At 74.2% G+C, this 57,465-nt stretch carries 51 protein-coding genes and 1 pseudogene (1 of these 52 only partly in view); 35 read left to right on the plus strand and 17 right to left on the minus strand.

Annotated features, from left to right (window positions below):
* From N0B34_RS16550 to N0B34_RS16560, 3 genes and pseudogenes are all read left to right on the plus strand, one after another.
* Positions 1-1,532 (plus strand): annotated as a pseudogene (locus N0B34_RS16550) (hypothetical protein); the annotation flags it as partial.
* A gap of 50 nt (positions 1,533-1,582) precedes the next feature.
* Positions 1,583-1,780 (plus strand): hypothetical protein, encoded by a 198-nt coding sequence (locus N0B34_RS16555; RefSeq protein WP_263732380.1) that lies wholly within the window; start codon positions 1,583-1,585, stop codon positions 1,778-1,780.
* Complete coding sequence (locus N0B34_RS16560; RefSeq protein WP_263732381.1) at positions 1,777-2,730, plus strand: 5'-3' exonuclease; 954 nt, start codon at positions 1,777-1,779, stop codon at positions 2,728-2,730. Before N0B34_RS16555 ends, N0B34_RS16560 begins: the two co-directional genes overlap by 4 nt.
* A gap of 40 nt (positions 2,731-2,770) precedes the next feature.
* Here the strand turns inward: N0B34_RS16560 and N0B34_RS16565 are convergent, their stop codons facing one another.
* The 4 genes from N0B34_RS16565 to N0B34_RS16580 all read right to left on the minus strand — a co-directional run bounded on the left by N0B34_RS16565 (position 2,771) and on the right by N0B34_RS16580 (position 5,098).
* Positions 2,771-3,301, minus strand: a complete 531-nt coding sequence (locus N0B34_RS16565; RefSeq protein WP_263732382.1) for a hypothetical protein — start codon at positions 3,299-3,301, stop codon at positions 2,771-2,773.
* Positions 3,302-3,365: 64 nt separating this feature from the next.
* On the minus strand, positions 3,366-3,995 hold the full coding sequence (locus tag N0B34_RS16570) for a DUF3806 domain-containing protein (RefSeq protein ID WP_263732383.1): 630 nt from the start codon (positions 3,993-3,995) through the stop codon (positions 3,366-3,368).
* 7 nt (positions 3,996-4,002) lie between these two features.
* Positions 4,003-4,683, minus strand: a complete 681-nt coding sequence (locus tag N0B34_RS16575) for a protein-L-isoaspartate O-methyltransferase family protein (RefSeq protein ID WP_263732384.1) — start codon at positions 4,681-4,683, stop codon at positions 4,003-4,005.
* Positions 4,684-4,699: 16 nt separating this feature from the next.
* The gene (locus N0B34_RS16580) at positions 4,700-5,098 is read right to left on the minus strand and encodes a hypothetical protein (protein WP_263732385.1); all 399 of its coding nucleotides are present in this window, start codon (positions 5,096-5,098) and stop codon (positions 4,700-4,702) included.
* 128 nt (positions 5,099-5,226) lie between these two features.
* On the opposite strand from N0B34_RS16580, the gene N0B34_RS16585 reads away from it, so the two are divergent.
* From N0B34_RS16585 to N0B34_RS16635, 11 genes are all read left to right on the plus strand, one after another.
* Entirely contained in the window at positions 5,227-6,723 is a 1,497-nt protein-coding gene (locus N0B34_RS16585) for a D-alanyl-D-alanine carboxypeptidase family protein (RefSeq protein ID WP_263732386.1), read from the plus strand.
* Between the two features lie 23 nt (positions 6,724-6,746).
* Entirely contained in the window at positions 6,747-7,898 is a 1,152-nt protein-coding gene (locus N0B34_RS16590) for an AAA family ATPase (RefSeq protein WP_263732387.1), read from the plus strand.
* Positions 7,899-7,968: 70 nt separating this feature from the next.
* The gene (locus N0B34_RS16595; RefSeq protein WP_263732388.1) at positions 7,969-8,406 is read left to right on the plus strand and encodes an OsmC family peroxiredoxin; all 438 of its coding nucleotides are present in this window, start codon (positions 7,969-7,971) and stop codon (positions 8,404-8,406) included.
* Between the two features lie 122 nt (positions 8,407-8,528).
* Entirely contained in the window at positions 8,529-8,822 is a 294-nt protein-coding gene (locus N0B34_RS16600; RefSeq protein WP_263732389.1) for a FeoA family protein, read from the plus strand.
* Positions 8,819-10,933, plus strand: coding sequence for a ferrous iron transporter B (feoB, locus tag N0B34_RS16605; RefSeq protein ID WP_263732390.1), 2,115 nt, complete (start codon positions 8,819-8,821; stop codon positions 10,931-10,933). Before N0B34_RS16600 ends, feoB begins: the two co-directional genes overlap by 4 nt.
* Positions 10,933-11,178, plus strand: a complete 246-nt coding sequence (locus tag N0B34_RS16610; protein WP_263732391.1) for a hypothetical protein — start codon at positions 10,933-10,935, stop codon at positions 11,176-11,178. The genes feoB and N0B34_RS16610 overlap by 1 nt, the downstream gene beginning before the upstream one ends.
* 514 nt (positions 11,179-11,692) lie before the next feature.
* Positions 11,693-12,157, plus strand: coding sequence for a DUF6318 family protein (locus N0B34_RS16615; protein WP_263732392.1), 465 nt, complete (start codon positions 11,693-11,695; stop codon positions 12,155-12,157).
* Positions 12,157-13,068 (plus strand): hypothetical protein, encoded by a 912-nt coding sequence (locus N0B34_RS16620; protein ID WP_263732393.1) that lies wholly within the window; start codon positions 12,157-12,159, stop codon positions 13,066-13,068. Before N0B34_RS16615 ends, N0B34_RS16620 begins: the two co-directional genes overlap by 1 nt.
* Before the next feature lie 71 nt (positions 13,069-13,139).
* Complete coding sequence (locus N0B34_RS16625; RefSeq protein WP_263732394.1) at positions 13,140-16,040, plus strand: FAD-binding and (Fe-S)-binding domain-containing protein; 2,901 nt, start codon at positions 13,140-13,142, stop codon at positions 16,038-16,040.
* 152 nt (positions 16,041-16,192) lie between these two features.
* Positions 16,193-16,501 (plus strand): MTH1187 family thiamine-binding protein, encoded by a 309-nt coding sequence (locus N0B34_RS16630; RefSeq protein WP_263732395.1) that lies wholly within the window; start codon positions 16,193-16,195, stop codon positions 16,499-16,501.
* A gap of 217 nt (positions 16,502-16,718) precedes the next feature.
* The gene (locus N0B34_RS16635) at positions 16,719-18,173 is read left to right on the plus strand and encodes a hypothetical protein (protein WP_263732396.1); all 1,455 of its coding nucleotides are present in this window, start codon (positions 16,719-16,721) and stop codon (positions 18,171-18,173) included.
* A 25-nt stretch (positions 18,174-18,198) separates the two neighbouring features.
* Here the strand turns inward: N0B34_RS16635 and N0B34_RS16640 are convergent, their stop codons facing one another.
* Genes N0B34_RS16640 through N0B34_RS16660 form a run of 5 tightly spaced genes read right to left on the minus strand, consistent with a single transcriptional unit; the run spans position 18,199 to position 21,487 of the window.
* The gene (locus N0B34_RS16640; RefSeq protein WP_263732397.1) at positions 18,199-19,161 is read right to left on the minus strand and encodes an alpha/beta hydrolase; all 963 of its coding nucleotides are present in this window, start codon (positions 19,159-19,161) and stop codon (positions 18,199-18,201) included.
* Positions 19,158-20,126, minus strand: coding sequence for a zinc-binding dehydrogenase (locus tag N0B34_RS16645; RefSeq protein WP_263732398.1), 969 nt, complete (start codon positions 20,124-20,126; stop codon positions 19,158-19,160). Before N0B34_RS16645 ends, N0B34_RS16640 begins: the two co-directional genes overlap by 4 nt.
* A gap of 54 nt (positions 20,127-20,180) precedes the next feature.
* Complete coding sequence (locus N0B34_RS16650) at positions 20,181-20,486, minus strand: type II toxin-antitoxin system PemK/MazF family toxin (RefSeq protein WP_263732399.1); 306 nt, start codon at positions 20,484-20,486, stop codon at positions 20,181-20,183.
* Complete coding sequence (locus N0B34_RS16655) at positions 20,486-20,719, minus strand: ribbon-helix-helix domain-containing protein (RefSeq protein ID WP_318529999.1); 234 nt, start codon at positions 20,717-20,719, stop codon at positions 20,486-20,488. Before N0B34_RS16655 ends, N0B34_RS16650 begins: the two co-directional genes overlap by 1 nt.
* Before the next feature lie 36 nt (positions 20,720-20,755).
* On the minus strand, positions 20,756-21,487 hold the full coding sequence (locus N0B34_RS16660; RefSeq protein ID WP_263732400.1) for a maleylpyruvate isomerase N-terminal domain-containing protein: 732 nt from the start codon (positions 21,485-21,487) through the stop codon (positions 20,756-20,758).
* 237 nt (positions 21,488-21,724) lie between these two features.
* On the opposite strand from N0B34_RS16660, the gene N0B34_RS16665 reads away from it, so the two are divergent.
* Both N0B34_RS16665 and N0B34_RS16670 read left to right on the plus strand, forming a co-directional pair.
* Positions 21,725-23,458 carry an ABC transporter ATP-binding protein gene (locus tag N0B34_RS16665; RefSeq protein ID WP_263732401.1) on the plus strand — a complete coding sequence of 578 codons (1,734 nt, stop codon included), beginning with the start codon at positions 21,725-21,727 and terminating at the stop codon, positions 23,456-23,458.
* Positions 23,455-25,440 (plus strand): ABC transporter ATP-binding protein, encoded by a 1,986-nt coding sequence (locus tag N0B34_RS16670; protein ID WP_263732402.1) that lies wholly within the window; start codon positions 23,455-23,457, stop codon positions 25,438-25,440. The genes N0B34_RS16665 and N0B34_RS16670 overlap by 4 nt, the downstream gene beginning before the upstream one ends.
* Positions 25,441-25,468: 28 nt before the next feature.
* On the opposite strand, the gene metX is transcribed toward N0B34_RS16670, so the two are convergent.
* Both metX and N0B34_RS16680 read right to left on the minus strand, forming a co-directional pair.
* Positions 25,469-26,701: a homoserine O-acetyltransferase MetX gene (metX, locus tag N0B34_RS16675; protein ID WP_263732403.1), complete on the minus strand. Its 1,233-nt coding sequence runs from the start codon at positions 26,699-26,701 to the stop codon at positions 25,469-25,471.
* A gap of 4 nt (positions 26,702-26,705) precedes the next feature.
* Positions 26,706-28,025, minus strand: a complete 1,320-nt coding sequence (locus N0B34_RS16680; RefSeq protein ID WP_263732404.1) for a bifunctional o-acetylhomoserine/o-acetylserine sulfhydrylase — start codon at positions 28,023-28,025, stop codon at positions 26,706-26,708.
* Between the two features lie 402 nt (positions 28,026-28,427).
* On the opposite strand from N0B34_RS16680, the gene N0B34_RS16685 reads away from it, so the two are divergent.
* The gene (locus N0B34_RS16685) at positions 28,428-30,713 is read left to right on the plus strand and encodes a putative bifunctional diguanylate cyclase/phosphodiesterase (RefSeq protein ID WP_263732405.1); all 2,286 of its coding nucleotides are present in this window, start codon (positions 28,428-28,430) and stop codon (positions 30,711-30,713) included.
* 188 nt (positions 30,714-30,901) lie between these two features.
* On the plus strand, positions 30,902-32,287 hold the full coding sequence (locus N0B34_RS16690) for an NlpC/P60 family protein (RefSeq protein ID WP_263732406.1): 1,386 nt from the start codon (positions 30,902-30,904) through the stop codon (positions 32,285-32,287).
* A 98-nt stretch (positions 32,288-32,385) separates the two neighbouring features.
* On the opposite strand, the gene N0B34_RS16695 is transcribed toward N0B34_RS16690, so the two are convergent.
* Entirely contained in the window at positions 32,386-32,883 is a 498-nt protein-coding gene (locus N0B34_RS16695; RefSeq protein ID WP_263732407.1) for an inorganic diphosphatase, read from the minus strand.
* A 196-nt stretch (positions 32,884-33,079) separates the two neighbouring features.
* Between N0B34_RS16695 and dacB the strand changes: the two genes are divergently transcribed.
* From dacB to N0B34_RS16780, 17 genes are all read left to right on the plus strand, one after another.
* Positions 33,080-34,504, plus strand: coding sequence for a D-alanyl-D-alanine carboxypeptidase/D-alanyl-D-alanine-endopeptidase (gene dacB / locus N0B34_RS16700; protein ID WP_263732408.1), 1,425 nt, complete (start codon positions 33,080-33,082; stop codon positions 34,502-34,504).
* A gap of 44 nt (positions 34,505-34,548) precedes the next feature.
* Positions 34,549-35,610 carry a zinc-dependent metalloprotease gene (locus N0B34_RS16705; protein WP_263732409.1) on the plus strand — a complete coding sequence of 354 codons (1,062 nt, stop codon included), beginning with the start codon at positions 34,549-34,551 and terminating at the stop codon, positions 35,608-35,610.
* Between the two features lie 4 nt (positions 35,611-35,614).
* The gene (gene tilS / locus N0B34_RS16710; RefSeq protein ID WP_263732410.1) at positions 35,615-36,658 is read left to right on the plus strand and encodes a tRNA lysidine(34) synthetase TilS; all 1,044 of its coding nucleotides are present in this window, start codon (positions 35,615-35,617) and stop codon (positions 36,656-36,658) included.
* 5 nt (positions 36,659-36,663) lie between these two features.
* Complete coding sequence (gene hpt, locus N0B34_RS16715; protein WP_263732411.1) at positions 36,664-37,218, plus strand: hypoxanthine phosphoribosyltransferase; 555 nt, start codon at positions 36,664-36,666, stop codon at positions 37,216-37,218.
* Between the two features lie 130 nt (positions 37,219-37,348).
* Positions 37,349-39,412, plus strand: a complete 2,064-nt coding sequence (ftsH, locus tag N0B34_RS16720) for an ATP-dependent zinc metalloprotease FtsH (RefSeq protein WP_263732412.1) — start codon at positions 37,349-37,351, stop codon at positions 39,410-39,412.
* 1 nt (position 39,413) lies between these two features.
* Complete coding sequence (folE, locus tag N0B34_RS16725) at positions 39,414-40,088, plus strand: GTP cyclohydrolase I FolE (RefSeq protein WP_263732413.1); 675 nt, start codon at positions 39,414-39,416, stop codon at positions 40,086-40,088.
* A 100-nt stretch (positions 40,089-40,188) separates the two neighbouring features.
* Positions 40,189-41,049 carry a dihydropteroate synthase gene (gene folP, locus N0B34_RS16730; RefSeq protein WP_263732466.1) on the plus strand — a complete coding sequence of 287 codons (861 nt, stop codon included), beginning with the start codon at positions 40,189-40,191 and terminating at the stop codon, positions 41,047-41,049.
* Entirely contained in the window at positions 41,046-42,701 is a 1,656-nt protein-coding gene (folK, locus tag N0B34_RS16735; protein WP_263732414.1) for a 2-amino-4-hydroxy-6-hydroxymethyldihydropteridine diphosphokinase, read from the plus strand. The genes folP and folK overlap by 4 nt, the downstream gene beginning before the upstream one ends.
* A complete protein-coding gene (locus N0B34_RS16740) occupies positions 42,701-43,192 on the plus strand; it encodes a DUF3180 domain-containing protein (RefSeq protein ID WP_263732415.1) in 492 nt (163 codons plus the stop codon). Before folK ends, N0B34_RS16740 begins: the two co-directional genes overlap by 1 nt.
* 42 nt (positions 43,193-43,234) lie before the next feature.
* Positions 43,235-43,744: a PH domain-containing protein gene (locus tag N0B34_RS16745; protein WP_263732416.1), complete on the plus strand. Its 510-nt coding sequence runs from the start codon at positions 43,235-43,237 to the stop codon at positions 43,742-43,744.
* Entirely contained in the window at positions 43,741-45,354 is a 1,614-nt protein-coding gene (locus N0B34_RS16750; RefSeq protein WP_263732417.1) for a PH domain-containing protein, read from the plus strand. The genes N0B34_RS16745 and N0B34_RS16750 overlap by 4 nt, the downstream gene beginning before the upstream one ends.
* Before the next feature lie 10 nt (positions 45,355-45,364).
* Positions 45,365-46,345, plus strand: coding sequence for a Rossmann-like and DUF2520 domain-containing protein (locus tag N0B34_RS16755; protein ID WP_263732418.1), 981 nt, complete (start codon positions 45,365-45,367; stop codon positions 46,343-46,345).
* Positions 46,345-47,238, plus strand: coding sequence for a pantoate--beta-alanine ligase (gene panC / locus N0B34_RS16760; protein ID WP_263732419.1), 894 nt, complete (start codon positions 46,345-46,347; stop codon positions 47,236-47,238). Before N0B34_RS16755 ends, panC begins: the two co-directional genes overlap by 1 nt.
* Positions 47,239-47,242: 4 nt before the next feature.
* On the plus strand, positions 47,243-48,982 hold the full coding sequence (locus N0B34_RS16765) for an L-aspartate oxidase (protein ID WP_263732420.1): 1,740 nt from the start codon (positions 47,243-47,245) through the stop codon (positions 48,980-48,982).
* A gap of 110 nt (positions 48,983-49,092) precedes the next feature.
* Positions 49,093-49,947 (plus strand): carboxylating nicotinate-nucleotide diphosphorylase, encoded by an 855-nt coding sequence (nadC, locus tag N0B34_RS16770; protein WP_263732467.1) that lies wholly within the window; start codon positions 49,093-49,095, stop codon positions 49,945-49,947.
* A 132-nt stretch (positions 49,948-50,079) separates the two neighbouring features.
* Complete coding sequence (locus N0B34_RS18105; RefSeq protein ID WP_412175763.1) at positions 50,080-50,355, plus strand: DivIVA domain-containing protein; 276 nt, start codon at positions 50,080-50,082, stop codon at positions 50,353-50,355.
* Between the two features lie 35 nt (positions 50,356-50,390).
* Entirely contained in the window at positions 50,391-50,717 is a 327-nt protein-coding gene (locus N0B34_RS16780; RefSeq protein WP_263732421.1) for a hypothetical protein, read from the plus strand.
* Between the two features lie 33 nt (positions 50,718-50,750).
* Here N0B34_RS16780 and N0B34_RS16785 read toward each other — a convergent pair whose 3' ends face one another.
* The 5 genes from N0B34_RS16785 to N0B34_RS16805 all read right to left on the minus strand — a co-directional run.
* A complete protein-coding gene (locus tag N0B34_RS16785; protein ID WP_263732422.1) occupies positions 50,751-52,319 on the minus strand; it encodes a glycoside hydrolase family 43 protein in 1,569 nt (522 codons plus the stop codon).
* Entirely contained in the window at positions 52,316-54,748 is a 2,433-nt protein-coding gene (locus N0B34_RS16790) for a glycoside hydrolase family 3 N-terminal domain-containing protein (protein WP_263732423.1), read from the minus strand. Before N0B34_RS16790 ends, N0B34_RS16785 begins: the two co-directional genes overlap by 4 nt.
* A 93-nt stretch (positions 54,749-54,841) precedes the next feature.
* Positions 54,842-55,717 carry a carbohydrate ABC transporter permease gene (locus N0B34_RS16795; protein WP_263732424.1) on the minus strand — a complete coding sequence of 292 codons (876 nt, stop codon included), beginning with the start codon at positions 55,715-55,717 and terminating at the stop codon, positions 54,842-54,844.
* Positions 55,717-56,742, minus strand: coding sequence for a carbohydrate ABC transporter permease (locus N0B34_RS16800; RefSeq protein WP_263732425.1), 1,026 nt, complete (start codon positions 56,740-56,742; stop codon positions 55,717-55,719). The genes N0B34_RS16795 and N0B34_RS16800 overlap by 1 nt, the downstream gene beginning before the upstream one ends.
* An 8-nt stretch (positions 56,743-56,750) precedes the next feature.
* Positions 56,751-57,465 carry the 3' portion of an extracellular solute-binding protein gene (locus N0B34_RS16805; RefSeq protein ID WP_263732426.1) on the minus strand. It continues 596 nt past the right edge of the window, so only the last 715 of its 1,311 coding nucleotides appear in the window; the start codon falls outside the window, past its right edge; the stop codon is at positions 56,751-56,753.

The following is a 57,465-nucleotide window of genomic DNA, read 5'->3' on the forward strand; positions in this document are numbered from 1 at the left end:
TGGCGACGGCCTCGGGCGCGGCCGCGGAGGCGGCGCGACGGCGCTGGGGGCTGCGCTCCGTCCCGGCCCGGTGGCTGCAGGTCGCGGCGGCCGTCGCGGCGCTCGCCGTGGTCGGCGGCGGGGCGTATGCGCTCGGCGGCCGCACGGCCGGCAGCTCGACGGCCGGCGCGACGCCACTGCCGGCGATCGCGCTCGGTGGTCCGCAGGTCGGCGGTCCGCAGCGCGCGGGGGCCGACATGGCAGCACAGGCGAACGGTGCGGCCTCGGGCAGCGCCTCGTCGTCGTCCATCGCCGTGCCCGCACCCGGCCGCTGGTGGGGCTCGCGCACCGTCTTCACCGCGTCCGGCCTGTCCACCACCGGCGGCACCGGGACCGCGAGGGCGTTCGACGCCGCGTCTGTGGTCAGCGCCGACACCGTGCGGCGAGCGGCCAAGGTGCTCGGGGTGCCGGGGGAGCCGCGCGCGCAGTGGGGCACGTGGACCGTCGGGACGCTGGACGGGAAGGGTGCCGTGCTGACCCTCTCCGGGGACGGGATGGCGACGCTCTCGTACTCCGACCCCGCCTGGGACCCGTGGACGTGCACCGGTGAGAAGGCCGCGGCGAACGCCTCGGTGTGCGGGCCGAACGCCGCTGCGGCGCCGACCGGCGATGCGGCCGTGGCGAAGGTGCGGGCGCTGTTCCACGCGCTCGGCGTGGACCTGACGGGCGCGACGGTCCAGGTGGGCGGCCTCCAGAAGCCCGTGCGGGACGCCGCCGGTGCGACGGTCCCGACGGCCAGCCGCGAGACGGTGATGTTCTCGCAGGTGGTGGACGGCCAGCTGACCGGCGTGACGTGGTCGGCCACCCTGGTCGGCTCGGGCGTCCAGTCGCTGTGGGGACCGCTGGCGCCGCTGGTGGACCTGGGTCGCTACCAGGTGGTCAGCCCGGCCGCGGCGGTGGAACGGCTCAACGACCCGCGGTTCGGCGCGTTCGGCGGCGGCCCGATGCCGATGGCGGCCGGGGGCGTGCAGGTGGACAGCGGTACGGCGGAGCCGGCGATCGGGTCTGCGACGTCGGGGGCGGTCCTGCCGCCGGATGCCGCGAGCACGGGGTCGGCGACCTCGGGGGCGGTCCCGTCGCAGGTGCAGCCGTCCGTCACGGCGCCTTCCGCCGCTGCGTCGTCCGGCACCGCGTCGTCCGGCACCGCGTCCACGGGATCCGGCTCCTCCGGCTCCGCGTCGTCCGGCACAGCGACTGCCGGTCCGGGCATCGTCGTCCCCACGCCGGCCACCACACCGGGTGCCGAGCCGACCGCAGCCCCGTCGTCCACCGCCCCGCCCGTGGCGCCGACCACGCCGTCCGCGGGCAGCGCGATCGCCTGGCCGGTCCGCCACGTGACCATCACGTCAGCCCGCCTCGGGCTGGCCGTCACCACGCTGCCGTCCGGCGCGTCCGTGCTGGTGCCGACCTACCAGCTGACCGACGCCGAGGGCGGCACGTGGTCGGTGATCGCGGTCGTCGACGCCCAGCTCGACCTCACCGCCGCCGGCTGAGCTCGGCGGAACGGGCTCCGCGCGGCGCTCCGGCACGCCACGATGGCGGGATGCTGCGGTCGGACGTCCTGCAGGCCCTGGGCCAGGGTGCGCTCATCGTGGTGATCGTCGTCGTCGCCCGGGCCGTCATGCACGACCCGCAGGACATCGCCTTCACGGTCCTCATGGGCGCCGTGGCTGCGTCCGCCGACCTGGTGCGCAGGCGCCGAGCCCGACGTCGGACTCGGGTGCCAGACTCCACGCCATGACGGACCGCGCCGACCGGCTGATGCTCCTGGACACCGCCTCGCTGTACTTCCGGGCGTTCTTCGGGGTGCCGGACAGCGTCAAGGCGCCGGACGGCACGCCGGTCAACGCGGTGCGCGGGCTGCTGGACATGATCGCCCGGCTGGTGACCGACCACCGGCCCGCCCGGCTGGTCGCGGCGTGGGACGACGACTGGCGCCCGGCGTTCCGGGTGGCCGCGATCCCCACGTACAAGGCGCACCGCGTGGCGAGCCAGGACGGTGACCGCTGGGTCGAGGAGGTCCCCGCGGCGCTGACGGCGCAGATCCCGGTGATCGTCGAGGTGCTAGCGGCCATCGGCATCGCGCGCATCGGAGCGCCGGGGTTCGAGGCGGACGACGTGATCGGCACCCTGGTCACCCAGGAGGTGGCCCGGCCGGCGGGCGAGCGTGCGGCCGTGGACGTGGTGACGGGCGACCGGGACCTGTTCCAGCTGGTCGACGACGAGGCAGGCGTCCGGGTGCTGTACCCGTCGAAGGGCGTTAAGGACCTGCTGGTGGTGGACCAGGCCGTGCTCGCCGAGCGGTACGGCGTCTCGTCGGGCGCCGCCTACGCCGACCTGGCCGTGCTGCGCGGCGACCCGAGCGACGGCCTGCCCGGCGTCCCGGGCATCGGTGAGAAGACGGCGGCCCAGCTGGTCGCCCGGTTCGGTGACCTGCCGGGGGTGCTCGCGGCGCGGGACCGGTCCGACCCCGCGCTGGCGCCGGCGGCCCGACGGCGGCTGACCGACTCCGCCGACTACCTCGCGGTGGCGCCTGCGGTGGTGCGGGTCGCCCGCGACGCGCCGGTCGAGCGGGTGCCCGACGCACTGCCGCGCGTGGTGGCCGACGCGGACCGGGTGGTCGAACTGGCGCAGCGGTGGGGCCTTGCGTCGAGCGTCCGGCGCCTGGTGGACGCGCTCGCGGCCGTCTGAGCGCGGCGCACCGCACCAACGGGTCAGGCCCGACGACCGGTCAGGCGTGCGTCCACACGTTGGCCCCGGCCGGCTTCCACCCTTCCGCCGCAGCGGGCGTCGGACCGCCGTCCGCCACCAGCCGCACCTGCCCGCCACGGGGGGTGCCGACGGTCAGCACCACACCCTTGCGGTCCGGGCCGCACGTCTCGGTGGAGACGTCGCCGGCCGGCAGCTGCATGATGCACAGCCGGCCGGACACCGACCGCCCCACGTAGGTCGCGGCGGCCGGGGTGTGCACCACCAGCCGGGTCGACGCCGGGTCCACCTGAAGCTGGCTCGCGTCGTCCGCATCGAGCTTGTCGCTGTCCTGCTGCGGGTTGTCGAGGGCAGCGACGTGCGCCGCGGGTCCCGACGAGGAGCCGGGGGCCAGCAGCCACCAGCCGATCCCGCCGCCGGCCACCACCAGGGCGGACGCGACCAGCATCGTGATCCCGGCGCGGCGGTGCTGCCGCGGTGCGGGCTCGGTCTCCTGAGCGCCGAACCCCGGGAGCAGCTCGTCGGTCGGCGGCGATTCGGTGAAGGCGGACATACCGGTCCATCGGCTGCTCGACGCCTGAACCTGAGGCGCCACGGTCACCGAGCCGGTCGAGGGCTCAGCGGCGCCGCTGGTCGTCCGGCGTCCCGTCCTGCGGTTCGTCACCTTGTCCGTGGTGATCCCGCCCTTCCTGATCCGGCCCCTGCTCGTTCCACGGTACGGCGTCACCCGCCGGATCGAGCACAGCCGCGGACAGCCGCGCCGCCTCGGCGACATATCCGGCGAACCACCCGGGCTCCGCGGTCCCCCACCGCTCGGCGACCGCCGCCACCGGGAACACCACCAACGGGTGCGACGCGTGCGCCAGCACCAGCTCGGTGCCCACGTCGTCGCGGTAGACCGCCCACGACAGGCCGGGCACACGCTGGGCGATCAGGTCGCCGAGCGCCACGCCGAACACGTTGACCAGCAGGTCGGGGTCAGCGGGTCGCACCGTCGAACGCCACGCGGCGTGCACCCGGTCGAACAGGCGGCCGACGGTCGGGGCGTCCACCACGGCGTCGCACAGCTCGAGCAGCAGCTCGCGCTGCTGAGCCGTCCACAGCCGCTCCGCGTCGTTCAGCTCCTCGACCACGCCCGGCGTGATGTCCGGCGGGGTGGGGCCGGACACCTCGTCCTCCACCGACCCGAACGGGGTCGGGATCAACGTCCCGCCCGAGGGGCGCGGCGTGCGGCGGAACAGCGGCATGCCGTTCTCATCGGCGCCCGCGTGGCCACCCTTGATCGTGCCAGCCGGTCGCCCGCGAAGCCTCACCCGCGGAACCGGTACGGAGCGGGACGAACTCGTACTGACCGTGCCGGCTGATGTCCGGTGGCCCGTCGGCACGGCGGACCACCAGGGTCATGGTCGTCTGCACAGGGACCACCATCCGGCCGCCGACCGCCAGCTGGTCCACGAGCTCGGCGGGCAGCACCCGCGGCGACGCCGAGACGAGGATCCGGTCCCAGCCGCCGGGCACGGGCCGGCCGAGCCGGGCCGGGTCGGCCTGCTCGATGCGGGCCCACGGCATGTCCCACGAGGCGAGGTTGGCGGCGCCGAACGCGCACAGCTCGGGGTCCAGCTCCAGGCCCAGCACCTCACCGGTCGGTCCGACCAGCCGTGCCAGCAGCGCCGTGCTCCAGCCGGACCCGGAGCCGACGTCGAGCACGCGGCCGCCGACCGGCACCTGCAGCAGCCGGAGCATGGCAGCGACGGTCGACGGCTGGGAGCCGGTCTGGCCGTGGAACAGGGGGAGGGCGCGGTCCTCGCGGGCGTGGAACACCTGGTCGGGCGGGAGGAAGCGGGCGCGGTCGACGGACCGCATCGCGGCGACGACGTCCGCCGACCGGTCGGAGTCCGCACGGTCGGCGGCGCCGGCACCGCCGGTCCGGTTCACCGCGGGCCCACGTCTGTCACCGTCCTGACGAACCCCAGGGGCCGTCCGGACGTCCGGTCTCGGGGACGACCGGGATGGGGCCGGTGCGGATCAGGTCCTGGGAGACGATCGGGAGCGGGCCCGTGCGGGCGACGTCGGCAGCGGCCGGCGCCGAGCGGTAGCGCGGTTTGGGGCCCGGCCGGCCCGGTCGACGGCGGTCCTCGAGACCCTCGAGGGTGGTGGCGCGCCAGACGGCGCCACCGTTGAGCCGCCCGTCAGGCGCGGGCAGCCAGGGCACCTTGCGGGACAGCCAGACCCGGATGGTGGCGTGCTCGACGCCCAGTCGGTCGGCCAGTCGCGCGATGTCGTACAGGTCGTCCAGTCCCCGCGGGGCCGTCGCGAGGTGGTCCGCCGGGGGCTGCTGGGCGTCTGGCACGGCGGCAGCGTAGCGGCAACCCGGGGTCAGTCTTGTGACGACACCGTGACGAGATCATCACAAGATCTTCGCCGCCCCAAGGCCTCAAGCGGTCGGGACGACCGTCCGATGCACTTAACGTGTTTCGCGTGAGTGACAGATTGCCGCCCCGGCGTCGGTCCGGAGGCGGCAGGCATGTCGCCACCGCGCCGGCCGCCGCCACGCGCCGCAGCCGTCAGGCCGGCGCCCACCGCGCTCCCCAGGACCACCGTCCGCGCACGCCGCGTCCGCTCGCGCCCCGCATCGCCCAGGGCGGTGTCGTGGTGGCGCTGGCCGTCGCGCTCGGCGTCGTGCTGGTGAACCCCGCCACCGGTGAGGGCGCCACGGCGTCCTCCGCGACGAGCCTGACCGGCGCGGACACCGCCGCGGCGCAGGCCGCGCAGGCCGCGCGCTCGACGCGGGAGAAGGTCGCCCAGGTGGCCGACGCCGTGACGGCGCACGCCGTCGCGGTGCGTGCCGACGGGGCGCAGGCCCAGGTGCCCGCGGACCAGCTCGCCCAGCTCGACGCGCTCCGCACCCAGGTGGCCGACCTGGTCACCAAGGTGCAGGCGGAGGACGCCGCCGCGCGCACCGACCGCGCAGGCGTCGCGTCGCGCGGCGGCTCGTCGAGCGAGCGGAGCGCCGCTCCGGCGCCGGCCGCCTCGGGTACGGCGGCCTCTCCGGCACCGTCCGGACCGGCGACGGCCGATCCGACGTCCACGTCCGCCGCCCTGTCGGAGCCGTCGCCGACCAGCTCGTCGACCGCCTCGGCGGGCACGCCGACAGCCGGTGCCACGCCGTCGGCGTCGTCCGGCGCAGCGACGCCGGCCGCTACCCCGACCCCGACCGCCTCGGGCTCGACCGCGGCGCCGTCGTCGGACGCCACGTCGGCCGCGCCGACGCCGTCCGCGTCACCGTCCGCCTCGGCCACCCTCTCCGACCCGTCCGCCTCCGTCGACACGCCCGACCAGGTGGCCGCCGCCATCCCGCAGGTGCTCGGCACCGAGGACCCGGACGCCGCGCAGCTCCGTGACGCCGTGATCGCCCTGGCGCGCAGCACGGCGGCGGTCAGCGCCGCGGCGGACGCCAACCGCGCCGCCGCCAAGGCTGCTGCCGACGCCGCCACCCAGCAGGCGGCCGCCGCCGCCGAGGCCGCTGCCGCCCAGGCTGCCGCCGCCGCGCAGCGTGCCGCCTGGAAGACCTCCCTGCAGGGCTACCCGAACGGCAAGATCCCCGCCTCGGCACTGTGCGCGCCGACGTTCGACTCCGGTGCGCTGCTGCGCTGCGACGCCGCAGAGGCCCTGGACAGCCTCGACGCGGCGTACGTCCAGGCGTTCGGCGTGCACCTGACCATCAACGACTCGTACCGCTCCTACGCGGCACAGGTCGCGTGCCTGTCCACCCGCGGCTGGCTCTGCGCCACGCCCGGGACCTCCCACCACGGTCTCGGCATCGCCGTCGACCTCGGGGGCGGGATCGAGGTGCCCGGTTCGCCGCAGCACGACTGGATGGTGAAGAACGCCGCGACCTTCCAGTTCGAGCACCCGGCGTGGGCGCAGCCCGACGGCAGCAAGCCGGAGCCGTGGCACTGGGAGTACACCGGCTGACGAGGCGCGCCTAGCATCGGCCCGTGGACCAGGGGGATCCCGTCGGGCCGGGAGCGCGCGGGCCGGACGTGCTGGTCGGCCGAGCCGGCGAGCTGGACGACATCGACGGCCTCCTGACGTCGGTCGCCGGTGGTGACGGTGCCGCCGCGCTGCTCGAGGGGGAGGCCGGGATCGGTCGGTCCGCACTGCTGGCCGCCCTGGTGCCGGGCGCCCGGCTGGTCGGGGTCGAGCCGGTGCTGGTCCGGGTGGACGCCGCGACGGTCCCCTACGGGCCCCTGCGTCAGCTCGTCGCGCCGCGTCCGGACGTGTGGCCGGCGGGTGAGCCCGACACGGAGCTGGCGGGGTTGCTGCAGGCGCCTGACGAGCCCGCGGCCGCACGGCGCATCGCCGACCTCGTCGTCGCCGCCGTCCTGCGCCGCGGCGACCAGCACCCGTGGGCCCTGCTGCTCGACGACGCGCACCTGGCCGACGCGGCCACCCTCGACGTGCTCACGCGGCTGGCCCACGAGGCGCCGCTGCCCGGTGTGCTCGTCGTCCTCACGCTCCGCCCGGTGCCGCACCGCCGGGAGGTGCAGGACCTGGTCGCCGCCTGGGTGCGGGCCGGTGCCCGCAACGTCGAGCTGCGCCCCCTGTCCACGCCGGCGGTGCAGACCCTCGTGGAGCAGGCCGTGGGCGGTGCTCCGGGGCCGGTGCTGCGCGGCGTGCTGGCCACCACGGGCGGCAACCCGCGGCTGGTCGGCGACGTGCTGGCCGCCGCGGCGGCCACCGGGTCGCTGACCACGTCGGACGGCACGGCAGAGCTGATCGGCTCCGGCTGGCAGGCGGAGCTGGACGCGCGGGTGCGCCGGCACGTCGCCTACGTCGACGCATCGGTGCGCACGCTGCTCACGCAGGCGAGCGTGCTCGGCACCTCGTTCGTCGTGCCGGACCTGGCCGCGCTCGCGGCGCTGGACGTCACCACCTGCTGGCGCACGCTGCGGTACGCGCTCGCGGCGGGGCTGGTGGCGGCTCGCGGGGACCGTCTGGCGTTCCGGCACGACGTGGTGCGCACCGCGCTGTACGACGACCTGCCTCCGCAGCAGCGGCGGGCCCTGCACGCGCGCGCCGCGTGGGCCCTCGAGGCGGCCGGTGCGCCGCCGCACGTGATCACCGGCCACCTCGAGCGCGCGCGCTGACTCGCTGACTCCTAGCGTGGGAGCCGGGCGCCGACCCGCGCCCGGACTCCCATCACGAAGGAGATCTGCGATGGCCACGCGCAGTGCACGCACCGACTGGACCGGAGGCCTCGAGGACGGTGGCGGCCACGTCGAGCTGCTCAGCTCCAAGGCGGGGCGGTACGACGTCTCGTTCCCGCGGCGCACCTCCGACGACGCGCAGGGCACGACGAGCCCCGAGGAGCTGATCGCCGCCGCGCACTCGTCCTGCTACGCCATGCAGCTGTCGGCCCTGATCGCGCAGGCGGGCGGCACGCCGAGGAGCCTCGACGTGCTGGCCGACGTGCGGCTCAGCCCGGACCCGGCCGGCGGCTTCCGGATCAGCGGGATCACGCTCACCGTGCGCGGCGAGGTGGACGGGATGGACGCCGACGGCTTCCAGGCGGTGGCCGAGGACGCGAAGGCGAGCTGCCCGGTCAGCAAGGCGCTCACCGGCACCACCGTCTCGCTGGACGCCGCGCTGATCTGACCGTCCAGGTCGCCGGGACGGCGGCGCCGACCGGCGGGTGCGGACCCGCGGGCCGGCGCCGTCGTCGTGACCCCGGGACCACTGTCCTATGAGGCAAGGCAACCCTTAGTTAGCGTGAAGGCATGGAGCTGGGAGCTTGTCGGGCGGGGACTGTCGCGCGGATCGTGCGGGTGGACGTCGACCCCGCCGCCCGGCTCCGCTTCGGCGAGCTCGGTCTGCGCGCCGGGGCGTTGGTGCAGGTCACCCACGACGTCGGGGCCCAGGGTCGGGTGGTCGCCGTCGGCGCCGACCGGTTCGCGCTCGACTCGGCGACGTGCGCACGGATCACCGTCGAGCCGGCGACGGCCGGCACTGTGGCCGGTGCGGTGGCGGGCGCAGAGGTGGGTGCGGTGGCCGGCGCAGGTGCGACGCGATGAGCTGCCACGAGCCGTCCGACGTCGCCACGCTGCCGGCACGTCGCGGCGCCGGGGACCCCGGGTCCGGCAGCCGGCAGGCCACCGTCGCGCTGGTCGGCAGCCCCAACGTCGGCAAGTCGACCCTGTTCAACGCGGTCACGGGTTCCCGGCAGCAGGTGGTCAACGCCCCCGGCACCACCGTCGAGCTCGCGACAGGTCCGTGGCGGGCAGCCGGTGCGCTGCTCGTCGACCTGCCGGGCGCGTACAGCCTGCTGGCGCGCACGCCCGACGAGCAGGTGACGGCCGACGCCGTCGCGGGCACCGGACCGCTCGGCACCCTCGACCTGGTGGTGGTGCTGGCCGACGCCTCGGCGCTGGCGCGGTCGCTGTACCTCGTCGGCCAGGTGGCGCGCGCCGGGATGCCGGTGCTGGTGGGCCTCACCATGCGGGACGTGGCGGCCGCGCGCGGCGTGGACGTCGACCCGGAGGCGCTCTCGACGGCGCTGGGCGTTCCGGTGGTCGGGCTCGACCCGCGGACCGGCGCCGGGGTGGACGGTTTGGTCGGCGCGGTGCGGTCGGCGCTCGACGGGCCGCCGGTCGGGCTCGTCGCGCGTCCCGGCGCGTCCGACGACGTCATGCCCGGCGGCCTCGCGCTGGACGGCGACGTTGCGCTCGACGACGACCTCGACCCGCGCCTGGCTGAGGCGGCCGAGCTGTTCGAGTGGGTCGAGGGGGTGCTCGGTCGGCTCGGGCCGGCGGACGGCTCGGCGGCCGGTGCCGACGACGCACGGTCCGGCGCAGCGGCCGGTGCCGTCCGCACGTGGTCGGACCGGGTGGACGCCTGGCTGCTGCGGCCGTGGGTGGGCGTGCCGGTGCTGCTCGCGGTGATGTGGGGCCTGTTCCAGCTGGCCACCACCGCGGCGGCGCCGCTGATGGACGGTGTGAACAGCCTGGTCGTCGGCTGGTTCGGCGGGCTGCTGCGCGGCTGGCTCGGCGGCGCACCGCCGTGGGTCGGCGGGTTCGTCGTCGACGGCCTGCTCGCGGGCGTCGCCACCGTCCTGTCGTTCGCGCCCCTGATGGCGCTGATGTTCGTCGCCGTCGCGCTGCTCGAGGACTCGGGCTACCTGGCGCGCGCTGCGTTCGTCGCCGACCGTGCCATGCGGGCCCTCGGGCTCGACGGCCGCGCCGTGCTGCCGCTCGTCGTCGGCTTCGGCTGCAACGTCGCCGCCCTGTCGGCCACCCGCACCCTGCCGCACGCCCGCCAGCGGCTGCTGTCCGGCCTGCTGATCCCGTTCACCAGCTGCACGGCGCGGCTCACGGTGTACCTGATGCTCGCCGGGGCGTTCTTCCCGGGGCACGCCGGGCTGGCCGTGCTCGCGATGTACCTGCTCTCGGCCCTGCTGGTGATCGGCATCGGCCTGCTCCTGCGCCGGACGGCGTTCCGCGACCTGCGTCGCGAGCCGTTCGTGCTGGCGCTGCCCGCCTACCAGCGGCCACGGCTGCGTGCGATCGGCACGTCGGCCTGGGTCCGGGTGCGGGCCTTCGTCACCAAGGCGGGGACGATCATCGTGATCACCCTCTCCGCCGTGTGGGTGCTCATGGCCATCCCGGCGACGACCGGGTACTCGGTGGCGCAGGTGCCCGTGGCGGACAGCGTGTACGGGCGGGTGGCCGCCGGCATCGCACCGGTGTTCGCGCCCGCCGGGTTCGACGACTGGCACGCGTCCTCGGCGCTGATGACCGGCTTCGTCGCCAAGGAGGTGGTGGTCGGCTCGATGGCGCAGACGTACGCCGTCCAGGACCCGACCGGCGGCGGCGCGTCGACGACGGCCTCGTCCGGCACGTCGTCGGGCGCCTCGTCGTCCGGCAGCGCCTCGGCGACGTCGGCCGGCGACCTCGGTACGCAGCTGCGCGCGACCTTCGACCGGACGTCCGGCGGTGCAACGCAGTCCGCCGCGTTCGCGTTCATGGTGTTCGTGCTGGCGTACACGCCGTGCCTCGCGACGGTGGCCGAGCAGCGCCGGCTGTTCGGGGCGCGCTGGACGGCGGTGTCCGTCGGCGGCTCGCTGGTGATCGCCTGGCTGCTGGCGGTGGCGGCCTTCCAGCTCGGCTCCCGGTTGGTGGGCGCCTGATGAGCGTGCTGACGCAGGTGCTGCGCGAGACCGGCCGCGGTCTGCCGCCCCAGCGGGTCGCGGCGGTGCTCGGTGTCGACGAGGGGCTGGTGCACGCCGCCCTCGACCACGCTGAGCGGATCGGCCTGGTGCTGCGCGCGGGCGGTGCCGAGACGTCCGGACGTTCAGCGGCCCCGTGCGGCACCGGCTGCCGCACCGCCGCTGTGAACCCGTTGGCCTGTGCCGGCTGCCCGTTCGCCCGCTGACGCCCGGCCACCGTCGTCCTCGGTCGGGCCCGTCCTGGTTCAGGCTCTTCCGAGGTCAGGCTCGTCCTCGGCCGACCGCCGCATCGGCCGACCCTCGGCCCGCCGTCTCCTCGCCTGCCGTCTCCTGGGCCGGCCCTCGAGCCGAGACGAGCACTTTGCAGCGAGATGAGCACTGCGAAGTGCTCGTCTGGATGCAAAGTGCTCAGCTCGGGGTACCAGCAGGGGGCCGGACGGAAGCAGGTGGCGCCTCGCCGGAGTGTCGTCCACAGAATCGGGTGAATCGCCCACTGTGACTGTGGTCAACCAGTACATTCCGGGCATGCCCCGAGGTTCTCGACCGCTCGCCCGTGCCCTCGTCATGGCCCTGCTGCTCGGGGCGTCCCTCGCGGCCTGCGCCCCCTGGGGTCCTGACCGTCCTCCTCCGGCCACCTGGTGGGCTACGACGGCACCGACCGTTTCCTCGACCGCGGCGCCGTCATCGACACCGGCCTCCGCGACACCCGCGGCCACCGCGGTGGCCAACCCCACGCTCGGGCCGCTGCCCGACGGTGTCGCACCCGCACGACCAGCCGCGCTGGATCAGCCGCCGACCCTCGAGGGCGCCAAGGCGATTGCCACGTATTTCCTGCTGCTGTACCCGTACGCCTACCAAACAGGCGACCTGTCTGCGTGGAACGCCCTCACGCACCCGGACTGCAACTTCTGCGCAAGTGTCCGTCAGCACGTCACCGAAGCGGCACAGGCTAGGCAGCACACGGTCGGCGGCGCATCACAGATCACCACGGTTACAGGCACAGAGGTCGATCTAGGCAAGTTCTTCGACGTGCAACTCACCCTAGAAGCGTCGAGCTCACAGGTCGTCGCCGCTCCGGACACGGTGGTCAAGGATCAACGCGCAGGGCGCTACAAGATGGACGTCATTGTGTTGTTCGACTCCGGATCGTGGGTCATCCGCGGTGTGCAGGCTGAGGCGGCGTAATGGCCTTCCACCTCGGACTCACGTTCGCCGTCGCGGTTCTGCTGGCGAGCGGAGGCGGGTCGGGGAATGGCGAGACCTATCTCGGCGAGGCCTCGGACTCAAGTATCGAAATGGCGGCGTGGCGGGCGACGCAGGCTTTGCTAGCCGCGCGCGGCCAGGCCCCGGACAAGGTGCTGGTGCGGTACATGCGGGCGCCGATGTGCGACGCGGCGGCTGACGCTTCGCCGACCCCGGGCGCCGCGGTCGGCGAGGTGATCGGGGGTGATCCGGCGCTTCCGGGCTGTGCCGCGAACAACGCCACCCGTCGCCCCCTTGTCTGCGACGCCGGGCAGCCGACGCTGCCGCTGTGGAGGCAGACCCGACCGGCGGCCACCGTCCCGTGGACCGGCCTGCCGTGGACGATGGTGCGCGGCTACGGCTGCCCCGAGGACGTCGTCCCTCCCATGACCGCCGAGGACTTCCGCCGTCTGCCGCTGCCGGCCCCCACCTTGAACGTCCAGCCGGCCCGCAGCTGGGTGCTGGTCAACAAGGAGACGATCGTCTACACCGACCCCGCTGTGGTGCACCTGACGACGGACCTGCTCGGGTACCCCATGGAGGTCGAGGCCACCCCCAGCCGGTTCACGTACGACTTCGGTGACGGGTCGGCGCCGCTGATCACCACCAGCCCCGGCGCACCGTGGCCGCACCACGACACCAGCCACGTCTACCGCAGGCTCGGCACCCGGACCATCACCCTGACCACCACCTGGACGGGTCGGTACCGCGTGGTCGGCACCACCGTCTGGCACGACGTCGCCGGCACGGCCACCACCACCGCGACCAGCGCGCCCTTCGACGTCCAGGAGCTGCGCGCCCACCTGGTCGCCGGCACCTGCACCGAGCACCCGGACGACCCGGGCTGCGGCTGACGTCCCCGGGCAGTTGACCGCTCAGCGGGCACGCCGTCCGTCGTCCGCCGCGCGATGCGAGACTGCCAGCCGTGGCCACCGCGACTGCGACAGACGCCCTGGTCGCCGGGCTGCGCTCGGCGGTTCGTGGCGAGATCGACGACTCCACCCGCCGCCGCGCCGAGTTCTCCACCGACGCCTCGAACTACCGCGTCGTGCCGCGCGTCGTCGTCTTCCCGCACGACGAGGACGACGCCCTCGCCGCACTGAGCGTCGCCCGCGAGCTCGGCATCCCGGTCACGTCCCGAGGCGCCGGCACCTCGGTGGCGGGCAACGCGATCGGCCCCGGCGTGGTGCTCGACTGGTCGCGCCACGTCAACCGGGTGCTCGAGCTGGACCGGGAGGCCCGCACGGCCCGCATCCAGCCGGGCACCATCATGGCGACGCTGCAGCGAGAGGCGGCCCCGCACGGCCTCCGGTTCGGTCCCGACCCGTCGACGTGGACCCGCGCCACGCTCGGCGGCATGATCGGCAACAACGCCTGCGGCCCGCATGCCGTCGCGTACGGCCGGACCAGCGACAACGTGATCAGCCTCGACGTGGTGGACGGCACGGGTCGGCGGTTCACCGCCGGCGCCGGTGCCGGTGCGTTGGACGTGGTCGCCGGCCTCGATGCCCTTGTCCGAGCCAACTTGTCCACGATCCGCACCGAGCTCGGCCGGTTCGGCCGGCAGGTGTCCGGCTACTCGCTGGAGCACCTGCTGCCGGAGCGCGGCACCGACCTGGCCAAGGCGCTGGTCGGCACCGAGGGGACCGTGGTGACGGTGCTCGGCGCGACCGTCCGCCTCGTCCCGATGGCCGCCCAGCCGGTGCTCGTAGTCCTCGGCTATCCGGACATGGCGGTGGCGGCCGACGACGTCCCGGCGCTGCTGGCCCACGCCCCGCTGGCGATCGAGGGGATGGATGCCCGGCTGGTCGACGTGGTGCGCCGGGTCCGTGGTGCCGCGGCCGTACCGGACCTGCCGGAGGGCGGCGGCTGGCTGTTCGTCGAGGTGGGCGGCGAGACGCTCGACGAGGCGCTGTCGACGGCTCGTGCGCTCGCGGCCGATGCCGCCACCGACGCCGTCGGCCTGTTCCCACCTGGTCCCGAGGCGACCGCCATGTGGCGGATCCGCGCCGACGGTGCCGGCCTGGGCGGTCGGACGGCCTCTGGTGCACAGGCGTGGCCCGGTTTCGAGGACTCCGCGGTGCCGCCCGAGCACCTCGGCACCTACCTGCGAGAGCTGTCCGCGCTGATGCAGCGGCACGACGTGGACGGCATGGCCTACGGCCACTTCGGCGACGGCTGCGTGCACCTGCGCCTGGACATGCCCTTGGAGGACTCGGGCGCCCCGCTGCGCTCCTTCATGGAGGACGCCGCCGCCCTGGTGGCGTCCCACGGCGGGTCCCTGTCCGGCGAGCACGGCGACGGCCGCGCCCGCTCCGAGCTGCTGCCGGTGATGTACTCGCAGGACGTCATCGGCCTGTTCGAGCAGTTCAAGGCCCTGCTCGACCCGAAGGACCTGCTCAACCCCGGCGTGCTGGTCCGCCCCCGGCCCATCGACGCCGACCTGCGTCGCCCCGCGGCGCACCGGCTGGGTGCTGTCGGCTTCTCGTTCGCGCACGACGACGGCGACCTGACCACAGCCGTGCACCGCTGCGTCGGCGTCGGCAAGTGCCGGGCGGACAACACGGCGGCCGGCGACTTCATGTGCCCCAGCTACCAGGCAACGCACGACGAGAAGGACACCACCCGCGGCCGTGCCCGCGTGCTGCAGGAGCTCGCGAACGGCCGGCTCGTCTCCCGCGGCTGGTCGGCACCGGAGGTCCGTGAGTCGCTCGACCTGTGCCTGGCGTGCAAGGCGTGCTCGTCCGACTGCCCGGCTGGGGTCGACATGGCCCAGTACAAGTCCGAGGTGCTGCACCGGACCTACCGGCACAGGCTGCGCCCCGTGTCGCACTACGTGCTCGGCTGGCTACCCCGCTGGACGCGGCTGGTGACCACCGTCCCCGGCGTGTCCTCCCTGGTCAACGCGGCGCTGCGGATCCGGCCGCTGGCCCGCACCGTCCTGCGCGCCGGCGGTATGGACCCCCGCCGCCAGATGGTGACCTTCGCCGACCGGCCGTTCCGGGCCTGGGCCCGTGCCGAGGGCCGCGACCAGGTGGTCGTCGCCGGCACGCCTCCGCCGGCCGAGCGGGCGGCCCGTCGTCCGCCCGTCCTGCTGTGGACCGACTCGTTCAGCGACTCGCTCGCCCCCGACGTCCCGCGCGCGGCGGTCGCGGTGCTGCGCGCCGCCGGCTACGAGGTGATCGTCCCGGACCACGACGCCTGCTGCGGCCTCACGTGGATCACCACCGGCCAGCTCGACGGCGCCAAGGACCGGTTGCGTCACCTCCTCGGAGTGCTGGCGCCGTTCGCGGTCAACGGCATCCCGATCGTGGGTCTGGAGCCGAGCTGCACCGCGGTGCTGCGCTCCGACCTGCAGGACCTGCTTCCCGACGACCCCCGCGCCGCCGCCGTCGCCCGGTCCACCCACACGCTGGCCGAGCTGCTCACGGCACCAGCGCCGATCGGTCCGGGCGACCGCTGGACGGTGCCGGACCTCTCCGACGTCACGGCCGTGGTGCAGCCGCACTGCCACCACCACGCGGTGATGACGTGGACGGCCGACCGCACCCTGCTGCGCGACGCCGGTGCCCAGTTCTCCGAGCTCGCCGGGTGCTGCGGCCTGGCGGGCAACTTCGGCATGGAGGCCGGCCACTACGACGTCTCCGTCGCGGTCGCGGAGCACGCCCTGCTGCCGGCCCTGCGCGCCGCCGCCCCCGGCGACGTGTACCTGGCCGACGGCTTCTCGTGCCGCACCCAGGCCGACCACCTCGCCGGTGTCCAGGGCGTCCACCTCGCCCAGCTCCTCGCGTCCCACCTCCCCACGAGCGCCCCCGCCGACGCCTGACCCCACCACCCCGCGGTGCTCGGCGCCGCGGGAGGTGCCGAGCCGCGTGGCGATTCGGCCGGCGGGACCCGACTCGGTCATGCGGCAGCCGCGGGTTCTCGGCACTCCGGCGGTGGGTGGACGGGGGCGGATCGGCGGGGGAGGGTGGGCACATGCTCGTCGCCTTCTCCGTCTCCCCGATGGACACCGGGGACTCCGTGTCGCACGCCGTGGCCGAGGCCGTCCGGGTGGTCCGCGAGTCGGGGCTGCCCAACCGGACCGACTCGATGTTCACCACCATCGAAGGGGAGTGGGACGAGGTGATGGACGTGGTGAAGCGCGCGACGGAGGCCGCCGGCCGCGGGGCCGGCCGCGTGGCGCTGGTGCTGAAGGCCGACATCCGGCCGGGCCACAGCGGCGAGATCGACGGCAAGGTGGCGCGCGTGGAGCGGCTGCTCGGCGAGTCTGGCACCCCGGCCTGACGCGCGGTGGGTGCGGCTGCTCGGCGAACGGGGCACCGCGGGCTGACGGAGGGGTCGCCTCCGCCTGACGCGAGACCCGCTCGTGAGGACCCCTCCGGGCGGGCGGCCGGCGGCTGAGATTCGCTCGGACGGAGCAGCGTCGCGCCGCGGCTGGGACAGGGTGCTGTGGGATCCTTGGCCGACGCCGTGGCGGACGGTGAGAAGGGCCCCGGGGGCGATGCCGATCTTCGAGATGGACGACGGGCGCGCGCGCCTGCTGCAGCCGATGCAGCCACTGGCGTCCTCGTTCGTCACCGAGCTGCGGGGTCTGCTCAACGAGCACCTGCCGGTCGTCGTCGGCGAACCCCTGTTCCGCGTGCGGTCCCGTGCCGTGCTGCCCGAGCACGCCGACGGGCCCGAGCTCCTGGCGCTGGACGCGGCCGGCAACCCCGTGCTGGTCGAGGCGATGCAGGTGGTGGACGACGACGCCCTGGTCACGCTGCTCCGGCACGCCGGCACCGCGGCACGGCTCACTGCCGGCGACCTCGCCCGGGCGTACCACGCCGACCCCACCCGGTTCACGGTCGACTACGCGGGCTTCCGCGAGCAGGTCTCGTTCCACCCCTCCACCACCGACCGCCCGCACGTGCGCGTGGTGCTGCTGTGCGCGGAGGTCGCCGCCGAGACGGCCGATGCGCTCGGCGCGCTGCGAGCGGCCGACGCCCGCATCACCGTGCTGCAGGTCGGTGTGATGCGCGGCTCCGACGACCGCCGCCTGCTGGACGTGTCCCCGCTGGCGCTGCACGAGCGGGACCGTCGGCCCGTCGAGCCGACGGCGCTGCGCCTGGTCCGTGCGGCGGTCGGCGGGGTGCCGGACGAGCGGCTCGGGGTCGGCGGCGAGTGGTCGGCGCCGGTCCGGGAGGACCGGGTGTCCACCGCACCGATCCCCACCCCGCACGAGACGCCGCTGCCGGCCGAGACCACGGTTCCCGCCCAGACCGCGTCGCCCGCCGAGACGTCGCTCCCGACGCCGCCGCTGCCGGCGGAGACGTCGCTCCCGACGGCGCCGTCGGTGCCGCCACGCGTGACGTCCCACCGGGCACCGGCGGACCCCACCAGCATCGACCTGTCCTTCCCCACCGATCCGGTGCTGCCGTACGCCGGCGCTCCGGCTCCGGCCCCCGTTCCGGCTCCGGCCCCTGTTCCGTCACCGTCGGCCGGTGCGACGACGTCGTCCCCTGCACCGTCCGGTCTCGCCACCGCAGGCGCCGCACCGGCCGGTCGCGAGCGGCCCGCACCCCCGACGTATGCGCCCGTGGAACCACCCGCACCGCGCCTCGAGGCGCCGCCGGAGTTCCTGCCGGCTGGCGGCGACGCACGGCCGTCCGCCGCGGCGTCGGCGTCGCGCGGCGCCGAGCTGCCCGACCGGCAGTGGCCCGTGCCCGAGCTGACCAGCCTGGCCAAGCGTCGGCAGGCGGTGACGCTGCTGGTGTGGGTGCGTGAGCGGCGTGGGCAGCGGTTCGAGGCGATGCTGCGCGCCGACGGGTTGATCCAGCTGCCCGACGGGTCCGTGTTCGCCGACCCGGACGCCGCGGCAGCGCGCGCTGCCGGCGTTGACGGGTTGGTGGACGGGTGGCGTGCCTGGCGCCTCGGTGTCGGTGGCCCCACGCTGGCCGACGCCGCCGGTCGCTGAGGTCGCCGGTCGCTGAGGGTCTCGGTCAGGACCAGCCGTAGGCCGCGAGCCAGCGGTCGATCTCGGCGTAGAACCGGGCCCGGACCGGTGGTGCGGACAGCGTGAGGTCGTGCAGCCCGTCGGGGATGCGGACGACGGTCACCACCGGACCGAGCTGCACCGCTCGACGCGCGACCAGCTCGACGTCCAGCACCACGTCCGACCTCCGCATGTCCTCGCTCCAGCGCGGGCTGATCACCGTGCGGGCCGAGGCGAGCGTGAGGATCGGCGCCGGGATGTGCAGCCCGCGTGCGACTGCGGCGTGGCCGACGATGATCGCGTTCAGCCACCCGGCACGGACCGGGAACGACGGCACCGGCCGCCAGGTGTCGTCGTACTCCCACTCGCCGTCGGGTGCCCGCAGCGTCCGGGCGTAGTAGCCGGGGTCGATGCTCGGCAGGGGCGTCTTCGGCTGGTACCGCGCGAGGCGGCCGATCGCGGGTGCCGAGATGTGCCGCACCACGGACGACCCCTGCAGCTCCAGCCAGGGGCTGTTCAGCACCAGCCCGGCCAGCGCCTCGGGATGCCGCTCGGCCCACAGTGCCGCGACCAGACCGCCGGTCGAGTGCGCCATCACCATGATCCGCGCCGCGTCCCCGTGGTCGGCGCGCAGCACGGCGAGGGCCGTCTCGAGGTCCTCGTCGTACACCCGCAGGTCGTCGACGTAGCCCGGCGTCTGGTGCTCGCGCAGCGACCGGCCGTACTTGCGCAGGTCGAGGGCGTAGAACGCGGCGCCGGTCGCGTGCCAGAACCGCGCGAGCTCCGTCTGGAAGAAGTAGTCGGACCAGCCGTGCAGGTAGAGCACCACGCGGGACGGGCGCACCGGCTCCTCGGTGGGCGGCGCGTAGCGGACGAGCGTGGCGACCACGTCGCCCTCGTCGTCCGGCGTCAGGTGCAGCGTGCGCGCCTCGAACCCGTCGCCCAGGACGTCGGGGAGCCAGCGGCTCACGGGGTCACGACGATCTTGCCGAACTGACCCCCGCCCGCCAGCCGTGCCAGCGCGTCCGCCGCCTGGGTCAGCGGGTACGTGCGGTCGATCACCGGGCGGACGCCGGTGCGGGCGCAGAACGCCGCGAGCCGGGCCAGCTCGTCACGCGAGCCCATGGTCGCGCCGATCACGGAGATCTCCTGGAAGAACAACCGGTTGATGTCCATCCGGGCGGGCTCGCCGGTGGTGGCCCCGACGACCACCACCGTGCCGCCCGGCTTGACCGACCGCATCGTGTGGGCCCACGTCGCCGCGCCGACCGTCTCGAGCACCAGGTCCACCCGACCGATCCGCGCGCCCGTCTCCACCGCCTCGGCGGCACCGAGCTGTAGCGCACGCTCCCGCTTGCCGGCGTCCCGGCTGGTGACCACCATCTCCAGCCCGGCGGCGGCGCCGATCACGACGGCCGCCGTCGCCACCCCGCCGCCCGCGCCCTGCACCAGCACCCGCTGACCCGGCGTCGCACCGCCGCTGCGGAACAGCGACCGGTAGGCCGTGAGGTACGCCGTCGGCAGGCAGGCGGCGTGCTCCCACGACAGCTCGGCCGGCCTGTCCACGAGGTTGGCCGTCGGGACGAGCACCTGCTCGGCGAGCGTGCCCTGGTAGCGCTCGGACAGCAGGCTGCGCGGCTCGTCGGCCGGCACCGCCTGGCCGGTGGGCGCGCCGGCGCCGCCGATCACGCCGTGCACGATCACCTCGCGCCCGTCGGGTGTGGTCCCGGCGGCGTCGGTGCCGAGGATCATCGGCAGCCGATCGGCCGGGAGCCCCACGCCGCGCAGCGACCACAGGTCGTGGTGGTTCAGCGACGCGGCCTTGACGGTCACCACGGTCCAGCCGTCCCGCGGCTGCGGGTCGGGACGCTCACCGACCTCGAGGGTGCCCAGCGGGTGGTCGGCGTCGGACCGGGCGGCGTACGCGGCGAGCATGGGTGTCACCGTAGTGACTGCCGGGGTGGTGACCGGTCGGACGCGGGCCGGCGGTCAGCGTTCCTCGAGGTCGTAGGCCAGCATCAGGGCGCGGGTCAGCTCGCGCTCCTGAGCGGGTAGGAGGTACCCGACGACCCGGCCCAGCGCCTCGACCGGCACGGTCACGACGTTGTCACAGCTCACCACGCACTCGTGGTCGATGCCGTTCGCCGGTCCCAGGCGGACCTCCGTCGACAGGCCGCGGATCGTCGTCGTCACAGGGGCGACCGTCACGTGCTTGAGGTGTGGCCGGACCAGCTCTCGTGTGAGGACGAGGACGGGGCGCCGCTTGTCCAGCGTGGCGAGGTGGATCGGGCGCATCAGTCGAGGGTCGTGTGGTGCGCGCCCACCCAGCCGATGAGGGCGTCGAGGTCGTCGTCGGCAGCGCCGCCGGCCAGGATCGCGATGTCCCGCTCCGCCAGCACGCGGCGGAGCTCTCGCTCGAGCGCGCGCTCGACGACGGACGCCCTGCTCCGCTCGTGTCCTCCGGCGACCAGGGAGTCCACCGCCGAGACGAGCTCGTCCGGAAGGCGCACGGTGATCTGAACCGTCATCCCGCCACGGTATCGCGAACGGGATTCACCCCGGGTTCACAGCAGGGGCAGCATCCGGCCGAGGTCGGGGACCGCGTCGGAGGCGAACCGGGGGTGCAGCGCGCGGGCGAGCGCGTCGACGTCGTAGGGCACCCGTCCGGCGGCGAGCCGCAGCCAGAGCCGCGCGTCCGCGACCTCGAGGTCCCAGCCGCCGCGCGCGACGACGATGGCGAGCAGCTCGTCGGCCACCAGGCGCAGGGCCTCCGGGTCGACCGGGTCCGGCGCCGCGTCGGCGCCGCGCACGCGCCGAACCGAGCGGAGCAGGTCGTCGGCGTGCACGACGAGCTCGAGGATGCGGGAGACCAGCATGGTGCTCAGCAGCACCGGCGCCCGGCGACCCTGCACGACGATGTCCTCGGGACCCAGCGCCTGCGCCTCGTGCAGCGCCGCGGTGGCCCGGGCGTCGGCCCACACCAGCGGCGCGTCCTCGATCTGCCGGGCGATGATCCGGGCGGTCTCGGCGATGTCCTCCGCGCGGTCGGGGTAGCCGCCGAGGTACTCCGCGAACGTGGCCGGCACGGTGCCGGTGTCCGCCGGGACGCAGATCGCCAGGGCGTCCATGGCGCGTGCGAGGTGCGCGACGAGCTCCGCGACGGTCCAGCCGGGCAGCACCGACGGCTCCCCCCGGACGTCGTCGCCGACGGCGTCGCCGACCCACGCTCGGACGCGGTCCCACTGGCGGGCCAACGTGTCGGTGAGCAGGGCGATCTCGGTGGCGGGCAGCGGCATGCCCTCATGCTGCAGTCGACGGGCGAGGACCGCTCGCCGGGTCCGCCGACTGGGCAGATGTCCAGCACGGGTCCAGCTCGGGTCCGGCACGGCGGTCACGCCCAGGGCATAAGGGCTTGCGGTCGTGTCAGTGGGGTGTGGAACGCTGACGGCGAGCGTGAACGGGGGTCTCGCTGCCGGGGTCCCCGCCTGCCCGTGGACACCTCGACCAGCCCACCGTTTCCCCTGGAGACACCCGTGCTCGCACGACTGCTGTGGCGCTACCTGCGCCCGTACCGACCGCTGCTCGCGGGTGTGCTGGTGTTCCAGCTGGCCTCCGCGCTGGCGATGCTCTACCTGCCCAGCCTCAACGCCGACGTGATCGACAAGGGCGTGGCCGCGGGCGACACCGGCTACATCTGGCGCACCGGCGGCTTCATGCTCGCGGTGTCGCTGGCCCAGATCCTGGCCGCGATCATCGCGACGTACCTCGCGGCGCGCGCGTCGATGCAGCTGGGGCGGGACATCCGTGACGAGGTCTACCACCAGGTCAGCGGCTTCTCCGAGCGCGAGATCTCGCAGTTCGGCGCCGGCTCGCTGATCACGCGCAACACCAACGACGTCCAGCAGGTGCAGATGCTGGCGATGATGGGCTCGACGATGCTGGTCAGCGCCCCGCTGCTGGCGATCGGCGGGATCGTGATGGCCCTGCGGCAGGACGTCGGGCTGTCCTGGATCATCGCGGTCGCCGTGCCCGCGCTGCTGATCATCGCCGGGCTGGTGATCAGCCGGATGGTGCCGCTGTTCCGGTCCTACCAGCTGAAGCTCGACGCGGTGAACCGCATCATGCGCGAGCAGCTGACCGGCGTGCGGGTGGTCCGGGCCTTCGTCCGGGAGACCATCGAGGCGGAGCGGTTCCGGCTGGCGAACACCGACATCATGGTGGTCGGCCGCAAGATCGGCTCCCTGTTCGTCGCACTGTTCCCGCTGGTCATGCTCGTGCTGAACGTCACCGTGATCGGCGTCATCTGGTTCGGCGGCATCAAGGTGAACGAGGGGCAGGTGCAGATCGGCACCCTGCTGGCGTTCATGCAGTACGTCGGTCAGATCCTCATGGGGGTGCTGATGGCGTCCTTCATGACGGTGATGCTGCCGCGCGCCGCCGTGTCCGCCGAGCGGATCAGCGAGGTGCTGGCCAGCCGGTCGACGCTGACCGAGGCGGCCGAGCCGGTGCACCTGCTGCCCACCCCGGGCGAGGTGACGTTCACCGACGTGACGTTCTCCTACCCCGAGGCCGAGCACGCGGTGCTGTCCGGCATCTCGTTCACCGCCCGCCCCGGGCAGACCGTCGCCCTGATCGGCTCGACCGGTGCCGGCAAGACGACGCTGGTGTCGCTGATCCCGCGCCTGTTCGACGCGACGGGCGGCACCGTGCGGGTCGGCGGTGTCGACGTCCGGGACGCCCACATGGAGACGCTCTGGTCGCAGATCGGCCTGGTGCCGCAGCGGCCCTTCCTGTTCGCGGGGACCGTGGCGTCGAATCTCCGTCTCGGCCGCGACGACGCGACGGACGCCGAGCTGTGGAAGGCGTTGGAGATCGCGCAGGCGAGCGACTTCGTCGCGCAGATGGACGGCGGCCTCGACGCCCGCATCGCGCAGGGCGGCACCAACGTGTCCGGCGGTCAGCGGCAGCGGCTCGCCATCGCGCGGGCGATCGTGCGCCGGCCGGCCGTGCTGATCTTCGACGACTCGTTCTCGGCGCTGGACCTCGCCACCGACGCACGCCTGCGGCAGGCGCTGTGGCGCGAGCTGCCCGAGGTGACCAAGATCGTCGTCGCCCAGCGCGTCTCCACGGTGACGGACGCCGACGCGATCCTCGTGCTCGAGGACGGGCACATCGCCGGTGCGGGCACCCACACCGAGCTGCTCGCCACCAACCAGACCTACCGCGAGATCGCGGAGTCCCAGCTCGCTGTGGGGGCCGGCGCATGAGCAACCAGACCTTGACCGAGGACGAGAAGCTCGAGATCGAGCTCGGTGAGCAGGCCCGGCTCGCGTCCGACACGTTCGGCGCCGCCGTCGCGCCGGGCAAGGCGGACCACTTCAAGGAGTCCTTCACCCGCATGCTGGGGCTGCTGGCCCCGTACAAGCTGGCTCTGGTCGCCGTCACGCTGATGGGCGCGGCCGGCGTGGTGCTGACCGTGCTCGCGCCGCGGGTGCTGGGCCGGGCGACGGACGTGGTGTTCACCGGCTTCGTGTCCCGGCTGCTGCCGCCCGGGATGACGCAGGCCCAGGCGGTGGCGGGTCTGCACGCGCAGGGTCAGGACCGGCTGGCCGCGATGGTGGCGGCGATGGACCACCTGGTGCCCGGCGCCGGCGTCGACTTCGACCGGCTCGGTCGGCTGCTGCTGACGGTGCTGGCGCTGTACCTCGCCGGTGCGCTGCTGACCTGGGGCCAGGGCTTCGTCATCAACGTGGTGATGGTCCGGGCGATGTGGCGGCTGCGCGAGCAGGTCGAGGAGAAGATCAGCCGGTTGCCGCTGGCGTACTTCGACCGCGTGCAGCGCGGCGAGCTGATCTCCCGCGTCACCAACGACATCGACAACATCACGCAGACCATGCAGCAGTCGCTGTCCGGCGCGCTGACCTCGGTGCTGACCGTGATCGGCGTGCTGGTCATGATGTTCTCGATCAGCTGGAAGCTGGCGCTGGTCGCCCTGGTGTCCCTGCCGTTGATGGGCGTGATCTTCGGGATCATCGGCCCGAAATCGCAGAAGGCGTTCGGCATCCAGTGGCGCAAGGTGGGCCGCCTCAACGCCCGCGTCGAGGAGTCGTTCTCCGGGCACGCGCTGGTCAAGGTGTTCGGCCGCCGCGCCGAGTTCCAGCAGCGGTTCCGTGCGGAGAACGAGGAGCTGTACCAGGCGTCGTTCAGCGCGCAGTTCCTCTCCGGGATCATCTGGCCGGGGATGTCGTTCGTCGGCAACCTGACGTACGTCGGCATCGCGGTGCTGGGCGGGCTGATGGTGGCCAACGGGTCGATGCGGCTGGGCAGCGTGCAGGCGTTCATCCAATACGCCCAGATGTTCAGCCAGCCGCTGTCCCAGCTCGGCGGCATGGCCGCGGTGGTGCAGTCGGGCACGGCCTCCGCCGAGCGCGTGTTCCAGCTGCTCGACGAGGACGAGCAGAGCCCCGACACCGTCCCCGCGCCGGCACCGGCGGACGGTGACGGCACCATCGAGTTCGAGCACGTGCACTTCTCCTACAGCCCCGACCAGCCGCTGATCGAGGACCTGTCGTTCACCGTGCACCCGGGCCAGACGGTCGCCATCGTCGGCCCGACCGGTGCCGGCAAGACGACGCTGGTGAACCTGCTGATGCGGTTCTACGAGCTGGACGGCGGCCGCATCCTGGTGAACGGCCAGGACATCGCCACGCTGACCAGGCACGACGCCCGTGCCCGCACCGGCATGGTGCTGCAGGACCCGTGGCTGTTCGCGGGCACCATCACCGAGAACATCCGGTACGGGCGGCAGTCCGCCACGGACGAGGAGGTGCTGGAGGCCGCGCGGGCCACCTACGTCGACCGGTTCGTGCACTCGCTGCCGCACGGGTACGACACGGTGCTCGAGGAGGATGCCGCCAACCTGTCCGCCGGGGAGAAGCAGCTGCTCACCATCGCCCGCGCGTTCGTCGCGCAGCCCTCCGTGCTCATCCTCGACGAGGCGACCTCCTCGGTGGACACCCGCACCGAGCGGCTGCTGCAGCGGGCGATGGCGACCCTGCGGGAGGGTCGGACGTCGTTCGTCATCGCCCACCGGTTGTCCACCATCCGCGACGCCGACCTGATCCTGGTGATGGAGCACGGCGCGATCGTCGAGCAGGGCACGCACGATGAGCTGATCACCGCGATGGGTGCGTACTACCGGCTGTACCAGTCGCAGTTCGCGGGGGCGGCGGTGGAGGCCGACGCCTGACCCTCAGCGACGACGTCCGCGTCGAGCGTCAGCGGACGCGGACGTCGTCGCCGAGGAAGTCCGCGACCAGCGCGCCGACCTGGCCCTCCTCGATGAGGAACCCGTCGTGCCCGTACTCGGAGCGGACGTAGCGCACGGGGCCCGCCCCGCGGATCCCGGCGGCGATCCGCTCGGACTGCGCCGGCGTGAACAGCCGGTCGGAGTCGACGGCCACCACCAGGGCACGCGCCGTCACGCCGGCCAGCGCCGCCTCGACCCCGCCGCGGTCGCGGCCCAGGTCGTGGGTGATCATCGTGCGGGTCAGCGTCACGTAGGTGTTCGCGTCGAACCGCCGCGCCAGCTTGTCGCCGTGGTGGTCGAGGTACGACTGCACCGCGAACCGCCCGCCCTCGAGCGGCTCCTCACCGCCCTGCGGGATCCGCCCGAACCGCTCGTCGAGCTCCCGTGCCGACCGGTAGGTCTGGTGCGCGATCTGCCGGGCGATGCCCAGGCCGACGTGCGGGCCGGCGCCGTCGGGCGCGTCGTAGTAGTCGCCGCCGCGGTACCCGGGGTCCGCAGTGATCGCCGCGAGCTGGGTGTGGAACCCGGCGATCTGGTCGCCGGAGGTCTGGGCGCACGTGGCGATCGCCGCGACGGCCGCCACGCGCTCGCGCGCGGACACGGCCCACTCGAGCGCACGGTGACCGCCCATGGAGCCGCCGATCACCAGCGCCCACTGGTCGATGCCGAGCAGGTCGGCGAGCCGCACCTCGGCAGCCACCTGGTCACGCACGGTGAGCAGCGGGAACCGGCTGCCCCACGGCCGCCCGTCCGGCGCGAGCGAGGCCGGACCCGTGGAGCCCTGGCACCCACCCAGCACGTTGGGCGCGACGACGAAGTACCGGTCGGTGTCGATCGGCGCACCGGGTCCGATCAGGGAGGACCACCAGCCCTCGGTCGGGTGACCGGGGCCGGCCGGACCGGTGACGTGGGAGTCGCCGGTCAGCGCGTGCAGCACCAGCACCGCGTTGTCGCCCGACGGCGACAGGGTGCCCCACGTCTCGTAGGCGAGCCGGACGGCCGGCAGCCGGCCACCGGACTCGAGCGCGAACGGCCCGAGGTCGGCAAACCGGCGGTTGCCCACCGGGTCACCCTCGCGCCAGGCGGCCGTCGCGCGCACCGGCGGCCGCAGCGCCGGGGGGATGCGGCTGGTGGACGACGCCCGCCCGCCCGCCGACCGGTGGGCACGGTCGGCGGACGGGCGAGGCGTGTCGGCACACATGGGGTCAGGCGCCCTTCGCCGCGCGGAAGCCTGCCTCGAGGTCGGCCAGGATGTCGTCGATGTGCTCGATGCCGACGGCGAGCCGGACCAGGCCGGGCGTGACACCGGACAGCGCCTGCTCCTCGGGCGTGAGCTGGCTGTGCGTCGTCGACGCCGGGTGGATCACCAGCGACCGGACGTCGCCGATGTTCGCCACGTTCGAGTGCAGCTCGAGCGCCGAGACGAACGCCTTGCCGGCCTCCGCACCGCCCGCGATCTCGAACGCCAGCACCGCACCGGCACCGCGCGGCGCGTACTTCAGCTGGTTCGCGTGCCACGGGGAGGACTCGAGCCCGGCGTAGTGCACGCCCAGCACGTCCTCACGGGCCTCCAGCCACTCGGCGACCTTCTGGGCGTTGGCGACGTGCCGCTCGACGCGCAGCGACAGCGTCTCGATGCCCTGCGCGATGAGGAACGCGTTGAACGGGCTGACCGCCGAGCCGAGGTCGCGCAGCAGCTGCACGCGGGCCTTGAGGATGTAGGAGAGGTTGACGCCGAACGCGCCCCCGACGCCGAGGTCCCGCGCGAACACCAGGCCGTTGTAGGACGGGTCCGGGGTGTTGTAGTTCGGGAAGCGGTCGGGGTGCTGCGCGTAGTCGAAAGACCCGCCGTCGACGATCACGCCGCCGATCGCCGAGCCGTGCCCCCCCAGGTACTTGGTGGCCGAGTGCACGACGACGTCGGCGCCCCACTGCAGCGGGTTGATCAGGTACGGCGTGCCGACCGTGTTGTCCACGATCAGCGGGACGCCGTACTCGTGGGCCACCCCGGCCACCGTCTCGATGTCCAGCACGTCGGACTTCGGGTTGGGGATCGTCTCGGCGTAGAACAGCTTGGTGTTGGGCCGGATGGCCGCGCGCCACGACTCCGGGTCGTGCGGGTCGTCGACGAACGTCGTCTCGATGCCCAGCTTGGCCAGCGTGTAGTGCAGCAGGTTGTACGTGCCGCCGTACAGCGACGGGCTGGCCACCACGTGGTCACCGGCCTCGGCGACGTTGAGGATGGCGAACGTCTCGGCGGCCTGCCCGGAGGCGACCAGCAGGGCGCCGACACCGCCCTCGAGGCTGGCGACGCGGTTCTCCACGACCTCCTGCGTCGGGTTGCCGATGCGGGTGTAGATCGGGCCGAGCTCCTTGAGCGCGAACCGGTCGGCGGCCTGCTGCGCCGAGTCGAACACGTAGGACGTGGTCTGGTAGATCGGCAGGGCGCGGGCGCCCGTCGCCGGGTCCGGCACCTGGCCGGCGTGGATCTGGCGGGTCTCGAAGCTCCAGCTCTCGTTGCTCATCGTCGTGCTCGCTCCTGGTCTTGGTCCTGGGTGGACGGGCTGGGTGGACCCGGGACAGGAGTGCAGCCGACGACCGTCCCGGAGGTGTTGCTCGGGGGTGTGGCGCACGTGCGAGCCGAAGCTCAGGCGGGGGAGCGTCCCTGGGAGGGGCGCGACCGGCCCGCGGGCACAGCCGAACGTGCGCTGGTCAGCGACACATTCGGCGGGACATGGCTGGGAGCCTACGGTCTCTGTCCCGGCCCGTGGAACCGACGTCTCACCATTCGGACGGCACCTGTCCACGAACGGCTGCGGCGACTCGTCGGCCGCGCTCTCGCGTCGATCGGGTGAACTCCGTCCCCGCGGGCGAACCTCACCTGGACAACCGTTCATCTGGTTGCCCGTGAGACCGATCTTCTAGACGTGGACCGGTGGTGGAAGGGCTACCTGCTGGTCGTCGCAGCGTTGGCGACGGCCTGGGTCCTCGTGCCGTCCGTGCTCGCCCAGGACGTGCTCTACCAGGCGATCGGCCTCCTCTCGGTGGCGGCCGTCGTGCTCGGCGCCGTCCGGCGGCAGACCCGCTGCCACCGTGCGTGGTACCTCCTCGCGCTGGGACAGCTGATGCTGGTCCTCGGCGACGGGATGTACGCCTGGTACCAGGACGTCCAGAACATCAACCCGTTCCCGTCGCCGGCCGACGCGGTGTACCTGTCGGCGTACCCGGTGCTGGCGGCCTCCCTGGTGATGCTCACGCGGTGCCGTCGGACCGGCTGGGACCGCGGTGGCTGGGTCGACTCCGGTGTGGTCGTGGTCAGCCTCGGCCTGATCGCCTGGGTGGTCGTCGGCGCGCCCACCCTCGCCGAGCAGGGGCCGACGTTCCCCGCCCTGCTGTCGTTGGCGTACCCGGCCTGCGACCTGCTGCTGCTCGCCGTCGCGTCGCGGCTGTTCGTCGGCGCCGGCGCGCGGCCCACCGCGTTCCGGCTGCTGTTCTGCTCGTTGGCGGCGCTGATGAGCGCCGACGTGGTCTACACGCTGCTCGGCTCGGTGTCGAACCGCTGGCTGGACGCGACCTGGCTCACCTCCTACGTGCTGGCCGGCGCGGCCGCGATGCACCGCTCCGCCGGCGCGGTCTCGGAGCCGTCCGTGGAGACCAGGACGATGTCGACCCGCCGGGTGGTGGGCCTGCTCGGCGCGCTGCTCGTCGCCCCGGGCATCGAGGGCGTGGAGCACCTGATGGGCCGGGAGCTCGACACCTGGCCGCTGATCGCCGGCTACGCCGTGCTGACCACGCTGGCGGTCGCGCGGCTGCAGCTGGCGCTGGTCGAGGCGAGGGCGGCGGCGGCCGAGCGCGCCGTGGTCCTGGACCGGCTGGCGCACGAGGCGACGCACGACGCGCTGACCGGCGCGATGAACCGGGCGAGCACGCTCGCCGAGGTGGAGAAGGCGCTGGCCGACGTGCGTCCGGGTGCGCCCGTCGGGCTGCTGTACGTGGACCTGGACCACTTCAAGCAGGTGAACGACACGTTCGGCCACGTGGTGGGCGACGAGGTGCTGCGCTCCGTGGTGGCGCGGATCCGCGAGGTGGTGCGGCCCGAGGACGTCGTCGGCCGGATCGGTGGCGACGAGATCGTCGTGCTGGTGCGGGCCGTGCCGTCCCAGCGCGCCCTGGTCGACATGGCCAGCCGCATCGTCGCCGCGGTGGAGCGGCCGCTCCGGCTCGAGGGTCAGCCGCAGGCGCTGTGGCTGTCCGCCTCCGTCGGCGTCGCCTTCTCGCACGAGGGGATGGTCGATCCGGACGACCTCGTCCGGGAGGCCGACGCCGGGGCGTACCAGGCGAAGGCGGAGGGCCGGGCGCGGGTCCAGGTGTTCGGCGAGGAGCTGCGCAAGGAGCTGACCGAGCGTGCCGACGCGGAGGCGGCCGTCCGGCACGCCCTGGTCGCCGGCGAGCTGGTGATGCACTACCAGCCGCTGCTGGAGCTGAGCACCGGCTCGGTGGTCGGCTACGAGGCGCTGGCACGGTGGCAGCGGCCGGGCCACGGCCTGCTCCCGCCGAGCGAGTTCATCCCGCTGGCCGAGAAGAGCTCGCTGATCTGCGACATCGGGCGGTGGGCGCTGTACGAGGCGATGGCGCAGGCCGCGGCGTGGGACCGCGAGGGCCGCCCGCACGTGCACATGTCGGTGAACGTGTCCGGGCGGCACCTGATGTCCGCGGTGATCGTCGACGACGTGGTCGGCGCGTGCGTCGCCGCGGGGGTGGCGCCCGAGCGGCTCGTCCTGGAGGTGACGGAGACCGTCCCGCTGAGCTCGCCGGTGATGCAGGCCCAGCTGACGACGCTGCGCCGGCTCGGGGTCGGGATCCACATCGACGACTTCGGCACCGGGTACACCTCGATCGGCCAGCTGCGGAACCTGCCGGCCTCCGCGCTGAAGATCGACCGGAGCCTGATCGCGCTGGACGACGTCGGCAGCCGCGAGCTGGTCGCGCTCGCGGTGCACGCCGCGCACAGTGCAGGCCTCCAGGTGGTCGCCGAGGGCGTGGAGACGGCGGCCCAGATGGTGGCGCTGCGGGCGATGGGCTGCGACCTGGCCCAGGGCTTCCACATCGCCCGTCCGGCACCCGCGGACGAGGTCTCCGTCAGCCTGGGGGCCCGGTACCGCACCGAGCTGGAACCGGCGGTGTCCGATCCGTCCCGAACCACACCTGTGTGACTTCTGATGCCCGTGTGACAGATGTTCACTTCTGGGATCTGCGCAGGTAGCGTGCGTGACGCACCCCCGGAATGAGCACCGGTGCGCGGCCGCGCGGCCGCCACCAGATCGAGGCGAGACAGCTCGTGACACCCGCACCGCGGCCCCACCGAACCGCCCGGCGATCCCGCCTCGCGCTGACGTCGGCGGTGCTGGCGACCCTGCTCGTCCTCGTCGACCAGTCCGGGGCGCTCGCCGACCCGTCGCCGTCGCCGACACCCCCGTCCGCCGCCGACGTGCAGAACGCCCAGGCCGCGGTGCAGGCCGCCAAGGGGTCCGTCGCGCAGATGGAGGTGCGCCTCGCCGAGCTGTCGGTGGTCGGCGACCAGGCGGACGTCGCCGTGCAGGTGGCCGGCGAGAAGTACACCCAGGCGCTGTCCGACGCCCAGAACGCGCAGACCGCCGCCGACCAGGCCGCCCAGCGCTCCACGCAGGCGGCCGCCGACGCGGAGACCGCCCGGCGGGACCTCGTCGCGCTCGCCCGGCAGATGGCCCGGTCCGGCGGTGGCGCCGACCTGCTCGAGGCCGTGCTGTCCGCCGACGGGTTCCAGGACGTCGCCCAGCGCACCGCCACCCTCACGCACCTGACCGGCAAGGCGGACGAGACCGTCCAGCGGTTCCGCGCCGCGACGCTCGTGGCCGACACCCTGCGCGACCACGCCGCCGCGGCCGCCACGGAGGCGTCGGCCGCCAAGGACACCGCCCAGCAGGCGCTCGACGCCGCGCAGAAGGCGTCCGACGACGCGCAGGCGCAGATCGCCGCGGCGTCGACCGAGCGGGACCAGCTGATCAACGCCCTGGCCGTCGCGCAGCAGACGTCGGCGACGGTCGAGCGGGCCCGGCAGGACGCGCTCGACGCCGCACGTCAGCAGCGGGAGAACGCCGCCGCGCAGGCCGCGCGCATGCCCCCGGCGTCGGCCCAGCCGACGACCACGCCGCCCACCGGCACCCCGCCGGCCGGCGGCACCACCGCCCCACCGGCCACGACGCCACCGGCAGGCACAGGCAACGGCGGCACGTCGGGCGGCACCACCGCCCCTCCCGTCACCACGCCACCGGTCACGACGCCTCCCGTGACGGCACCGGTCACCAACCCGGTGACCCCGCCGCCCACCCCACCGGCCAGCGACCGCTACGGCCTGGGCACCGGGGTCTCGCGCGGGTCGGCCGGACAGGGTCAGGCGGCCGTGTCGTGGGCCGAGGGGCAGGTCGGGCTGCCGTACATCTGGGGCGGCGTCGGGCCTGACGGCTTCGACTGCTCCGGCCTGACGATGAAGGCCTGGTCCGCGGCAGGCGTCGGGATCAACCGCACCGCGGCCGACCAGTACAAGCAGGTCCTCAAGATCAGCTACTCGAGCATGCGCCCCGGTGACCTGATCTTCTGGTCGTCCGACACCACGGACGCCGACCAGATCTACCACGTGGCGATGTTCGTCGGCGGCGGGCAGATGGTGGAGGCCGCCAGGCCTGGCGTGCCCATCCGGATCACCTCCATCCGCTGGGCGGGCACGATGCCGTACGCCGGTCGCCCCTGACGCACCCCCGTCCCACGCGGTAGCGCGCGCACGAACGACGAAGGCCCGCACCCACCATCCGGTGGTGCGGGCCTTCGAGCGCTCGCCGTGCGCGTGCGTCAGTGCGCGTAGTACCCCGCGTCGATCGCCCGCTGCCGCGACCGCTCGATCTCGGCCTCCGCGTCGGCACGGCCCACCCAGTGGGCGCCCTCCACCGACTTGCCGGGCTCCAGGTCCTTGTAGACCTCGAAGAAGTGCTGGATCTCCAGGCGGTGGAAGTCGGACACGTCGTCGATGTCCTGCCGCCACGCCGCGCGCTGGTCGCCCATCGGCACGCACAGCACCTTGTCGTCGCCGCCCGCCTCGTCGCGCATGCGGAACATGCCGAGCGCGCGGCACCGGATCAGGCAGCCGGGGAAGGTCGGCTCCTCGAGCAGTACCAGCGCGTCGAGGGGGTCGCCGTCCTCGCCGAGGGTGCCCTCGATGAAGCCGTAGTCGTCGGGGTACCGGGTCGAGGTGAAGAGCATGCGGTCCAGGCGGATACGGCCGGTCGCGTGGTCGACCTCGTACTTGTTGCGCTGTCCCTTGGGGATCTCGATCGTGACGTCGAACTCCACAGCTCTCCTCCGCGCGCGCCCGGCGGCAGGCGCTGGTTCGTAGTCGGTGCACAAGTCGTCGCGCGGCGCCGTGGCGCCCCGGCTCTAGGACAGTAGTCTGACGCACCGGCGGCGGGCAGCCCGCCCTGAGGTGCGGTGCGGTGTCACGGCCGCGACCGCTGCCGTGACAGCGGGCGCACGGGAGCGACGGGAGAGCATGGCCAGGACGGCTCGGGTGGTGGGCACCAGCATCCTGGTGGTGGTCCTCGCCGGAGCCGCGTACGTGACGGCCGACGCGTACGACGTGGTGCCGGGTGTGCTGACCCTGGCGCCGCCCGGGCCGACGGCCTCGCCGTTCCCCGTGGCCCCCGGTGCCCTGCTGCCGGTGGCGAACCCCGCGTCGCTCGCCCCGCTCAAGGCCCTCGACACCGGCGCCCCCGTGCCGTCGACCGCCGCCGTGCAGGCCGCGGTGAACGCGTTCGCCGCCGACCCGCGGGTGGGACCCAGCGTGGGTGTCCTGGTCACGGACGCCGCGAGCGGGAACGTCATCGCGGAGCACGACTCGGCGAGCCCGCACGTCCCGGCGTCCACCGCCAAGCTGGTCACGGCCGCCGCCGCCCTCGGCACCCTCGACCCGGCGTCCACGCTGCCCACCCGGGTGGTGGCGGGCGCCGGCGGCTCGATCGTGCTGGTCGGCGGCGGGGACATGCTGCTCGCGCCGGGCGCGGGTGACCCGAACGCGGTCGACGGGCACGCCGGCCTGGGCGACCTGGCGGCGCAGGTCGCCAAGGACCTCAAGCTGACCGGGACCACGACGGTCCACCTGTCGGTGGACGACTCGCTGTTCAGCGGCCCGGCGACGTCCCCGGGCTGGGACCCGAGCTACCTGTCGAACGGGTTCGTCGCCCCGGTGACGCCGATCGCCGTGCACGACGCGCGGGTGCACCCCGAGGTCGAGTACTCGGTCCGCTTCGGCGACCCCACGATGAACGCCGCCACCGTGCTGGCCCAGCGGCTGACGGAGGCCGGCATCACGGTGCAGGGTGCGCCGTCGCGCGGCACCGCACCGGCCAACGCCCGGGTGCTGGGGGAGGTCCGGTCGGCACGGCTCGACCAGGTGGTCGGCTACTTCCTGGACAGCTCCGACAACACGATCACCGAGGTGGTGTCGCGCCTGGTCGCGTTGCACCAGACGCTGCCCGGCAGCTTCGAGGGGGGCACCCAGGCGGTGCTGCACGCCGTCTCCACGCTGGGCGTGGACGTCAACGGCGCGCACCTGGTCGACGCCTCCGGCCTGGCGGCCGGCTCCGCGCTGCCGCCGACGCTGCTGGTGCACCTCCTCAAGCTGATGGTCGACGGCTCGCACCCGGCCCTCACGGAGGTCGCCACGGAGCTGCCGATCGCCGGCCTGACCGGCACCCTGTTCGACCGGTTCACGCAGAGCGACGCGCGCGGGCTGGTGCGCGCCAAGACCGGCAGCCTGCCCAGCGTGACGTCGTTGGCCGGCTCGGTGATCACCGCGGACGGCCGCCAGCTGCTGTTCGCGGTGCTGGCCGACCAGACCGGCGCCGTGGGGCAGGACCCGCCCCGGCGGGCGCTCGACGCCTTCGTCAGCGGCCTGGCGGCGTGCGGCTGTCGCTGACGGGCGTCCCGGACGGCCTGGCGCACCGGGTTAGCGTGAGCGTCATGGTGGACGACGACAGCGCGGGCCTGGTCGACTGGAGCGCCGCCGCCAGGGTGGCCGGCCGTCTGGCGCCCCCCGGACCGACCGCCGACCGCGCCGAGCTCACCGCCCTGGTCACGGAGCTGCGCGACGCGGCCGCGCGGGCCGGCGTCCCGGTGCTGGAGACCACCGGCATGCGCCCCGCGGACGGGCGGCCGGCGGAGCAGCTCGCCCGGGTGCTCGTCGTCGACCGTCCCCGTTGGGCCCTGGCCAACACCCAGGTGTTCGCCTCGCTGCTCGGCCCGCTGTCCCGGCACGCCGACGGCCGCCCCGTCGTGGTGCCGCCCGCCGCCCGGCAGGCCGCCGCGGCGCAGGTCGGTGGCGTGCTCGCCCTGCTGGCCGGCAAGGTGCTGGGCCAGTTCGACCCGTTCAGCGGGCCGGAGGGCCGGTTGCTGCTGGTGGCGCCCAACGTGCTGGCGGTGGAGACGGCGATGGGCGTGGAGCCCGCCGACTTCCGGCTGTGGGTGTGCCTGCACGAGCTGACGCACGCGCTGCAGTTCGCGGCGGCACCGTGGCTGGCGGACCACCTGCGGAGCCGGGCACAGCTGCTGCTCGGCGACCTCGCACCCGGCACCGGTCGGCTCGAGGCGCAGGAGCTGGTCGAGGCGGTCGGCCGGGCGCTGGCGGGCGGGCGCGGTGGCGGGGTGCTCGGCCTGCTCACGCCGGCGCAGCGGGCGGTGTTCGACGAGGTGGGCGCCGTGATGGCGCTGCTCGAGGGTCACGCCGACGTCACCATGGACGAGGTCGGGCCGGCGGTGGTGCCGACCGTCGGCCGGATCCGCACGGCGTTCGAGGCCCGCCGGGACGCGAGCGCCTCCGCCGGCGGCCTCGAGCGGCTGCTCCGCCGGCTGCTCGGCATGGACCTCAAGCTGGCGCAGTACCGCGAGGGCGCCGCCTTCGTCCGCGGGGTGCGGGCCCGCATCGGCACGGAGGGCTTCAACACCGTCTGGACGTCCGCCGGCACCCTTCCCACGGCTGCCGAGATCGCCGACCCCGCGGCGTGGGTCGCCCGCGTCCGGCCCTGAGCGCGTGACCGGCCCCTCGGCCGCCGTCGCGGCGGTGCGGCTGGCGGTCAGCCGCGAGCTGGCGGACCTGCCGGCCGGCGCGCTGGTGCTGGTCGCGTGCTCGGGCGGTGCCGACTCCCTGGCGCTGGCGGCGGGCACGGCGTTCGTCGTCGGACGTGCCGCGCGGCACGCGGACGAGGCCGGGGGAGTGCCGCCGCTGCGGGCCGGGGCGGTGGTGGTGGACCACGGGCTGCAGGACGCGTCGGCCGCGGTGGCGGCTCGTGCCGCGGAGCAGTGCCGCCGGCTGGGACTCGATCCCGTGCTGGTGGTCCCGGTCGACGTCGGCGGCCCCGGAGGCCCCGAGGCCGCTGCGCGGGACGCCCGCTACGCGGCCCTCGAGGAGGCGGCGCGGCGCACCGGTGCCGCCGCGGTGCTGCTGGGCCACACGCTCGACGACCAGGCCGAGACCGTGCTGCTGGGGCTCGCACGGGGGTCCGGGGCCCGCTCGCTGGCGGGGATGCCGACGCGCCGCGGCCCGTTCCGCCGCCCGCTGCTGCAGCTGCGCCGCACCGACACCGCCGCGGCGTGCACCGCCCAGCGGCTGGTGCCGTGGCAGGACCCGACCAACGCCGCCGTGCCGGACGGCCCGCGCCGCAGCCGCGTGCGGCACCAGCTGCTGCCGGCGGCCGAGCGGGTGCTCGGCCCCGGGGTGGTGCCGGCCCTCGCGCGGACCGCCGAGCAGCTGCGGGAGCAGGCGGACGCCGTCGACGAGCTGGCCGGCCGGCTGCTCGCCGATGCGGCGTCCCGCAGGACGCCGACGGCCGGCTGGGACGTCGGCACGCTCGCGGCCGCGGTCCCCGGCGTCCGGCGGGCCGCGCTGCACGCCGCGGCGCTGCGCGCGGGCTGCCCGCCGGGCTCCGTCACCCGCCGCCACGTCCTGGCGCTCGACGCCCTGCTCGTCGACTGGCACGGGCAGGGCCCCGTGCACCTGCCCGGCGGGATGGTCGGCGTCCGGGAGTGTGGCAGGCTCGTCCTCACCGAATCCCCCTCCCCTTCACGACAGGAGTAGCCGCGGTGGACGCTGCCGACATGGGAGCCGACCTGGAGCGGGTGCTCCTCACGCAGGAGCAGCTGCACGACCGGCTGGACGAGCTCGCGGCGCAGATCGACGCCGACTACGCCGGCAAGGACCTGCTGCTGGTCGGGGTGCTCAAGGGCGCCGTGATGGTGATGGCGGACCTGGTGCGCCGCCTGCACCTGCCCGTGCAGATGGACTGGATGGCGGTCTCGTCGTACGGCTCGGGGACCAAGTCCTCCGGTGTCGTCCGCATCCTCAAGGACCTCGACGCGGACCTGACCGGCCGCCACGTGCTGATCGTCGAGGACATCATCGACTCCGGCCTGACCCTGTCCTGGCTGCTGTCGAACCTGCGCTCGCGCGGACCGGTCAGCGTCGAGATCGCCACCATGCTCCGCAAGCCGGAGGCGCTGAAGGTCGACGTGCCCGTCAAGTACGTCGGCTTCGACATCCCCACGGAGTTCGTCGTCGGCTACGGCCTGGACTACGCCGAGAAGTACCGCAACCTCCCCTTCGTCGGCACCCTGGCGCCGCACGTCTACGCCGGCTGAGACGTCGCTGAGGGCGCTGAGCCCTGCGCGAACAGGGCGGACCGGGCCGCGGGACCGTCAGATTCACCATGTACCGTCGAGGCCAGCAGCCCTGCGACCCGGAGGATGAGGGGCCCGGCCCCGATCGCCCATGAATCTCAAGCGCCTCGCCCGCGGACCCGTCGTCTGGGTCGTCATCGCCCTGCTGCTGATCGTGTTCGCGTTCAGCGCGCTGCGGGTCCCGACCGTCCAGCGGATCGACACCTCGGACGGCCTGGCGCTGCTCAAGGGCGGCACGGTGGACCAGGTGCGCATCGTCGACACCGCCCAGCGCGTCGACATGACGCTGACGCAGGACTTCAGCAAGAACAACCACGACTTCGGCAAGCAGGTGCAGTTCTTCTACGTCGCGCCGCAGGGCCCCACCGTGGTGGACGCCGTGCAGAGCGCCAACCTGCCGAAGGGCTACACCTCGGACGGGCCGGCGGTCTCGTCGTGGTGGAGCAGCCTGCTGTCGCTGGTGCTGCCGTTCGTGCTGATCCTCGGCGCCTTCTGGTTCCTCATGTCGAACATGCAGGGCGGCGGCAACCGGGTGATGAGCTTCGGCAAGTCGCGCGCCAAGCTGGTGAGCAAGGAGTCGCCGCAGGTCACGTTCGCCGACGTGGCGGGCGTCGACGAGGCGGTCGAGGAGCTGCAGGAGATCAAGGAGTTCCTCTCCGAGCCCAGCAAGTTCCAGGCGGTCGGCGCCAAGATCCCCAAGGGCGTGCTGCTGTACGGCCCTCCGGGTACCGGCAAGACGCTGCTGGCCCGCGCGGTCGCCGGTGAGGCGGGCGTGCCGTTCTACTCGATCTCCGGCTCGGACTTCGTCGAGATGTTCGTCGGCGTCGGCGCCAGCCGCGTGCGCGACCTGTTCGACCAGGCCAAGCAGAACGCGCCGGCGATCATCTTCGTCGACGAGATCGACGCGGTCGGCCGGCACCGCGGCGCGGGCCTGGGCGGCGGGCACGACGAGCGCGAGCAGACGCTGAACCAGATGCTCGTCGAGATGGACGGGTTCGACGTCAACGCGAACGTCATCATGATCGCGGCGACCAACCGGCCGGACATCCTCGACCCGGCGCTGCTGCGCCCCGGCCGCTTCGACCGCCAGGTGTCCGTGGAGCCGCCGGACCTGAAGGGCCGCGAGCACATCCTGCAGGTGCACGCCAAGGGCAAGCCGATGGCGCCGCAGGTGGACCTGACCGCGGTGGCCCGCCGCACGCCTGGCTTCACCGGTGCGGACCTGGCGAACGTGCTCAACGAGGCGGCGCTGCTGACCGCCCGTTCGAGCGCCAAGATCATCGACGACCGCGCGCTGGACGAGGCGATCGACCGCGTCGTCGCCGGCCCGCAGAAGCGCACGCGCGTGATGAACGTCAAGGAGCAGAAGATCACCGCGTACCACGAGGGCGGCCACGCCCTGGTGGCGGCGGCGCTGCGGTACACCGACCCGGTGACCAAGGTGACGATCCTGCCCCGCGGTCGCGCCCTCGGCTACACGATGGTGATGCCCACGGAGGACAAGTACTCCACCACCCGCAACGAGCTGCTCGACCAGCTCGCGTACGCCATGGGCGGCCGCGTCGCGGAGGAGCTGGTGTTCCACGACCCGACGACCGGCGCGAGCAACGACATCGAGAAGGCCACTGAGGTGGCCCGCAAGATGGTGACGCAGTACGGCATGAGCGCCTCGCTCGGCTCGGTGAAGCTGGGCCAGGAGTCCTCCGAGGTGTTCCTCGGCCGCGACGTCGGCCACCAGCGCGACTACTCCGAGTCCGTCGCCAGCCGCATCGACGTCGAGGTCCGGGCGCTGATGGAGAAGGCGCACGACGAGGCGTGGGAGATCCTCGTCGAGTACCGCGACGTGCTGGACCGCCTGGTGCTCGAGCTGCTCGAGAAGGAGACGCTGAACGCCGAGCAGCTGCGCGAGGTGTTCCACGACGTCGTCAAGCGCGAGCCGCGCGAGGTGTGGCTGTCCAGCGAGGAGCGTGCGGTGTCCGAGCGCGGTCCCGTGATGACGCCGGCCGAGAAGGCCGCGCTGAACGGTCACGACGTGGTGCCGCAGGACGAGGCCGCCGCCGCGACCCACGAGCACCCGCCGGTCGAGGTGGTCGAGGTGCCGCCGAACCGGACGCCGGACACCCCGGGCCCCACCGACACGACCGGGCGCCTCTGAGATGGGCGACCGCGCCGTGGGCCCGCCGGTCGAGGACGACCTGGCGGACGACGAGACCCCCGAGCAGCGTTCGGTGATCGGACCGCTGGTCGACGGCGGCCGGGCCGTGCGCCCGTTCGACGCCGCCCGTGCGGAGGCCGCCGTCCGCGAGCTGCTGATCGCCGTCGGCGAGGACCCGGACCGCGAGGGGCTGCTCGACACGCCCGCGCGGGTCGCCCGCGCCTACCGCGAGACGTTCGCGGGCCTGTTCCAGGACCCGCGCGACGTGCTGACCACCACGTTCGACGCCGGTCACCAGGAGATGGTGATGGTGCGGGACATCGCCGTGTACTCCACGTGCGAGCACCACCTGGTCCCGTTCCACGGCGTCGCGCACGTCGGCTACATCCCGGGTGCCGACGGTCGCATCACCGGCCTGTCCAAGCTGGCCCGGGTGGTCGAGGTCTACGCCCGCCGCCCGCAGGTGCAGGAGCGCCTGACGTCGCAGATCGCGGACGCCCTGGTCGAGGTGCTCAACCCCGGCGGCGTGATGGTGGTGCTCGAGTGCGAGCACCTGTGCATGTCGATGCGCGGCGTCCGCAAGCCCGGTGCCCGCACGGTCACCTCCGCGGTTCGGGGTCAGATGCGCGACGCCGCCACCCGGGCCGAGGCGATGGCCCTGGTGCTGGGTCGCTGACCCGTGCACCGGCCTGCGTAGGGTGACGCCCGTGAGCACCGGCGCGCGCGGCGGCCCGGCGTCCCTGGCACACCTCGCGGACGGTGACCGGACGCTGGTGATGGGCGTCGTCAACGTCACGCCCGACTCGTTCAGCGACGGCGGACGGTGGTTCACCACGTCGTCGGCGGTGGCGCACGGCCTGCAGCTGCTGGCCGACGGCGCCGACCTGCTGGACGTCGGTGGCGAGTCCACGCGCCCCAACGCGCCGCGGGTGCCGGTGGACGAGGAGCTGACCCGGGTGCTGCCGGTGGTCCGGGAGCTGGTGGCGCACGGTGCGACGGTCAGCGTGGACACCACGCGGGCGGTGGTGGCGGAGCAGGCGGTGGACGCGGGTGCGCTGCTGGTCAACGACGTGTCGGGCGGTCTGGCCGACCCGGAGATGGCGGCGCTGGTGGCGCGCACCGGTGTGGCGTACGTGGCGATGCACTGGCGCGGGCACGCCGACGTGATGGACGCCCACGACCGGTACGACGACGTGGTGGCCGACGTGCTGGCCGAGCTGCGCACCCGGCTGGCCGAGCTGCGCGCCGCGGGCGTGCGGGACGAGCAGGTGGTGCTGGACCCGGGACTGGGCTTCGCCAAGGCGGGGGCGAGCAACTGGCCGCTGCTGGCGCACCTCGACGTGCTGCAGGCGGAGGGGTTCCCGGTGCTGGTCGGTGCCAGCCGCAAGCGGTTCCTCGGCCACCTGCTGGCGGGACCGGACGGCGAGCCGGTGCCTCCCGCGGAGCGGGACGGGGCGACGGCGGCGATCAGCGCGCTCGCCGCGGCGGCCGGGGTGTGGGCCGTCCGGGTGCACGAGGCCAGGGGCTCGGCCGATGCGGTGCGGGTCGCCGCGGCGTGGCGCGCGGCCGGGGGCGGCGGCAGGGACGGGATCGGGCACGATGACGTGCACGACGAGACGGTAGGAGGCCCGCGGTGAGCGGTGAGCAGCCGGTGGTGGACGACGCCGGGCGCGAGCTGGACCGGATCCGGTTGACCGGCATCACGGCCACCGGCCGGCACGGGCTGCTGCCCGAGGAGCGGCGCGACGGTCAGCAGTTCCTCGCCGACGTCGTCGTGCACCTGGACACCCGGCGCGCCGCCGCCCGGGACGACCTGGCGTACTCCGTCGACTACGGCCGCCTGGCGCAGGAGGTGCACGCGGTGCTCGCCGGCGAGCCGGCCGACCTGATCGAGACGGTCGCCGAGCGGATCGCCGCCACCGTGCTGGCCCATCCCGGCGTGCTGGCCGTCGACGTGGCGGTGCACAAGCCGCAGGCGCCGATCACCGTGCCCTTCGGCGACGTCGTCGTCGAGATCCACCGGGACCGGCGCAAGCTGCCGGCCGCCGAGCCGTACCGCGCGCAGCAGGGGACGGGTGAACCGCCCACCGCCAGCGCCGCGACCCGTGCCGCCGCCCACGCCCACCCGCGCACGGCACCCCTGCCGCTCGCGGAGACGCCGGCCGCCGTCCCGCTGCCCGAGCCGTCCTCGGCGCGGGCCCCGCACGCACCGAGCGCACCGCTCGAGATCCCGACGTTCGCCGACGTCGTCGGTCCCGAGGCCGCCGCCCTGGCGGCCGCGATGCTGCCCGGCACCACGGCGCCGGGTGCCGCGGTGCCCGGGGTCGCCATGCCGGCCGTCGCGGTGCCCGGGATGGGGACGGCCGAGCTGGCCGCAGCCCCGGCCGAGCCGTCCGACGCGATCGCCGTGCCGTCGTGGGAGCCCGTGATGGCCGTGCCGGACGACGTCTCGGAGACGACGGTCCTGCCCCGCACGCCGGCCGACGCACCCGAGCCTGCCGCGTCCGAGCCGGCCGAAGCCGTGCCCGTCCTCGTCCCCGTCCCCGTGCCCGCAGCCCCGGCGCCCGGCGACGCGCTGGACCAGCGACCCGCGACGGCGGTGGACGTGGTGCTCGCGCTGGGCTCGAACCTCGGCCCGTCCCAGGAGACACTGCGCGAGGTGGTCGCCGAGCTGGGCCAGCTGCCCGGCCTCGAGGTGGTGAAGGTCTCGCCGCTCGCGCGGACGGCACCGGTCGGCGGTCCCGAGCAGCCGGACTACCTCGACGCGGTGGTGCTCGCCCGGACCACCCTCGCGCCGCGCGAGCTGCTGCACGCCCTGCAGCTGCTGGAGGACCGGCACGGCCGGGTGCGGCTCGAGCGGTGGGGGCCCCGCACGCTGGACCTCGACATCGTGGTGTACGGCTCGGTGCTGGCCGTCACGGACGACCTCGAGCTGCCGCACCCGCGTGCCCACCAGCGCGCCTTCGTGCTGCAGCCGTGGGCTCAGGTCGACCCGACCGCGGTGCTGCCGGGGCTCGGCGGCGGCCCCGTCGCCCAGCTGGCGGACACCGCACCGGACCGGGACGGCGTGCGCTGGATGGCCCTCGACTGGTTGACCGCGCCGGTGCAGCACACCGGGTCGCTGGACGTCTCGACGCACGGGCCCTCGACGCACGGGCCCTCGGCGCAGGGGACGTCGGCGCAGGGGTCCTCGGCGCACGCACCCGGCGCGACCCCGACCCCCGGGGCTGCACCCCACGAGGACGAGGCCGACGACGACGCGGGACCCGCCTGGCCCTGGGGTCCGTGATGCGGCGCACCCGCTGGCAGAGCCTGCTGCTGGTCGCGCTCGTCGTCGGGGTGCTGGCGGCGTTGCTCACCACGGAGCTCGCACGCCGCGGCCCCGGCATGCCGACGGTGCCGTGGCTGGTGGCCGTGGTGGAGCTGCTGATCTCCGCGGTGGTGTTCTCCATGGGCTGGGCGGTGCGGCAGTTCCTGCGCGGGCACCGGCCGGACCTGGACCCGATCCGTGCGGCACGGACCGCTGTGCTGGCCAAGGCCGCGTGCTACACCGGCGCCCTGCTGGTGGGCTGGTACGGCGGTCAGCTGGTGGCGCTGCTGCTCTCCCGGGACCTGCCCGGGACCGGCCCCCAGGCGGCTGCGGCCGGTGTCGCCGCGGGCGGCGCGCTGGTGATGGCGGTGGTCGGCCTGGTGGTGGAGTGGTTCTGCCGCATCCCGCCGCCGCAGGACGAGCAGCGCCAGGAGCACGGCGGCGCGGAGCCGGACCCGTCGCCGAGCTGACGTCCCGGCCGCAGGCGTTGCGGCCGATGCTTGGATGGCCTCATGACCAGCTCCGGCCCTGTCCCGACCGACGCCCTGTTCCAGCCGGCGGACATCGTCTGGACACCTGTGTCGCCCCGGCTGGCCGGTGCGCGGCTGACGGTCGCGGCGATCGTCCTCGTCCCGCTCCTCCTCGCTGGCGTCGTGTGGGCGGTCCTCTCCGGGGCAGCCGCGGTGTGGATCGCGCCTGCCGCGGTGCTGGCCGTCGGGGTGTGGATCGGGTGGCTGGTGCCGCGGCAGGTGCACGCCGTCGGCTACGCCGAGCGCGCGGACGACCTGCTGATCCGCCGCGGCATCATGTTCAAGACCCTGGTCGTGGTGCCCTACGGCCGCATGCAGTACGTCGACGTGAACGCCGGACCGGTGGACCGGGCCTTCGGCATCGCGGCCGTCCAGCTACACACCGCCGCACCCAACACGGACGCCTCGATCCACGGCCTGCCGCCCGAGGAGGCCGCACGGCTGCGTGACCGCCTCGCCTCGCGCGGCGAGGCGCGGCTGGCGGGCCTGTGAGCACGGCCGAGACGCCCTCGGTCGCGGGCCCGGCGCCCGTCACGGCGGAGGCCGTCGGCGAGGACGCCTACGCCTGGCGGCGGGTGCACCCGATCACCCCGCTGCTGCGCGGGTGGAAGGCGCTGGTCGCCGTGCTCGCGATCTTCGCGGCGCAGGCCGGTGACAACGTCCGCAACCTCGCGCACCTGCTTGGTGGGCGCACCTGGCTGGCGCTCATCGGCGTGCTGGTGCTGGTCACCGTGGTGAGCCTGGTCTACTCGGCGTTCGCGTGGCGCGCGATGCGGTTCGCCGTCACGGACGAGGCGGTGCACCTGCGGCAGGGCATCGTGTTCCGGCAGCAGCGGCAGGCCCGGCTGGACCGGCTGCAGGCGGTGGACGTGGTGCAGCCGCTGCTGGCCCGGCTGGTCGGCCTGTCGGAGCTGCGGCTGGAGGTGGCCGGCGGCCACGGGTCGGCGGTGTCGCTGTCGTTCCTGCGGGAGGACGAGGCAGACGCGCTGCGCGCCGACCTGCTGGCGCTCGCGGCGGGCCTGCGTCGGCCGTCGGCACCGGCGACCGTGCCCGCGCAGCCCGGTGGCCCCGTCGTCGACCGGCTGCCCGGTGGGCCGCAGCACGGGGCGCCCCCGCCCGACCCGGCGGGTGCGGTGACCGGTCCTCCGCCACCCTCGTCGCCGGGCCGGCCGGGCCCTGCGCCGGTAGCAGTCCCAGCCCCTGCGTTCGCACCCGCCCCCGAGCAGCAGGTGTACGAGCTGCCGATGCCGCGGCTTCTCGGCTCGATCCTGCTGTCCGGTGGCACCGTCTGGCTGGTGCTCGGTGTCGTCGCGATCACCGTGGTGATCGTGGTGAGCGAGAGCATCGACGCCGCGTTCGGCGTGCTGCCGGCCGTGCTCGGCGCCGTCAGCTGGGTGTGGTCCCGGCTGAACGGCGCTGCCACGTTCCGCGCCGCGATCTCGCCGGACGGCATCCGGCTGCGGCACGGGCTCACCGAGACCCGCACCCAGACGGTCCCGCCGGGCCGGGTTCAGGCCGTCCGGCTGCACCAACCGCTGCTGTGGCGGTCCCGCGACTGGTGGCGGGTGCAGATCAACGTCGCGGGCTACGGCACGGAGTCCAAGGAGCGGGAGAACGAGGCGGTGCTGCACCCCGTCGCCACACGTCAGGAGGCGATGACGGCGCTGTGGCTGGTGCTGCCGGACCTCGGTGTCGGGGACCCGCAGGCGGTGCTCGACGCGGCGTTCACCGGCAGGGGCGACGACGGCGGGTTCACCCCGTCGCCGCGGGCCGCCCGCTGGGTGGACCCGATCGGCTGGCGGCGGCGGGGGGTGCTGGTGACGGAGCGTGCGCTGATCGTCCGGTCCGGCCGGTGGTGGAGGTCGGTCGAGGTGGTGCCGCACGAGCGCACCCAGTCGCTGGCCGTGCGGCAGGGGCCGATCCAGCGGGCGCTCGGGGTTGCAACCTTCGTCGTGCACTCCACGCCTGGGCCCGTCTCGCCGCGTGCGGAGCACCTGACCGAGCAGGCGGCGGCCGCGCTGCTGGACGAGCAGGCGGCGCGGGCCCGGCACGCCCGCCGCGCAGCCGGGCCGGAGCAGTGGATGCGGCGGGGCACGTCGTGAGCCGCACCGCATGAGCGCCCAGCCCGTGGACCCCGCCGCCCGCCCCGGTCGGCTCGGGGTCGGGGTGGTCGGCGCCGGCCGGGTCGGCGCGGTGCTGGGCAGCGCGCTGCGCGCCGCCGGGCACCCCGTGGTGGCCGTCAGCGCCGTGTCCCAGGAGTCGCGCGACCGTGCCGACGCCCTGCTGCCCGGCGTCCCGGTGGTCGACGTTCCCGAGGTGGTGCGCCGTGCCGAGCTGGTGCTGCTCGCGGTGCCAGACGACGCGCTCGCACCGTTGGTCGCCGGGCTGGCGGAGGTCGGGGCCTGGCAGGCCGGACAGCTGGTGGTGCACACCAGCGGCCGGTTCGGCACGGACGTGCTGACGCCGGCGCGCACCGCGGGGGTGATCCCGCTCGCGCTGCACCCGGCGATGACGTTCACCGGCACGTCGCTGGACCTCGCGCGGCTGGAGGGCTGCCCGTTCGCGGTGACGGCCCCGGCGCCGGTGCTGCCGATCGGTCAGGCGCTGGTCGTCGAGGTGGGCGGTGAGCCCGTCGTGCTCGCCGAGGACGCCCGTCCGCTGTACCACGCGGCCTTGGCGCACGGCGCGAACCACCTCGTGGTGCTCGTGGCGCAGGCTGCGCAGGCGCTCGCGGCGGCCGGTGTGGACGATCCCGGCCGGATGCTGCGCCCGCTGCTCGAGGCGGCGCTGGACACCGCCCTGCGGGCCGAGTCGGCCGGTGGGGCCGGGGCGATCACCGCGCTGACGGGACCCGTGCGACGCGGTGACGCCGGCACCGTCAAGCAGCACCTGGCGCAGCTGACCGCCCTCGGCGGACGCACCGGAGCCGTCGACGTGGTCGGGGGGTACCGTGCTCTCGCGCGCGCCGCCACGGCGCGGTCGCTGGCTGCGGGCCTTGTCGATGCCGCGGCGGCCGAGCGACTGCTCGACGTGCTGGCGGGCGCCCCGGACGGCCGGTCCCAGCCCGGCGACGGCGGCCCGCAGGAGGACTGATGACGGACAGCGCCCCGGTGCTGGTCCACGACGTCGCGCAGCTCTCGGCGGCGCTCGACGCGCCGGCACCCGACCGCACCGCGGCGCCGTACAACCGGGCCGTGGTGATGACGATGGGGGCGCTGCACGCCGGCCACCTGTCGCTGGTGCGCGCCGCCAAGGAGCTCGCGTCCCGCGTCGTCGTCACCATCTTCGTCAACCCGCTGCAGTTCGGTCCGGGCGAGGACCTGGAGCGCTACCCCCGGGACCTGGACCGCGACCTCGCGCTGCTGTCCGGCCCCGGCCTGCTCGGTGCGGGCGACGTGGTGTTCGCCCCGACGCCGCAGGTGATGTACCCCGACGGCGAGCCGTCCGTGCGCGTGTCGGCCGGGCCGATCGGCACGGTGCTCGAGGGCGCCGTGCGGCCCGGGCACTTCGACGGCGTGCTCACGGTGGTGCTCAAGCTGCTGCACCTGACGCGGCCCGACGTGGCGCTGTTCGGCCGCAAGGACGCCCAGCAGCTCGCCGCCGTCCGGGCGATGGTGCGCGACCTGGACGTGCCGGTCGAGGTGCGTGGCGTGCCGATCGTGCGGGACGACGACGGGCTGGCGCTGTCCAGCCGCAACGCGTACCTCAGCCCGGAGGACCGGCAGCGGGCCCTGGCCCTGTCCCGGTCGCTGGCCGCCGGTCGGGACCGGGCGGCCGCCGGCGGCGCCCCTGACCAGGTGCGTTCCGTCGTCCGCGCGGTTCTCGACGACGCCGTCGACGCCGTCGACTACGTCGGCGTGCTCGATCCCGACACCTTCACCGAGGTCCCCGACACCGCCGTCGGCACCGCAGTGCTGGCCGTGGCCGCCCGCGTGGGCGGTACCCGGCTGATCGACAACACCGACGTCGAGCTGATCGGACGCTGACCTGATGACCCTCGCCGAGACGGGCGCCCGCACGGCGCCCACCCGCACCGGTGTGCACGTCGCGACGCACCTGGCGGCACCGGAACCGGGCTGGACCACGCACGCGGACGCCGTCGTCGTCGGCTCCGGCGTCGCCGGCCTGACCGCGGCGCTCGAGCTGCGCACACGCGTGCCGCGCGTGGTGCTGGTGACCAAGGACGTGCTCGCCTCGGGCTCCACCGTCTGGGCGCAGGGCGGCATCGCCGCGGCGCTGGCGCCGACGGACTCCCCGGAGGCGCACCTGATGGACACGCTGGTGGCCGGTGCCGGGCTGTGCGACGAGCGTGCCGTGCGGGTGCTGGTCACCGAGGGCCCCGCGCGGGTGCGCGAGCTCGCGGCGCGCGGGGCGGTGTTCGACCGGGCGCCCGACGGCAGCATCTCGCTGGGCCGCGAGGGTGGGCACCTGGCCGACCGGATCGCCCACGCCGGTGGCGACGCGACCGGCGCCGAGGTCAGCCGGGCCCTCGTGGCGCAGATCGAGGCGGTGCGGGACGACCCGGGAATCGAGGTGCTGGAGCACGCCCTGGTCGTGGACGTGCTGACCGGCGCCCCGGTCGACGGGGGACGGCCCGGCCCGGTCGCGGGGGTCACGGTGCACGTGATCGGCGAGGGCAGCCGGGACGGTGTCGGGGCGGTGCTGGCACCGGCGGTGATCCTGGCGACGGGCGGGATCGGGCAGGTGTACCGCTCGTCCACCAACCCGGTGCAGGCCACGGGGGACGGCATCGCCGCTGCCCTGCGCGCCGGTGCCCGGCTGGGCGACGTGGAGTTCGTGCAGTTCCACCCGACGGTGCTGTGGCTCGGCTCCGGCGTGAAGGGGCAGCTGACGCTGGTGTCCGAGGCGGTGCGCGGTGAGGGCGCCCGGCTGCTGGACACCGACGGCGTGCGGTTCATGCCGCAGGTGCACCCGCTGGCCGAGCTGGCACCGCGGGACGTCGTCGCGCACGCGATCGTCCGCCGGATGGCCGCGACCGGCACCGACCACGTGTGGCTCGACGCGCGCCACCTCGGCGCCGAATTCCTGCGGCACCGGTTCCCGACGATCACCGAGCGGCTGGCCGACCACGGCGTCGACTGGACCACCGACCTGGTGCCGGTGGCCCCTGCGCAGCACTACTTCTCCGGCGGCGTGGTGACGGACCTGGACGGGCGCACCGCCGTGCCGGGCCTGTACGCGGTGGGGGAGGCGGCGTGCACGGGTGTGCACGGGGCCAACCGGCTGGCGTCGAACTCTCTGCTCGAGGGGCTGGTGTTCGCGCACCGGGCGGCGAACCACGTGGCCGAGGCGATCTCGTCCGGCACGCTGACCGTCGTCCCGCCGGTGCCGCGCCGGGGTGAGCCCGCGCTCGTGGCGGCCGCCGCCCGCGCGCGGGTGCAGCGGGTGGCGACGGACGGGTCCGGCGTGCTGCGCGACGCCGAGGGCCTGCGCCGCGCGCTCGACCGGCTGGGTCAGGTGGGCACCGACGCGTACGTGCCGCCCGAGGACGGTCGGGCGGTGGCCGAGCCGCAGCCGGCCGAGTGGGAGACGACCAACGTGCACCAGGTGGCCACGGCGATCACCGCGGCGGCGCTGCTCCGCGAGGAGACCCGCGGGGGGCACGTGCGGACCGACTTCCCGGTGCCCGACGAGGCGTGGCGGCTGCGTCAGGAGCTCGAGCTCGACGCCGACGGCATGCTCACGGTCACCCCGGTGACCCTCCCGTGACGGCGCCCGACGGACGCACCGCCGTGGCCGGTGCGCGGGGTGGTGCGGCAGGCGCGCCGCTCGGCGTCCTCCCCGGCGACCCGGGCCCGGACGGCTCGGCCGTCGAGCGCCTGGTCGCGGCCGCGCTCGACGAGGACCTCGGCGTCGCTCCCGGCCGGGACGTCACCACGCAGGCGACGGTGCCGCCCGACGAGGTCGGCACCGCGCGGCTGATGGCCCGCGCCGACGGCGTACTGGCCGGCGTCGTCGTCGTCCCGTCCGTGCTCACCCAGGTGGCCGACCGCCTCGCCCTGCCGACCCCGACCGTGACCGTGCACCTCCCGGACGGTTCCGCGCTGCACCGCGGCGACGTGGTCGCGGAGCTGACCGGTCCCGTCCAGGTGCTCCTGGTCGCCGAGCGGACCCTGCTCAACCTCGTCTCCCGCGCCTCCGGCGTCGCGACCCACACCCGCCGCTTCGCCGACGTGCTCGCCGGGACGGGCGCCCGCGTGCTGGACACCCGCAAGACCACCCCGGGCCTGCGGGCGCTCGAGAAGTACGCCGTCCGGTGCGGCGGCGGCACCAACAAGCGCATGGGCCTGTACGACGTCGCGATGGTCAAGGACAACCACGTGGTGGCCGCCGGCGGGGTCGCCGCGGCGGTGCGCGCCGTCCGTGACCGGTTCCCCGACGTGGCGATCCAGGTCGAGGCGGACACCTTGGACCAGGCGATGGAGGCGCTGGACGCCGGCGCCGACTTCCTGCTGCTGGACAACATGCCCGTCCCGGTGCTGACCGACGTGGTCGCCGCGGTCCGCGCCCGCGAGGCCGAGACGGGCCGTGTCGAGCTCGAGGCCACCGGCAACCTCACCCTCGACACGGCGGCCGCGGTGGCCCGCACCGGGGTCGACTACCTGTCCGTCGGCGCCCTCACCCACTCGTCCCCGATCCTCGACCTGGCCCTCGACCTCGACGCCCTCGCCTGACCGCACCGGAGGGATCGTCCAGCGCGGGCGCTCCGCGGAGCGGCCTGTCACGGACGGCTCGGCGGCGCGGACGATGACGGTCCACCCGCCGAACCCCCTCCGCGACGCGATGGCGGGTGCCACCATCGGCCCATGCCGACCGACGTCGCCCGCCCCATCTCCGCCGCGGAGCTGCGCTCCACGACCCTCCCGCTGGTCCGGTGGCGGCAGGGCTACGCCCTCGACCAGGTCGACGCCGCGATCGACCGGTGCGTCCGGGCGATCGACGCGCGCGCCCACGGCCTGCGCCCCGAGCTGACGGCCGACGACGTGACCGCCCTCCGCTTCGCCGCGACGAAGCTCCGTGAGGGCTACGACCAGGACGCGGTCGACGACCTGCTCGACCGCGTGGTCGCCGCACTGCGGTGACTGGGAAAGGCGACCCTTTCGCCTTCCACGGTGCCGTGGGGGAGGTGTGGCACGACCACGTGCTGGTGGGCCACGTGCGGATCGCGGTGCAGGACTGGACCACGACGCCGAGCGGCGGGGTAGTGGTCGAGCCTCGGTGGGAGCCGCGCGTCGAGTTCCTCCTCGCCTGGGCGAACCCGGCGCAGCACGCCGTGCCGTACGACGACGGGATCGACCGGGACATCCCGGCGGCGTTGGCCGAGCTGCGCTCGGGTGGCTTCACCTTGCGGGCCGTGCGCCACGAGGTTCTCTGGCTCGAGGGTGCGGAGAAGCGTGACGTCCTGGAAGAGGTCTTCGGTCTTCCGGGAGACGACCAGAGCTGACGAACAGGGCCGCCGGGGTTGCTCGGAGGCCGCTCAGGCCCTGAGCGGGTCGTAGGTGACGTGCCGGACGTGGGCGACCGTGCTGGTCGGGCGGCCGTTGCTGGTGGCGTAGACGCCGATCCACAAGCCGAGGAACCCGCCCGTGGCGACGCTGTCCAGCGTGCGGGCGTCGGCTGTGGCGACGTGGACCAGCACCTCGTCGTCAGTGCTCACCAGCAGCCGGTACTCCGGCCCGCGCGCCTCCACCGTGAGCGTCACGGCACCGGTGCCGGCGACGGGCGCCGAGCCCAGCGTCGTGTCGACCCCGCCCTGGCGGTGCACGGCCACGGCGCTGCGGCCGCCCGTGGAGCCGGTGACGAAGAACCGGACGTGGTCCGCCTCCGACTGCCGGATCGCCACACCCACCTCCTCGCCGAGCACGGCGGGGGCGTCGAGCACCGCACGGACGTCCACGTCCACGTGCTGCTGACGCAGGCCGAGGAAGGCCGGGGTGAAGGGGTCGGCCAGAGTCGTCGGCCGCATCGTCAGGTCCCAGCCGTCCTCGTCCGGCACGGCGAAGTCCGCCGCCGGGCGACGTAGCGACGTCCAGCGCAGGTCGTCGGGACGCACCACGCCCGAGGTCCCACCCTGCGAGGAGCCCAGCGGCCCACCGAGCGCGAACGGCACCTCGACCTCGTCGGGCACCCGACCCAGCCCCGGTGCGAAGACGGGCCAGCCGTCCTCCCACGTCACCGGCACCAGGAACGTCTCGCGGCCCAGCGGGTAGTGGTAGCCGCCGTAGGTCCGCATGCCGAGCAGCACGGCCCACCAGGTACCGTCGGCGGCCTGGACCAGGTCCGAGTGACCGACGCCGACCACCGGGAAGTCGCGGCCGAGGTGGCGGTGCGTCAGCACCGGGTTGCCCTTGTTGCCGACGTACGGCCCGGTGACGGCGTCGGCGCGCGCGACGGACACCGCGTGGTGGAACTCGGTCCCGGCCTCCGCGGCGAGCAGGTAGTACGTTCCGTCGACCTTGTAGAGGTGCGGCCCCTCGGCCCAGACGACGTCCTTGAGGGCGCCGTTCCACACCACCGTCTCCGGCCCCACGAGGCGCTTCGACTCAGGGTCGAGCTCACGGACCCAGACCTCCGTCTGGTCGTGCCACTGCGGCTCGCGCGCCAGCCGGGTGCCGTGCAGCCACACGCGGCCGTCGTCGTCGAAGAAGATCGACGGGTCGATGCCGTCGGCGTCCAGCCACACCGGGTCGGACCACGGCCCGGCCGGGTCGGTGGCGGTCATCAGGAAGTTGCCGCCGCGGGTGGCGTCCTTCTGGTCCACGAGCGTGCAGACGAGCCAGAACACGCCGTCGTGATGGCGCAGAGTCGGTGCGTACAGCCCGCCGGACGACGCGATGCCGTCGTAGTCCAGCTGCCCCGGACGGTCGACGACGTGGCCGACCTGCTCCCACGACACCAGGTCGCGGCTGTGGAACACGGGCAGCCCGGGCCAGTACTCGAACGTGGACGTGGCCAGGTAGTAGTCGTCACCGACCCGGCAGATGCTCGGGTCCGGGTGGCAGCCCGGCAGCAGCGGGTTGTGCACCGTGCCCGTGCGGGCGCTCACGCGCCGGCCAGCTTGACCTCGACCCAGCGAGAGTCCTCCCCGCTCACGCGGTGCACGTCGCCCGTCACCGCCACGACGGCGCGGCCGGTGGCGGAACCCGCCAGGGTGCGGTGTGCGACTGCCTTCTCGTTGGCGATCACGCCGCCGGTCGCCTCGTCGGTCCGCGCACCGGCACCGGAGGCGGCGGCGTGGGCGCCGACCCACACCTCGACGTCGCCGGGCTCGACGACGCGCACCAGCCGCCGGTCGGAGAACGCGAACCGCGTGGTCGGCACCAGGAAGGTGACGCGGACGGCCTCGCCCGGGTCCAGCTCGACGCGGGTGTACCCGAGCAGCTGCACCACGGGGCGGGTGATCGTCGCCTGCACGTCGTGACCGAACAGCTGCACCACGTGGCTGCCCGCCACCGTGCCGGTGTTGCGCACCGTGACGGCGGCGGTGAACGTGCCGCCCGCCTCGACGGCCGGGTCCACGACGAGGTCGTCGTACGCGAAGTCCGTGTAGGACAGCCCGAAGCCGAACGGCCGCAGCGGCGTCGAGTCGGCGGACGTGACGTCGGACGGGCCGCCGAGCACCGGGTGCAGGTAGGAGTACGGCTGCGCACCGGTGGACCGGGGGAGCGAGACGGGCAGCCGTCCCGACGGGTTGACCAGGCCGGTCACCACGTCGGCGATCGCCAGGCCGCCGCCCTCACCGGGGAAGAACGCCTGCAGCACCGCGGCTGGCACGGCGCCGGCGTCCGGGCCGCCGTCGAACGCCCAGTCCACCGCGTACGGCCGGCCGGTCAGCATCACCAGGACGACGGGCGTGCCCGTGGTGACCAGCGCCTCGACCAGCTGCCGCTGCACGCCCGGCAGCTCCAGGGACTCGGCGTCGTTGCCCTCGCCGACCGTCCCGCGCCCGAAGAGCCCGGCCTGGTCGCCGACGACGACGACCGCCACGTCCGACCCGGCCACGGCCTCGACCGCCGGCGCGAAGCCGGACGTGTCGTCCCCCTCGGGGTCGCAGCCGCGGGCGTACACCAGCTCGGAGCCCGCCAGGCCGGCCCGCGAGAACGCCGACCCGAGCCCCTCGAGCACCGTCGGGATCGAGAACCCCAGCGGCAGCTCCGGGTGGTGCGCCAGCACGTGGTTGGCGAAGGAGTAGCAGCCCATCAGCGCCTCGGACCGGTGCGCGTTGGGGCCGACGACGGCCACCCGCCTCGGCGTCGTGGTCCACCGGTTCAGCGGCAGCACGCCGTCGTTGGCCAGCAGCACCACCGACTCCTCGGCGAGCCGGCGGGCCAGCGCCTGGTGCCGGGGGGAGTCGAGGTCGATGTCCGTCGGCGGCTCGTCCTCGAACGTGTCCTCGTCGAGCAGCCCCAGCTGCTCCTTCTGGCGCAGCGCCCGCAGCACCGCCCGGTCCACCCAGGCCTCGTCGAGCTGCCCGGACCGCACGCGCTCCGCCAGCGGCGCCAGGTAGGCGTCGCCGGTCGGCAGCTCGATGTCGATGCCCGCCTGCAGCGCCAGCGCCGCGGCCTCGCCGCGGTCCGCCGCCACCTTGTGCATCACCTCGAGGAACGCGACCGCGAAGTAGTCGGCGACGACGACGCCGTCGAACCCCCACTCGTCCCGCAGCAGCGTGGTCAGCAGGTCGGCGTTGGCCGCCATCGGCACGCCGTCCACGTCGGTGTAGGAGTTCATCACCGACCGCACGCCGCCGTCGCGCACCGCCATCTCGAACGGCGGCAGGAACACGTCCGCCAGCTCGCGGGGCCCGGCGCTGACCGGGGCGTGGTTGCGGCCGGCCTTCGACGCCGAGTAGCCGACGAAGTGCTTGAGCGTCGCGTGCACGCCGGCGTCCTGCAGGCCCCGGACGTACGACGTGCCGACGGTGCCGACCAGGTACGGGTCCTCGCCGATGCACTCGTCGACCCGCCCCCAGCGCGGGTCGCGGATCACGTCGAGGACCGGTGCCAGCCCCTGGTGGATGCCCAGTTGGTGCATCGAGTCGCCGATCGCCCGGCCCGCCTCCTGCACCAGCTCGGGGTCGAACGACGCCCCCCAGGCCAGCGGCGTCGGGTACGTCGCCGCCTGCCAGGCGGCCAGCCCGGTGAGGCACTCCTCGTGCACCAGCGCCGGGATGCCGAGCCGCGTCTCGCGCTTGAGCCGGCGCTGCTCGGCCCACAGCCAGGCGGCACGCTCGGCGGGGTCCACCGGCCGGGTGCCGTACACCCGGGTGTAGTGGCCCAGCCCGTGCTCCGTGATCTCGCCCAGCCGGCCGGAGTCCTTCTGGCCCGAGGCCATCTCCGACTGCATCGGCGCCACGGTGCCGTTCTGGTCCAGCCAGTAGCCCACCAGCTGGGCCAGCTTCTCCTCGAGCGTCATGCGGGCGTGCAGGGCGCGGACGCGCTGCGAGACCTCCGGCACGGCGGGGACGTCCTCGGACACGGGCACTACTTCTCTCTGGTCAGCGGAGGTGAAGGCAGGGCGGCCGCGCCGCGCGGCCCATGAGCCGGGGCGCGGCCGCCCGACGGGGTGGGGTCAGCCCTTGACGGCGCCGGTCAGGCCGCCGACGATGCGGCGCTCGAACAGCGAGAAGAAGATCAGGGCCGGGATCATCGACAGGGACGTGAACGCCAGCACGCGGGCGGTGTCCACCGCGTACTGCGAGGCGAACGCCTGCACCCCGAGGGGCAGCGTGTACGACGTCTCGTTGTTCATCAGGAACAGCGGGAGCATGTAGCTGTTCCAGGACGCGATGAACGCGAGGATGCCGGTGGTCACCACACCCGGCACGGACAGCGGGACGACCATCCGGAAGAAGAACCCGAGCCGGCTGGCGCCGTCGATGGACGCCGCCTCCTCGATCTCCTTGGGGATGGCCCGCAGGAACGGCACCAGGATGATCACCGTGGTCGGCAGGGCGAACGCGATCTGCGGCAGGATGATGCCGGCCAGCGTGTTCATCAGGCCGAGGCTCTTGATCATGATGTACAGCGGCGTGATCGCCACGGTCATCGGGAACATCAGGCCGGCGGCGAACAGCGAGTACATCGCGCCGCGGCCCTTGAACTGGTACCGGGCGATCACGTAGCTGGCCATCACGCCGAGCACCACGACGCCGAGCGTGGTGAACACCGCGGTGATCACCGAGTTGCTGACCTGCCGCCAGAAGATGCTGCTGCGCAGCACCTCGAGGTAGTTGTTCACCTGCCAGTGCGTCGGCCAGCCGGACGGGTCGGTGGTGATCTGCGCGTTGGTGCGGAAGCCGCCGATGATGATGTAGATGACCGGCCCGATGCAGATCGCCACGAAGACGAACGCGATGAAGTACGTGAGCGGGCTGCCCCAGCCGACGCTGTCGGCCTTGCGGGTCCGTGCGATCCGGCCCGGCGCCTGAAGGGTCGTCGTCGCCATCACTTCTTCCCTTCCGTGAGCGCGCCCTCGGTGTCACGTCGGAGCACGAAGCGCTGGTAGATCAGGGCGACGATCAGCGAGATGACGAACAGGACCACGGCGACCGCGTTGCCGTAGCCGTAGTTCCCGGCGTTGCGGCCGTTGGTCACCATGTACGTCGCCATCGTCGAGGTGCCCGCCGTGGAGGACACGTACTGGCCCCAGATGATGTAGACGAGGTCGAACAGCTGCATCGAGCCGATGATCGACAGGAACGCCCAGATGCGGATGGTCGGGCCTAGCAGCGGCAACGTGATGCGCCGCTGCGTCTGCCAGTAGCTGGCACCGTCGATGGAGGCCGCCTCGAACAGCTCCTCGGGGATCGACTGCAGGCCGGCGAGGAACAGGATCACGGCGAAGCCGATGTACTTCCAGCTGATGACGATCATCAGCGACCAGATCGCCAGCTTCGGGTTCGAGAGCCAGTCGATCGGGTGGTGGATCAGGCCGATCTTCTCCAGCACGCTGTTCACCGCGCCGACGGTCTGCAGCATCAGCGACCAGCCGGTTCCGACGATCACCTCGGAGATGACGTACGGCACGAAGATCAGCACGCGGATGATCGAGCGGCCGCGCATCTTCTGGTTGAGCAGCAGGGCCAGGGCCACCGCCGCGGGTCCCTGGATGATCAGGGACAGCACCACGATGAAGCCGTTGTGCATCAGGGCCTGGTGGAACGTCGGGTCCTGGAAGATCACGACGTAGTTGTGCAGGCCGACGAAGTTGGTGGGCCGGCCGAAGCCCTTCCACTTGTAGAAGCCGTAGTACGCCGCCATCAGCACCGGGAAGATGACGAACGTCAGGAACACCAGGATGGCCGGGCCCGCGAGGATCGTGATCTCGAGCCGCTTGCGCCAGTCGGGCCCGGATCCTCGCCGCGGCCGGCGGGCCGGGGACGGTGCCGTGCGGGCACCGCCCCCGACCGCCGAGGGACCCTCGGGCGACGTCGTGAGTGTCGGCGAGTTCTCGCCCAGAGAGTCGCTCATGGTGCTGATCAGCCCTTGGCCGCCGCGTCGTTGGTGGCCTTGACGATGCCGGCCGCGTCACCCTTGCCGGCGAGCATGTTCACCACGCCGCTGTTCAGCGCGTTGCCGACGTTCTGACCGAACAGCGTGTCCAGCCAGACGGAGACGTACGGCGCGTTGTTGTACGCCTTGAGGATGTCGAGCAGGGCGGGGTCGGTGACGGCGCTCTGCGCGTCCTTGCTGGCGGGCAGGGTCTGGAAGGCCTTGGAGTAGCCCTCCTGGTACTGCTTCTGCATCGCGAAGTTGAGGAACTGCGCGCACTCCTTCGGTGCCTTGGCCGAGCAGGAGTAGCCGTCGACGCCACCCATCATGGCCGCCGGGTCACCCTTGCCACCGTCGACGGCCGGGAACGGGAACCAGCCGAGGTCCGGCAGCGCCTTGCCGTCCGGGGTCAGGGACGCGATCACGCCCGGGTCCCAGGCGCCCATGAGCTCCATGGCCGCCTTGTGGTTGGCGATCAGACCGGCCGACGAGCCGGCGCCCTGCTGGGCGGAGGTGGTGAGGAAGCCCTGGTTGAACGGGTTGGTCGCGGCGAAGGTCTGCAGGTCCTGGCCCGCCTTGGTCCAGCACGGGTCGTTGAACGAGCGGGACTTGGCGGCCGCGGCCATCGTGTCCTTGCTGCACTCGCGCAGCGAGAAGAAGTAGAACCAGTGCGCGGCGGGCCACGCGTCCTTGGCGCCGAGC

Origin of the sequence: Cellulomonas sp. SG140, assembly GCF_025770785.1 — a bacterium.
Lineage (GTDB): Bacteria > Actinomycetota > Actinomycetes > Actinomycetales > Cellulomonadaceae > Cellulomonas.

What these genes read in the sequence shown, in the direction of transcription:
- panC (WP_263732419.1), top strand. Translation starts at nt 46,345, where the DNA reads ATGACGGACAGCGCCCCGGTGCTGGTCCACGACGTCGCGCAGCTCTCG.
- N0B34_RS16745 (WP_263732416.1), top strand. Translation starts at nt 43,235, where the DNA reads ATGACCAGCTCCGGCCCTGTCCCGACCGACGCCCTGTTCCAGCCGGCG.
- N0B34_RS16610 (WP_263732391.1), top strand. Translation starts at nt 10,933, where the DNA reads ATGAGCGTGCTGACGCAGGTGCTGCGCGAGACCGGCCGCGGTCTGCCG.
- N0B34_RS16655 (WP_318529999.1), bottom strand. Translation starts at nt 20,719, where the DNA reads ATGACGGTTCAGATCACCGTGCGCCTTCCGGACGAGCTCGTCTCGGCG.
- N0B34_RS16565 (WP_263732382.1), bottom strand. Translation starts at nt 3,301, where the DNA reads ATGTCCGCCTTCACCGAATCGCCGCCGACCGACGAGCTGCTCCCGGGG.
- N0B34_RS16670 (WP_263732402.1), top strand. Translation starts at nt 23,455, where the DNA reads ATGAGCAACCAGACCTTGACCGAGGACGAGAAGCTCGAGATCGAGCTC.
- ftsH (WP_263732412.1), top strand. Translation starts at nt 37,349, where the DNA reads ATGAATCTCAAGCGCCTCGCCCGCGGACCCGTCGTCTGGGTCGTCATC.
- N0B34_RS16705 (WP_263732409.1), top strand. Translation starts at nt 34,549, where the DNA reads ATGGTGGACGACGACAGCGCGGGCCTGGTCGACTGGAGCGCCGCCGCC.
- N0B34_RS16555 (WP_263732380.1), top strand. Translation starts at nt 1,583, where the DNA reads ATGCTGCGGTCGGACGTCCTGCAGGCCCTGGGCCAGGGTGCGCTCATC.
- N0B34_RS16570 (WP_263732383.1), bottom strand. Translation starts at nt 3,995, where the DNA reads ATGCCGCTGTTCCGCCGCACGCCGCGCCCCTCGGGCGGGACGTTGATC.
- N0B34_RS16600 (WP_263732389.1), top strand. Translation starts at nt 8,529, where the DNA reads ATGGAGCTGGGAGCTTGTCGGGCGGGGACTGTCGCGCGGATCGTGCGG.
- N0B34_RS16755 (WP_263732418.1), top strand. Translation starts at nt 45,365, where the DNA reads ATGAGCGCCCAGCCCGTGGACCCCGCCGCCCGCCCCGGTCGGCTCGGG.
- N0B34_RS16765 (WP_263732420.1), top strand. Translation starts at nt 47,243, where the DNA reads ATGACCCTCGCCGAGACGGGCGCCCGCACGGCGCCCACCCGCACCGGT.
- metX (WP_263732403.1), bottom strand. Translation starts at nt 26,701, where the DNA reads ATGTGTGCCGACACGCCTCGCCCGTCCGCCGACCGTGCCCACCGGTCG.
- N0B34_RS16650 (WP_263732399.1), bottom strand. Translation starts at nt 20,486, where the DNA reads ATGCGCCCGATCCACCTCGCCACGCTGGACAAGCGGCGCCCCGTCCTC.
- folP (WP_263732466.1), top strand. Translation starts at nt 40,189, where the DNA reads ATGGGCGTCGTCAACGTCACGCCCGACTCGTTCAGCGACGGCGGACGG.
- N0B34_RS16620 (WP_263732393.1), top strand. Translation starts at nt 12,157, where the DNA reads ATGGCCTTCCACCTCGGACTCACGTTCGCCGTCGCGGTTCTGCTGGCG.
- N0B34_RS16800 (WP_263732425.1), bottom strand. Translation starts at nt 56,742, where the DNA reads ATGAGCGACTCTCTGGGCGAGAACTCGCCGACACTCACGACGTCGCCC.
- N0B34_RS16595 (WP_263732388.1), top strand. Translation starts at nt 7,969, where the DNA reads ATGGCCACGCGCAGTGCACGCACCGACTGGACCGGAGGCCTCGAGGAC.
- N0B34_RS16795 (WP_263732424.1), bottom strand. Translation starts at nt 55,717, where the DNA reads ATGGCGACGACGACCCTTCAGGCGCCGGGCCGGATCGCACGGACCCGC.
- dacB (WP_263732408.1), top strand. Translation starts at nt 33,080, where the DNA reads ATGGCCAGGACGGCTCGGGTGGTGGGCACCAGCATCCTGGTGGTGGTC.
- N0B34_RS16740 (WP_263732415.1), top strand. Translation starts at nt 42,701, where the DNA reads ATGCGGCGCACCCGCTGGCAGAGCCTGCTGCTGGTCGCGCTCGTCGTC.
- N0B34_RS16660 (WP_263732400.1), bottom strand. Translation starts at nt 21,487, where the DNA reads ATGCCGCTGCCCGCCACCGAGATCGCCCTGCTCACCGACACGTTGGCC.
- N0B34_RS16680 (WP_263732404.1), bottom strand. Translation starts at nt 28,025, where the DNA reads ATGAGCAACGAGAGCTGGAGCTTCGAGACCCGCCAGATCCACGCCGGC.
- N0B34_RS16630 (WP_263732395.1), top strand. Translation starts at nt 16,193, where the DNA reads ATGCTCGTCGCCTTCTCCGTCTCCCCGATGGACACCGGGGACTCCGTG.
- folE (WP_263732413.1), top strand. Translation starts at nt 39,414, where the DNA reads ATGGGCGACCGCGCCGTGGGCCCGCCGGTCGAGGACGACCTGGCGGAC.
- feoB (WP_263732390.1), top strand. Translation starts at nt 8,819, where the DNA reads ATGAGCTGCCACGAGCCGTCCGACGTCGCCACGCTGCCGGCACGTCGC.
- N0B34_RS16645 (WP_263732398.1), bottom strand. Translation starts at nt 20,126, where the DNA reads ATGCTCGCCGCGTACGCCGCCCGGTCCGACGCCGACCACCCGCTGGGC.
- N0B34_RS16635 (WP_263732396.1), top strand. Translation starts at nt 16,719, where the DNA reads ATGCCGATCTTCGAGATGGACGACGGGCGCGCGCGCCTGCTGCAGCCG.
- N0B34_RS16560 (WP_263732381.1), top strand. Translation starts at nt 1,777, where the DNA reads ATGACGGACCGCGCCGACCGGCTGATGCTCCTGGACACCGCCTCGCTG.
- N0B34_RS18105 (WP_412175763.1), top strand. Translation starts at nt 50,080, where the DNA reads ATGCCGACCGACGTCGCCCGCCCCATCTCCGCCGCGGAGCTGCGCTCC.